Origin of the sequence: Pseudomonas citronellolis (genome assembly GCF_900112375.1) — a bacterium.
In the GTDB taxonomy this organism is placed as follows: Bacteria; Pseudomonadota; Gammaproteobacteria; order Pseudomonadales; family Pseudomonadaceae; genus Pseudomonas; species Pseudomonas citronellolis.
Map to the genome: position 1 here is coordinate 57,672 of NZ_FOLS01000027.1, position 57,127 is coordinate 114,798.

Here is a 57,127-nt window from a genome sequence, read left to right on the forward strand (position 1 = left end):
TGTCCAGACTACTGGACAGCTGGCGCACCAGCAGTTGGCTGACGTTGGTTTCCAGGCTGCCGGCCCAGCGCGCCTCGGTGGACAGGTTGAGGATGCCATCGGCCTGGCGCTGGACCATGGACTCACGTTGCAGGTAGTCGGCCAGCTGCACCGGACCGAGGAGTACGGCGATACCGTTGTCGCGGGTCGGCAGCGGGGCCGCACCGGCATCCAGTTGGTACAGTTGCGTCGGCCGATTCACCGTACAGCCCGTCAGCCCGAGGAGGCCGACGAGGGAAAGACATGCGAGGACGCGCAGGGCGCTCATCGTGCAATCACCGTTAATTCGCCGAAGATCGGCGTCACTTGCTACAAAAAACCACAAACCAAAACGACAATGGAGCCATGGCGCCAGCGTCAAAGGGACCTATCATCCCTTAACCGGCGCCATAGCTCCAGAGGCAGAGTGTATCGCAGAGCGTTTCAGTCCTGAGACAGTGACTCGACCAGCAGCGCATCGACCCTCTGGAAGCCACGCGGCAGCTTGTTGCCGCGCCGCCCGCGCTCGCCCTTGTAGTGCTCCAGGTCGTCGCCGCGCAGCGACAGGGTGCGCTTGCCGGCCTGCAGCACCAGGGTCGCCCCCGGCGGCAGAACTGCCAGGTCGGTCAGGTATTCCTCGCGACTGGCCACGCGCTCGCCCGGCACGCTGATGATCTTGTTGCCCTTGCCTTTGGCCAGCTGCGGCAGGTCGGAGACCTTGAACAGCAGCAGGCGGCCCTCGGTGGTCACCGCCGCCAGCCAGTCCTGCTCGACGTCGGCCACCGGCCGCGGGGCCATGACCTGGGCGCCATTGGGCAGGCTGAGCAGGGCCTTGCCGGCCTTGTTCTTGGCCTGCATGTCCTCGCCCTTGACCACGAAGCCGTAGCCGGCGTCCGAGGCCAGCACGTACAGGGCGTTGTCCTCGGGCAGCAGCACGCGCTCGAAGCTGGCGCCCGGCGGCGGCGTCAGGCGGCCGGTCAGCGGCTCGCCCTGGCCGCGCGCCGACGGCAGGCTGTGGGCCGCCAGCGAGTAGCTGCGCCCGGTGGAGTCGATGAACACCGCGTATTGGTTCGAGCGCCCCGGCGCTGCGGCCTTGAAGGTGTCGCCGGCCTTGTACGAGAGCCCTTCGGCGTCGATGTCGTGGCCCTTGGCGCAGCGCACCCAGCCCTTGTCGGAGAGCACCACGGTGACCGGCTCGGTGGGCATCAGCTCGGTTTCCGAGAGGGCCTTGGCCTCGGCGCGCTCGACGATCGGCGAGCGGCGGTCGTCGCCATAGGTCTCGGCGTCGGCGATCAGCTCGTCGCGCACCAGCTTGCGCAGCTTGGCGTTGGAACCGAGGATCGCCAGCAGCTTGGCGCGCTCCTTGGCCAGCTCGTCCTGCTCGCCGCGGATCTTCATCTCTTCCAGGCGCGCCAGCTGGCGCAGGCGGGTGTCGAGGATGTAGTCGGCCTGCACGTCGGTGAGGGCGAAGCGCTCCATCAGCACCGGCTTGGGCTGGTCCTCGGTGCGGATGATGTGGATCACCTCGTCGAGGTTGAGGAAGGCGATCAGCAGGCCTTCCAACAGGTGCAGGCGCTTCTCCACCTTGTCCAGCCGGAACTGCAGGCGGCGGCGCACGGTGTCGGTGCGGTAGGTCAGCCACTCGCTGAGCAGCTGGCGCAGGTCCTTGACCTGCGGCTTGCCGTCCAGGCCGATGACGTTGAGGTTCACCCGGTACGAGCTTTCCAGGTCGGTGGTGGCGAACAGGTGGGTCATCAGCTCGTCGGCGTCCACGCGGTTGGAGCGCGGGATGATGACGATGCGGGTGGGGTTCTCGTGGTCCGACTCGTCGCGCAGGTCGGCGACCATCGGCAGCTTCTTGGCCTGCATCTGCGCGGCGATCTGCTCCAGCACCTTGGCCCCGGAGACCTGGTGCGGCAGCGCGGTGACCACGATGTCGCCGTCCTCGACGCGGTACACGGCGCGCATGCGCACCGAGCCGCGGCCGGTCTCGTAGATTTTCTGCAGGTCGGCGCGCGGGGTGATGATTTCCGCCTCGGTGGGGAAGTCCGGGCCCTGCACGTGTTCGAGCAGCTCGCCGACGCCGGCGTCCGGCTGGTCGAGCAGGCGCACGCAGGCCGCGGCCACTTCGCGCAGGTTGTGCGGCGGCACGTCGGTGGCCATGCCCACGGCGATGCCGGTGGTGCCGTTGAGCAGCAGGTTGGGCAGGCGCGCCGGCAGCACTGCCGGCTCCTGCATGGTGCCGTCGAAGTTCGGCACCCAGTCGGCAGTGCCCTGGCCCAGCTCGGAGAGCAGGGTTTCGGCGTAGCGCGACAGGCGCGCCTCGGTGTAGCGCATGGCGGCGAAGGACTTGGGATCGTCCGGCGCACCCCAGTTGCCCTGGCCATCCACCAGCGGGTAGCGGTAGGAGAACGGCTGGGCCATCAGCACCATGGCTTCATAGCAGGCCGAGTCGCCGTGGGGGTGGTACTTGCCGAGCACGTCGCCGACGGTGCGCGCCGACTTCTTGTGCTTGGAGTCGGCGTCCAGGCCCAGTTCGCTCATGGCGTAGACGATGCGCCGCTGCACGGGCTTCAGGCCGTCGCCGATGTGCGGCAGGGCGCGGTCCATGATCACGTACATGGAGTAGTTCAGGTAGGCCTGTTCGGTGAACTCGGCGAGGGAGCGGCGCTCCACGCCTTCCAGGCTCAGATCGAGGGTTTCGCTCATGCGTGCCTCACGGGGAAGTGTTCTGGCGCAGCACCAGGGTGCCGTCGCGCTGGGAGAATTCGAGTTGTCTGAGGGCGCTCATGCCGAGCAGCACCTCGTTGCCGCCCATGCCCGGGGCGATGATCGCCGGCACGTCGCGTAGCAGGATGTCGCCAAGCTCCAGGCGTTGCAGGCGCGTGCGCCAGCCCCGGGTGCGGCCGTTGGCGGTGTCCAGGTCGATGGGCGCGCCACGCTGCAGTTGCAGGCGCAGGGCCAGGCCCTCCGGCACGGCCACGGCGCTGGCGCCGGTGTCCAGCAGGAAGGTCGCCGGGGTACCGTCGATCAGACCGTCGAACACGTAGTGGCCCTGGCGGTTGCCCAGCAGGCGCAGCTCCACGTAGCCGTCGCCGTGCAGCGACTGCGGCTGGACGTTGGGGTTGTGCTGGCGCTTTTCCCATAGGCCGAAGAAGTGCGTGGCCAGGCCGATGCCGGCCAGCCAGGCGAGCAGCATCATGGCCTTGCCGAGGCGGCGTCCGGGTTGCGCGTCGTTCATTTGCCACCCAGCCAGCCCTCCGCCGGGGCGGCGAAGCGCAGCACGTAGGGTCGCGCATCGCCGTCGGCGCGGGCCGCGTCGCCATTGTCCAGACCGATCCAGGCGCCCTTGTCGTCGATCACCAGGGCCTCGGCCACACCGTAGGGCAAGGCGTAGCGGCGCTCCGGCGCCAGGGCGCCGTCGGCGAACGACCAGCAGCGCTCGGCGGCGCCGCTGTCGGCGTTGCGCCGGCAGACCTGGTGCACCAGGCGCTCCAGGGTGAACAGCTTGCCCTGGTACAGCGCCAGGTCAGAGAAGTCCAGGGCCAGCGGCTTGTCGCTTTCCAGCTGCGGCGGCGGCAGCGCCGTCCCGGCCTCGCTGAGCAGCACGCAGGCGCCGTCGCATTTCCAGCTGCCGTTGTCGTTGCGCAGGCGCAGCAGGCCGCGGCGCTGGCGTTCGGCGGCGAGCCACAGGCGCTTGCCGTCGGCGTCGATGGCCAGGCCTTCGTAGTAGGCGTTGTTGACCATCAGCAGGCCGCTGGCGCGCGCCTGGCGCAGCAGCGTCGGCGGCAGCTCCAGCCATTGCGCGGCGCCGGCCTCCGGCACCCGCAGCACGCCGGCATAGGCCTCGCTGACCAGGTAGCGGTTGCCCTTGCCGTCGCAGCTGACGCCTTCGAAGTCCATGGCCCCGCCGCGCACCAGGCCATACAGCCAGGTGCGCGCGCGGGCGCCCCAGGACAGGCCACTGTCGGGCAGCCCGGGCGCGCTGAAGGTCTCGGCGCGGGCCTGCCAGACGCTGCCCGGGGTTTCGTCCGGGCGCAGGCCGTAGAGGCGGTCGTCGTCGCGGTCGGATACCGTCCACAGCTCGCCGCCGCACAGCGCCAGCCCCGACAGGTTGCCCGCGGGCATGCCTTCCACGGCGTGCTCGGAGAGGAACTGCAGGGCCGGCCCCTGCCCTACCGCGGGTGCGTCCGCCAGGGCCTGGGCGCAGCCGAGCACGGCCGCCAGGGCGGCCAGCGCGCGGCGCATCAGGCCAGGACCTCGGCCAGGTTGCCCTTGGTCTCCAGCCAGGACTTGCGGTCGCCGGCGCGTTTCTTGGCCAGCAGCATGTCCATGATCTCGACGGTGCCCTCGGCGTCTTCCAGGGTCAGCTGCACCAGGCGCCGGGTGTTCGGGTCCATGGTGGTTTCGCGCAGCTGCGGCGGGTTCATCTCGCCCAGGCCCTTGAAGCGGGTGACCTGCGGCTTGCCGCGGCGCTTCTCGGCCAGCAGCCGGTCGAGGATGCCGTCGCGCTCGGCGTCGTCCAGGGCGTAGAAGACTTCCTTGCCCAGGTCGATGCGGTATAGCGGCGGCATGGCCACGTAGACGTGCCCGGCTTCCACCAGCGGGCGGAAGTGGCGGACGAACAGGGCGCACAGCAGGGTGGCGATGTGCAGGCCGTCGGAGTCGGCGTCGGCGAGGATGCAGATCTTGCCGTAGCGCAGCTGGCTCAGGTCGGCGGCGCCCGGGTCGACGCCGATGGCCACGGCGATGTCGTGCACTTCCTGGCTGGCCAGGACTTCGCCGCCGTCCACTTCCCAGGTGTTCAGGATCTTCCCGCGCAGCGGCATGATCGCCTGGAATTCCTTGTCCCGCGCCTGCTTGGCCGAGCCGCCGGCGGAGTCGCCCTCCACCAGGAACAGCTCGGCGCGCATCGGGTCCTGGCCGGCGCAGTCGGCCAGCTTGCCGGGCAGCGCCGGGCCCTGGGTGATCTTCTTGCGCTCGACCTTCTTGCCCGCCTTGAGGCGGCGGCCGGCGTTGCTGATGGCCAGCTCCGCCAGTTGCAGGCCCAGCTCGGGGTTGGCGTTGAGCCAGAGGCTGAAGGCGTCCTTCACGACGCCGGAGACGAAGGCCGCCGCCTCGCGAGACGACAGGCGCTCCTTGGTCTGCCCGGAGAACTGCGGCTCCTGCAGCTTCATCGAGAGGACGAAGGCGATGCGCTCCCAGACGTCTTCCGGGGCCAGCTTGACGCCGCGCGGCAGCAGGTTGCGGAACTCGCAGAACTCGCGCATGGCATCCAGCAGGCCCTGACGCAGGCCGTTGACGTGGGTGCCGCCCTGGGCCGTGGGGATCAGGTTGACGTAGCTTTCCTGCAGCGATTCGCCGCCCTCGGGCAGCCACAGCAGGGCCCAGTCCACCGCCTCCTTGCTGCCGGCCAGGGTGCCGCAGAAGGGCTCTTCCGGCAGGCGCGGCAGCTCGGACACCGAGTCGGCCAGGTAGGAACGCAGGCCGTCCTCGTAGTGCCATTCGACGCGCTCGCCGCTGCTCTTGTCCTCGAAAGTGACCAGCAACCCCGGGCAGAGCACAGCCTTGGCCTTGAGCACGTGCTTCAGGCGGCTGACGGAGAACTTCGGCGAGTCGAAATACTTCGGATCGGGCCAGAAGCGCACGGTGGTGCCGGTGTTGCGCCGGCCGACGCTGCCGATGACCTCCAGGTCGCTGGCCTTGAAGCCGTCGGCGAAGGTCATGCGGTATTCGTTGGCGTCACGCTTGACGCGCACTTCCACCTGGGTGGAAAGCGCGTTCACCACCGAGATGCCCACGCCGTGCAGGCCGCCGGAGAACTGGTAGTTCTTGTTGGAGAACTTGCCGCCAGCGTGCAGCTTGGTGAGGATCAGCTCGACCCCCGGCACGCCCTCTTCGGGGTGGATGTCCACCGGCATGCCGCGGCCGTCGTCGATCACTTCCAGCGAGTTGTCCTCGTGGAGGATCACCTGCACGCTCTTGGCGTGGCCGGCCAGGGCCTCGTCCACGGAGTTGTCGATGACTTCCTGGGCCAGGTGGTTGGGCCGCGTGGTGTCGGTGTACATGCCCGGGCGCTTGCGCACCGGATCGAGGCCGGAGAGGACTTCGATGGCTTCTGCGGTATAGGCGTTCTGCTGGGCCATGGGGTCCCTTTTCAGTCAGCAAATTCAGTCGAAAGTGGAGAAATCGAGGTCGTGCCAGCGGCTCGCCGGCACTCCGGCGAAGGCCAGCAGCGCCGGCAGCCAGCGGCTGAAGCCCTGGAAGCTGTGGTCGCCACCGGCCTCGATGCGCAAGGCGCAGGCCCGGTAGAAGACCGCGGCCACCTTGTAGTCGAGGGTTTCGTCGCCGGTCTGCAGCCACACCTGGTAGCGCGCCGCATCGACCGGCGGCGGCACTTCGAGTTCCGCCAGGGCGTCGACGTGTTCCTGGGTCAGCACCCATTCCTCGCCGCTGTAATGGTTCTTCTGCGGCCCCAGGTAGCCGTCGAAACGGCCGTGGGGCAGCACCGCCGGGTTGATCAGCAGGGCCTTGAGGCCGTGCCGCTCGGCGAGATGGGTCGCATAGTAGCCGCCCAGGGAACTGCCGACCAGCAAGGGCCGGTCGAGTTCGCCGATGGCCGCCTGCAGCTGGGCCATGGCCTGCCGCGGGTGGTGGTGCAGTTCGGGCACCCGCAGGTGCGCCTGCAAGCCCAGGCGGCCCATGACGGCCATCAGCTGGCGGGCCTTCTGCGAGGCCGGGGAACTGTTGAAGCCGTGGATATAGAGGATATCGGTCATGGTGCGGGAGGCTACAAGCAGCGGGCAGCTGCCTGCAAGCCGCACACGTCAGTAGCCCTGGACGCTGTAGTCCACCTGGAAATCGATGCCGGTGACCCGCGACACGCCGGTCTGCACGCCGCCATCGGGCAGCAGGCGCAGCCAGCGGTAGCCCGGCGCCAGGGTGTCCACGCCGAAGTCCTCGCTGCCCGGGGCGAACTGCACGCAGGTGGAGGGGGACGCCAGTAGGCGCACGTCGCCGCGCAGGCGGTCGATCTCCTGGTGCACGTGGCCCCAGAGCAGACAGCGCACATGTCGGTGGCGGTCGAGCACGGCGAACAGGTCGTCCGGGTTGCGGATGCCGATGCGGTCCATCCACTGGCTGCCGATGCTCACCGGGTGGTGGTGGAAGGCCACCAGCACGTGGCGATCGCGCGCGTCGTGCAGGGCTTCGTCCAGCAGCGCCAGTTGCTCGGCGGACACCTGCCCGGGCACCGCGCCGGGGATGGTGGAATCGAGCAGGACGATGCGCCAGGCACCCAGGTCGAGCACCGGGTCGAGGAGGTCGCTGCCGGCGCAGACTTCGCGCATGGGCGCCAGCTCGTCATGGTTGCCGGGGAACCAGCGGGCCGGTGCCTGAATGCTGGAACAGATATCCAGGAAACGTCTGTACGACTCCGGGGAACCGTCCTGCGAGATATCACCCGTCGCCAGGACCAGGTCGATCCGCGGCTGCTCCTCGAGGACGCGCTTCACCACCTGTTGCAGGCTGTCCGCGGTATCCATGCCGAGAAGCCGGCCATCGTGCTCGGCGAACAGATGGCTGTCAGTGAGCTGCACCAGCAGCACCGGCTCATTTGAGGAAAATTCTTTCGCAGGCAATGCGCCTTCTCCTGTCAGGCGAGGCGTCGTCGTTGAAGGAAGTATGGTGACAGCCCCGGTGCCGGGCAAACCGGGAAAGAGTCACAGTTCACAGTATGCTCGCCGTCGGCCGGACGAACGACATTCTATCATGGCGCAATGCCATCACCCACGCTTTCAGCGTTGCAAGACCGGCTCCAGCTCGTGGCCGCAGGCCAGGCAGTGGCTCAGCCATTCGCCGAGGAAGAGGTTGAGCTGGCTCTTCTCGTCCGGCTGGTGCATGGCCTGGTTCGGGTAAGGGTAGATGGCCAGCAGGCGGCGCGCCTGCTCGGCGCCGACCACTTCGGCCATGCGCGCGTCATGGTAGACGCGCACTTCCAGGCGCGGCGCGGGCAGCCAGGGCAGGCCCAGCTCCTGGCGCACCTGCAGGGTGGTGGTGTAGGGGCAGGCCTCGATCACTTCCAGGGCCAGCACGCCGAGCAGGCGTTCGCCCTCGCTCAGCGCCACGCGGCGCTGCGACTGCACTTCGCGCATGTCCGGCAGCAGCCGCATCAGGCGCAGGTAGTTGGCCTCGCAGGTGGCTTGCAGCCCGGCCAGGTCGACACGGTAGCGTTCACGCAGCAGGTTCACACCCATAGGCCACGAACCTCGGCGCGGTTCAGCGCCAGCCATTGCAGGGCGAGCATGCTCGCGGCGTTGTTGACGCGCCCGTCGCGCACGGCCTGCAGGGCATCCTCGAGGGCCAGCACGTGGACGCGGATGTCCTCGCCCTCCTCCTCCAGGCCGTGGATGCCCGAGGCCCGGCTGCTGTCGCAACGGCCGACGAACAGGTGCACCAGTTCGTTGCAGCCGCCGGGCGACGGCAGATACTGGCTGATCGGCCAGAGTGCGCCGAGGTTCAGGCCGGCTTCTTCCACGGCTTCGCGGCGGGCGACCTCTTCAGGTTCTTCGTCCTTGTCGATCAGCCCGGCGACCAGCTCCAGCAGCCAGGGGTTGACCCCGGCCTCCAGGGCGCCGACGCGGAACTGCTCGATCAGTACCACTTCGTCACGCTGCGGGTCGTAGGGCAGCACGCAGACGGCATCGTGGCGGACGAACAGCTCGCGGCTGATCAGCGGCCCCATGTCGCCGGCGAACTGGCGATGACGCAGGTGCAGACGCTCAATGCGATAGAAGCCGCGGAAGCACTCCTCGCGTCGAGTGATCTCCACGTCGTCCGGACCCGCCTTGAAGATATCCGCCATCCCACACACTCATCGATCGGTTGAACTTCGCGCCATCCTATCGCGACGCCGTGCCCCGTGCAGCCTCTTTCCGCCACCGCCCGGCGGGGAGCCGCGCGACACTGCTACACTCGGCGGCGCGGCGAACCCGGCGCGGCTTCGCCGGTCCAAGCCGCGCGGCCAACCGCCGCCGGACACGCAAAGAAGGACTCCCATGGATTTTCTGAAAACCCTTGCCGCCGCGGGCCTGCTGCTGATGCTCGGCGGCTGCCAGAGCCTCTTCGGCCCCGGCCTGGGCGACCCGCTGAGCGCCCGCCACACGACCTTCGAACACCTGCAGCCGGGCTGCCAGGGCGAGCAGTGCCCGCTGTTCAACCTGGACACCCTGAGCTTCGACGCAGAGCCCGCGCTGAATGCGGCCATCGAGGCGCAGTTGCTCGACCTCGCCCGCAACACCCCGGACGACCCGCGCCCGGCCAGCCTCGCCGGCTACGAGCGGGATTTCCTGGCCAGCGCCAAGCCGGGCTGGAGCAGCTATCTGCAAGCGAAGATACGCGAGCAGCATGACGGCCTGGTGATCGTCGAGCTGTCCAGCTACGTCTTCACCGGCGGCGAGTACGGCCAGCCGGGGCGCGCCTTCATCAACTACGACCGCCGCCTGCACAAGGTGCTGACGCTGCAGGACGTGCTGCTGCCCGGCCAGGAAGAGGCCTTCTGGCAGAACGCGCGCCTGGCCCACCAGGCCTGGGTGGTGCAGAACAAGCTGGTGGAACAGGACGCGAACTTCCTCAGGGACTGGCCGTTCCAGAAGACCCCGCACTTCGCCCTGACCTTCGGCGCGCTGACGCTGAAGTACGACATCGACCGCATCGCCCCGCACTCGGTCGGGCACCCGGAGCTGAAGATTCCGTATCCGCGGCTCAACGGTATCGTCAAGCCGTATTACTTCCCGGGGCGTGGGGCGCAGTAGGGCATCGCACGATTCCCATGTAGGAGCGCGCCCTGCGCGCGATTCGCGGGCAGGGCCCGCTCCTACAGATCACCGAGAGGCATGGTGCTGCCTGGAGCGGACCTTGTCCGCGAACGGTGTTCACCGGCGGCAGCAGTGCTTCGGATTCGTTCCCTCTCTCGCAAGCGGGAGAGGGGGCTGTCCGGCATGGACGGGGGTTCGGCATCAACCTGTAGGAGCAGCTGTCTTACAGGCTGCACCGAAGTGCTCTTCGTAGGAGCGAGCTTGCTCGCGAACCGCATGGCACCGCGTTTGTTCGCGAGCAAGCTCGCTCCTACGAGAAGCCATGCTCGCCTGCAACGTAGGAGTGGACTCCGTCCGCGATCCGGCCGCCTGGCCGGTCAAGCCTTCGCGCCGATGCGCCCCAGCGCCAGTTGCAGCACACCGGCCACCAGCAGCGCCGGCAGGGTGGCGCCCAGGTCCGGGGCGTAGTTGGCCAGCAGGTGGTAGGTGACCACGCCGCCGGCCCAGGCCAGCAGCGAGCCCCAGCGCAGGCCGGGGCGGACTTCGGCGGCGGCGCGGCGGCGCAGCAGGAAGTGGTCGACCAGCACCACGCCGAACAGCGGGGCGAACACCGAGCCGATCAGCAGCAGGAAGTTCTGGTACTGCTCAAGCGGCGCGAACCAGGCGATCAGGGTGCAGAGCACGCCGATGATCAGCGCCAGGTGCTCGACCTTCAGCGGCACCAGGATGCCGCTGGAAACCGCCGCCGAGTGGATGTCGGCGAAGGCCTTTTCCGACTCGTCGAGTAGGATCAGCAGCAGCGGGATGCCCATGCCGGCGCCGGCCAGGGCCAGCAGCAGGGCGTTGGCGTCGCTGCCCTGGGCGAACGCCAGGGTGTAGGCCACGCCCAGGCCCATCAGCCAGAAGCAGCCGATGAAGAAGCCCAGCGCGGCGCCGCCGAACACCTGCCCGGCGTGCTTGCCGAAGCGCGAGTAGTCGGCGATCAGCGGCAGCCAGGACAGCGGCATGGCGATGGCGATGTCGAAGCCCACCGCCAGCGGCAGCGAGCCGTCGCCGCCACGGGCCCAGATGGCCGCGAGGTCCGCGCGGTGCAGCAGGTCCCAGGTCAGCCAGATGCAGGCCGCCAGCAGCAGCCAGATGCCCCACTTGCGCAGCACGCGGCGGACGAAGGCCAGCGGCCCGCTGACCGCCAGCAGGGTGGCCAGGGCGCCGAACACCAGGGTCCACAGCGCCGGGCTGGTCCAGGCGCTGCCCTCGCCGAAGGCGCGCGCGGCCAGCAGGCTGGCGGCGTCGCGCATGACGATCACCTCGAAGGCGCCCCAGCCCACCAGTTGCAGCAGGTTGAGCACGGCCGGCAGCGCCGCGCCGTGGCCGCCGAGGCTGAGCTTGAGCGAGGCCATGGCGGCCAGCCCGGTGTCGCTGCCGATCACCCCGGCGGCGGCCAGCAGCAGCACCCCGACCAGGGTGCCGAGGAAGATCGCCAGCAGCGAGCCGGCCAGGCCCAGGCCGGGCGCCAGCAGCGCGCCGGTCTGCAGCACCATCAGGCCGATGCCGAGGGAGAACCACAGGGAGAACAGGTCGCGCAGGCCGAGCACGCGCTGGGCGGAGCCAACGGCGACGGCCGGGGAATAGTTGGTTGCGGTGAGAGTGGTCACGATGTGCGCAAGGCTCTGGGGTTATTGGGATGTGTCTTCTTTTCGTAGGAGCGAGCTTGCTCGCGAACAGCCCGGGCTCGGGGCCGGTTCGCGAGCAAGCTCGCTCCTACGGGTGCCGCGGTGTAGCGATCAGACCTGCTTGTAGATCACCGAGCCTTCATCCTTGAAGCGCGCGGCCTGTTCCTGGAAGCCGGCCTCGATGGCCTTCTGCTCGTCGGTCAGGCCGTTTTCCTTGGCGTAGTCGCGGACTTCCTGGGTGATCTTCATCGAGCAGAACTTCGGCCCGCACATGGAGCAGAAGTGCGCGACCTTGGCCGAGTCCTTCGGCAGCGTCTCGTCATGGAAGGCGCGCGCGGTGTCAGGGTCCAGGCCGAGGTTGAACTGGTCTTCCCAGCGGAACTCGAAGCGCGCCTTGGACAGCGCGTTGTCGCGGATCTGCGCGCCCGGATGACCTTTCGCGAGATCGGCAGCATGCGCGGCGATCTTGTAGGTGATGATGCCGGTCTTCACGTCATCCTTGTTCGGCAGGCCCAGGTGCTCCTTGGGCGTGACGTAGCAGAGCATGGCGCAGCCGAACCAGCCGATCATCGCCGCGCCGATGCCCGAGGTGATGTGGTCGTAGCCGGGGGCGATGTCGGTGGTCAGCGGGCCGAGGGTGTAGAACGGCGCCTCGTCGCAGCATTCCAACTGCTTGTCCATGTTCTCCTTGATCAGCTGCATGGGCACGTGGCCGGGGCCTTCGATCATCACCTGCACGTCGTGCTTCCAGGCGATCTTGGTCAGCTCGCCGAGGGTTTCCAGCTCGCCGAACTGGGCGGCGTCGTTGGCGTCGGCCACCGAGCCCGGGCGCAGGCCGTCGCCCAGCGAGAAGCTGACGTCGTAGGCCTTCATGATTTCGCAGATTTCCTCGAAGTGCGTATAGAGGAAGTTCTCCTGGTGGTGCGCCAGGCACCACTTGGCCATGATCGAGCCGCCGCGCGAGACGATGCCGGTGACGCGCTTGGCGGTCAGCGGCACGTAGCGCAGCAGCACACCGGCGTGGATGGTGAAGTAGTCCACGCCCTGCTCGGCCTGCTCGATCAGGGTGTCGCGGAAGATTTCCCAGTTCAGGTCCTCGGCGATGCCGCCGACCTTCTCCAGCGCCTGGTAGATGGGCACGGTGCCGATCGGCACCGGGCTGTTGCGCAGGATCCACTCGCGGGTCTCGTGGATGTGCTTGCCGGTGGACAGGTCCATCACCGTGTCGGCGCCCCAGCGGATGCCCCAGGTGAGCTTCTCCACCTCTTCCTCGATGGACGAGCCCAGGGCGCTGTTGCCGATGTTGCCGTTGATCTTCACCAGGAAGTTGCGGCCGATGATCATCGGCTCCAGTTCCGTGTGGTTGATGTTCGCCGGGATGATGGCGCGGCCGCGGGCGATCTCCTCGCGGACGAACTCGGCGGTGATCTCCTGCGGGATGCTGGCGCCGAAGCTCTGCCCCGGGTGCTGGTCCTTGAGCAGGCCGGCGGCGCGGGCTTCCTGCAGCTTCATGTTCTCGCGGATGGCGATGTATTCCATCTCCGGGGTGATGATGCCCTGGCGCGCGTAGTGCATCTGCGTGACGTTCTTCCCGGCCTTGGCCCGGCGCGGGGTGCGCACGTGGGCGAAGCGCAGGGCGTCGAGGCTGGCGTCGGCCAGGCGGGCCTGGCCGAAGTCGGAGGTCAGGCCGGGGAGGATTTCCGTGTCGCCGCGCTCGTCGATCCAGCGCGAGCGCACATCGGGCAGGCCCTTGCGCAGGTCGATGCGCACTTCGGGGTCGGTGTAGGGGCCGGAGGTGTCGTAGACGAACACCGGGGCGTTCTTCTCGCCGCCGAAGGCGGTGGGGGTGTCGGCCAGGGAAATTTCCCGCACCGGCACGCGGATGTCCGGGCGCGAGCCGGTCAGGTAGACCTTGCGCGAATTGGGGAAGGGCTGCGCCGACTGGCGATCGAGCTGTTCAAGGCGGGTTACGTTGTTCTTCTGGGTGCTCATCCTGGCTCTCCTGGGTTGATTGTCGGGAGAACCTGGGTGACGCGGGAGCCGCAAGGCACTGCGGAGAAAGGACGCGTCCAGGGAGGGCTGGGGCCGGCCGGAAAGGCACTGGGGACGCGGACTTCTTGTTCCCTACGCGGGTGCTAACCCGATCAGGTTCAACGGGATCCGGAACTATCCGATCTCAGCCCCTCGCAATGGGGCACCCCGACAAGAACGTCCGCAGTCTAAACAAGAGTTCGGTGCTTGGCCAATGCCGCCGGGCCGAAAGTATCGGATGCGACTTCGCGGTCACGCCCCGGCAACTACAATGCTGCAACGAATTGCCCGAAGATGGCGCCTTGACCGCCAATCGGGGCGACCGTAGCCTTGCCCCACCCGCACACTTTCTAGGACGAACGAATGCTGCGCAGACTCTCCCTGGCTGTCGCCGTGGCCGCCTCCACAGGTTTCGTCTGGGCAGCACAGCCCACGTCGAGCGTCGCTCCACTGCCGACCAAGACCGACCTGATCAGCGTCTACAAGGATGCCGTAGACAACAACGCCGACCTCGCCGCCGCCCAGGCCGACTACCTGGCGCGCAAGGAAGTCGTGCCCCAGGCGCGCTCCGGCCTGCTGCCGCAGATCAACGCCGGCGGCAGCCTGGGCACCAGCCGCACCTCGCTGGACACCCCGGACGTCACCCTCAACCGCAGCAGCCAGCTGGTCCAGGCCAGCCTCAGCCAGCCGCTGTTCCGCGCCGACCGCTGGTTCCAGCTCAAGGCCGCGGAAAACATCAGCGAACAGGCCCAGCTGGAATTCTCCGCGACCCAGCAGCGGCTGATCCTGCAGACCGCCGAGACCTACTTCGGCGTGCTCCGCGCCCAGGACAACCTGGCCGCCAGCAAGGCCGAGGAAGCGGCCTTCAAGCGCCAGCTCGACCAGTCCAACGAACGCTTCGACGTCGGCCTGTCGGACAAGACCGACGTGCTCGAATCCCAGGCCGGCTACGACACCGCGCGGGCCAACCGGATCGTCGCCGAACAGGCGGTGGAAGACGCCTTCCAGGCCCTGGTGACCCTGACCAACCGCGACTACAGCGGCATCGAGGGCATCCTCCACTCGCTGCCGGTGGTGGTGCCGACGCCGAACGACGCCAAGGCCTGGGTGGATACCTCGGTGCAACAGAACATCGCCCTGCAGGCCAGCAACTTCGCGGTTACCGCCGCCGAGGAAACCCTGCGCCAGCGCAAGGCCGGGCACCTGCCGACCGTGGACGCGGTGGTGCAGTACCAGAAGGGCGACAACGACGCGCTGGGCTTCACCAACGCCGACGGCAGCGTCCCGCACTACGGCAAGTGGGTGGACCAGACCAGCGTCGGCGTGCAGCTGAACATCCCGATCTACAGCGGCGGCCTGACCAGCTCCCAGGTGCGCGAGTCGTACCAGCGCCTGAACCAGAGCGAGCAGCTGCGCGAAAGCCAGCGCCGCCAGGTGGTGCAGGACGCGCGCAACCAGCACCGCGCGGTGAACACCGACGTGGAAACGGTGAAGGCGCGGCGCCAGGCGATCATCTCCAACCAGAGCTCGCTGGAAGCCACCGAGATCGGCTACCAGGTCGGCACCCGCAACATCGTCGACGTGCTCGACGCCCAGCGCCAGCTGTACAGCGCGGTGCGCGACTACAACAACAGCCGCTACGACTACATCCTCGACAACCTGCGCCTGAAGCAGACCGCCGGCACCCTCAGCCCGGCCGACCTGCAGGCCCTGGGCACCTACCTCAAGGCCGACTACAACCCGGACAAGGACTTCCTCCCCCCGGACCTGGCCAAGGCCGCCGAGCAGCAGCTGGAAAGCAGCAGCAAGGCGCGGACCCAGCAGTGAATAACAAGCCCGGCAGAAGCCGGGCTTGTTGTTTGCGGGGCGGACTCCGTCCGCTCCTACGCCACACCCCACACCATTTCCATGTAGGAGCGCGCCCTGCGCGCGAAATCGCGGGCAGGGCCCGCTCCTACAGGTTGCTGGGGAGCACGGTATTCCTCCTCCCCCGTAGGAGCGGACCTTGTCCGCGATAGCCGGACGTCCCGGCGCGGATCGCGGATGAGATCCGCTCCTACACCGCTCCACCCACGCCATTTCCCTGTAGGAGCGCGCCCTGCGCGCGAAATCGCGGGCAGGGCCCGCTACCCACGCCATTTCCATGCAGGGGCGTAGGACGCATAACGCCTACGGCGTTATCCGCCGTTTGACCGGAGTTGCGGACCGCTCGAGATCGACCTTGGCGTGGACGACCAGCACGGTTAGGCGGCGTATAACCGCGAACGGTTATACGCCCTACGTCAGTTCCTATAGTCCGGCTGGATGCGGTCCAGCATGCGCAGCAGCGCCTCCCAGGCCAGGTCGATGCCGTCCGGGTCGCTCAGCTCGCCTTCGGCCTGCGGCTGATGGGGTTCGTTGAACTGGCGCTCGGTGCGCCGGCACACCGCGTCCGGCGGGATCACCAGTTCGCCGCCGGCCTGGGCGGCGATCTGGATGTCGCAGGCCTTCTCCAGGTAGTACATGCGCAGGAACGCCTGCTTCACGCTCGCGCCCACGGTCAGCAGGCCGTGGTTGCGCAGGATCATCCCCAGGTGGTCGCCGAGGTCGCGCACCAGGCGCTGCTGCTCGTCGAACGACAGCGCGATGCCCTCGTAGTCGTGGTAGCCCAGGCGCCCGTAGAACTCCATGGACATCTGGTTCAGCGGCAGCAGCCCCGCGGCCTGGGCCGCCACCGCGCAACCGGCGCGGGTGTGGGTGTGCAGCACGCACTGGGCGTCCTCGCGGGCGGCGTGGATGGCGCTGTGGATGACGAAGCCGGCCGGGTTGACCTTGTAGCGCGTCGGCGCCACCGGGTTGCCGGCCAGGTCGATCTTCACCAGGCTGGAGGCGCTGATCTCGTCGAACATCAGCCCGTAGGGGTTGATCAGGAAATGGTGATCCGGTCCCGGAAGGCGCAGGGAAATGTGGGTGAAGATCAGGTCGCTCATGCGGAAATGGGCGATCAGCCGGTAGCAGGCGGCCAACTCCTCGCGCAGTGTCCACTCTTCGGCGGAGCAGGTTTCACGGGAGGGCATCGGGATGGTCATGCCGGGGTTCCTCTTGTTGTTCGGGCGACAGGCGAAGAGCATATGCGGGGCTCTTCGTAGGAGCGAGCTTGCTCGCGAACCGGGCGGGCACGGTGCCGGGTTTGGTTCGCGAGCAAGCTCGCTCCTACAGGGGACCGGCTCTTCGCTCTTGCCTGTAGCTTGCAGCTTGCAGCTTGCAGCTTGCAGCTTGCAGCTTGCAGCTTGCAGCCTATAGCTTGACCTATTGCGCCGCCCAGGCGTTGAAGCGCTCTTCCAGCTCCTCGCCATGGTCGGCCCAGAACTCGTCGTCCATGGCCAGGCCCACCTTGATGTTCGCCGGCGCGGTCGGCACCCAGCGCGCCAGATCCTGCGGCAGGCGTTCGGCGGCCTGCTTGTTGGTCGGGCCGTAGGGGATGTTGTGCACGTAGTCGACCTGGGCGTCGGCCTGGTTGGCGAAGGCGATGAAGCGCTTGGCCAGGTCGACGTGCTGCGAGCCCTTGATGATCGCCCAGTAGTCCATGCCGTACAGCGCGCCCGGCCAGACCAGGTCGAGGTTGCGCCCGCTCTTGTGGGCGTCGGCGATGCGTCCGGTGTAGCTGGTGGTCATCACCACGTCGCCGGCGGCGAGCCACTGCGGCGGCTGGGCGCCGGCCTCCCACCACTGGATCGATGGCTTGATCTGGTCGAGCTTGGCGAAGGCGCGGTCGACGCCGGCCTTGGTGGAGAGCACCTTGTAGACGTCCGCCGGGGCGACGCCGTCGGCCATCAGGGCGAACTCCAGGTTGTACACCGCGCGCTTGCGCAGGCCGCGCTTGCCGGGGAATTTCTTCAGGTCCCAGAAGTCCTGCCAGCCGCTGGGCGCGGTCTTCAGCTTGTCGGCGTCGTAGGCGATGGCCACGCCCCACACCAGCGCGGCCGAGCCGCACTCCTTGGCGGCGTTGGGCACCAACTGGTCGGCGCCGCCCAGCTGCTTCCAGTCCAGCGGCACGAACATGCCCAGGTCGCAGTTGCGCGCCAGGTCCGGGCCCTCGATCTGCACCACGTCCCAGTCGGCGTGGCCGGTGTCGGTCATCACCTTGATGCGCGCCATCTCGCCGTTGTACTCGGCCTGGGTCAGGCGCGCCCCGCTGGCCTTGGCGAAGGGCTGGAAGAAGGCTACGTCCTGGGCCTTCTGCCCGGCGCCGCCGTAGCCGACCACGACCATGGAATCCTGCGCCTGGGCGCTGCCGAGACCGAGTCCCAGGAGCAGCAGCAGGGGTTGCAAAGCGTTCTTGCGCGAAATCATCGAGCGGACCCTCTGTGGATGCGAACCGTGGCCACCGCGGTGGCACGGCGGAGGTGGGTTGGGCGTACCGGAACAACTCGCGGATGGAGGCGGCTGGCAGTCAGAGGCGAAGGGGCGCCGCGGCGTGGAGCGGCCGGCGCGGGTAGATACCGTGGGGCACGGTTCATGCGCATCTCCTCTTGTAGTTGTTGTGGAGTACGTCGCTGGGCACGCCTCGTCGGCGACGGGGCGTGGAAATGAAACTACCCAGTCACTTTTAAAAAAACAAGTTGATTTTTTACTGAAGGTAAATTTCCATGGAAATACGTTAGATGACCATCCGCCCACCAGGAGCCCCGCCGTGTCCGACGTCATCCACTTCCAGAAGTCCGCCCTGCAGTTCCAGCCCTATGCCGGCCAGGCGCCGGAGAACGCCGCCATCTGCCGCCTGATCGGCCCGGCCGACAGCCAGACCATGGGCGCCGGCCTGGCCCGCTTCGACGGCTGCTCCATCGAGTGGACGGTGCTCTACGACGAGCTGATCGTGGTGCTGGAAGGCCACTTCCGCCTGCGCCTGGGCGAGCGCGTCATCGAGGCCGCGCCGGGCGACGTGATCTGGGTGCCGGAGCGCACGCCGCTGGCCTACGAGGGCGAGAAGGCCTGCGTGTTCTACGCCCTCTACCCGGTCGACTGGCAGGCCCGCAACGCCTGAGCCCCCCCCCCGCAGAACAACAAGAAAGGACGACGTCCGTGAGCCATGCCTTCCCGCACCTGTTCAGCCCGCTGCAAATCCGTGGCAAGCGCCTGAAGAACCGCATCATGTCCACCGGGCACGACACCTCCATGCCCACCGACAACCTGGTCAACGACCAACTGGTGGCCTACCACCAGGCCCGCGCCAAGGGCGGCGTGGGGCTGATCGTGATGCAGGTGGCGGGAGTGCACGACAGCGCCCGCTACACCTCCCACGTGCTGATGGCCACCGACGACGCCTGCATCCCCGGCTACCGCCGCGTCGCCGAGGCCTGCCATGCCGAGGGCACCCTGGTGCTGTCGCAGATCTTCCACCCCGGGCGCGAGATCATGGAGTCCAGCGACGGCCTGCTGGCGGTGGCCTACTCCGCCTCGGCCTCGCCGAATGAGCGCTTCCGCGTGATGCCGCGCGAGCTGGACCAGCGCATGATCGACGAGATAGTCGCCGGCTACGCCGCCGCCGCGCGACGCCTGCACCAGGCCGGGCTGGACGGCGTGGAAGTGGTGGCCAGCCACGGCTACCTGCCGGCGCAGTTCCTCAACCCGCGGGTGAACCGCCGCACGGACGGCTACAACGGCGACCTCGACGCCCGCCTGCGCTTCACCCGCGAGGTGATCGCCGCGGTGCGCGCGGCCACGGCCGAGGACTTCATCGTCGGCCTGCGCATCTCCGCCGACGAGCGCGACCCCGAGGGCCTGACCGAGGACGAGTCGCTGCTGGCCGTGCGCGCACTGCAGGGCGAGCTGGACTACGTGCACATAGTCGCCGGCACCTCCGCCTCCCTCGGCGGCGCCATCCACATCGTCCCGCCCATGGCCATCGAGGCCGCCTACCTGGCCAGCAACGCCGCGACCTTCAAGGCGCGCCTGGACATCCCGCTGTTCGTCACCGGGCGCATCAACCAGCCGCAGGAGGCCGAGCTGATCATCGCCCGCGGCCAGGCCGACGTGTGCGGCATGACCCGCGCGCTGATCTGCGACCCGCAGATGCCGAACAAGACCGAGACCGGCCACGTCGAGGACGTGCGCGCCTGCATCGCCTGCAACCAGGCGTGCATCGGCCACTTCCACCGCGGCTACCCGATCTCCTGCATCCAGCACCCGGAAACCGGCCGCGAGCTGCAGTACGGGCGCATCGAGCCGGCCGCGCAACGCAAGCGCGTGCTGGTGGCCGGCGGCGGCCCGGCGGGCATGAAGGCTGCGGCGGTGGCGGCGCAGCGCGGCCATGAGGTCATCCTCTGCGAGGCCGGCGCGCAGCTCGGCGGCCAGGTCAACCTGGCGCAACTGCTGCCGCGCCGCGCCGAATTCGGCGGCGCCTCCACCAACCTGCAGCGCGAAATGCAGCTGGCCGGCGTGGAAGTGCGGCGCAACACCCGCGTCGACCGCGCCCTGGTGGAAGCCGAGAAGCCCGACCTGGTGATAGTCGCCACCGGCGCCAGGCCCTACTGGCCGCCCTTCGAGCGCGGCGGCGAACTGCAGGTGGTGGACGCCTGGCAGGTGCTGCGCGGCGAGGTGCAGATCGGCCGCTCGGTGCTGGTCACCGACTGGCGCTGCGACTGGATCGCCCCCGGCATCGCCGAGCAACTGGTGCGCGCCGGCCACCAGGTGCGCCTGGCGGTGAACGGCACCCACGCCGGCGAGAACCTGCCGCTCTACGTGCGCGACCACCTGGCCGGCGAGCTGCACCGCCTGGGCATCGAGATCACCCCCTACGCGCGGCTGTACGGCTGCGACGACAGCAGCGTCTACCTGCAGCACAGCGCCAGCGGCGAACCGATGATCTTCGAAGGCATCGACACCCTGGTACTGTGCCAGGGCCACCAGCCGGTGGACGACCTGGCCGCCGAACTGGAAGGCCTAGTGGAATTCCGCCGCATCGGCGACTGCCTGGCCCCGCGCACGGCCGAAGAAGCGATCTACGAAGGCCTCAAGGCAGCCTGGGCAATCTGAGTCGCTGGGGCGGGCGTAGGGCGGATAACCGTTCGCGGTTATCCGCCGTTTGACCTTGGCCACCGCGCGCTCGGAGCCGAACCCGAAGCCGCCCCGTCCCACGCCAAGTCCAACAACAGCGTCCGCGGCAAGCGAGGTGTAGCGGCGTACAACCGCGAACGGTTGTACGCCCTACGCGACCCACAGGCGCGGCGCATTGTTTAGAATGCCCCACGACCGACTCGCCAGGACCCTCGCCGCATGAGCCCGAAAGCCCCGCAGCAAGCCCCCGCCAGCGCCGAAGCGCAGTTCCTCGGCACGCGCATTCGCGGCCTGCGCAAGCGGCGCGGCATGACCCTGGCCGAGCTGGCCGAGCAGAGCAAGCTCACCGCCGGCTACATCAGCCAGTTGGAACGCAACCTGGCCTACCCGTCGATCCCGGCGCTGTTCAACATCGCCCGCAGCCTGGGCGTGACCATCCAGTGGTTCTTCGCCAGCGAGGTGCAGGCCGACCCGGCCGACGCCGGCTACGTGGTGCGGCGCAATGCGCGCACCAGCGTGCACTACGAGGACGGCATCGTCGACGAACTGCTCAGCCCGCAACCCACCCGCCAGCTGGAAATCCTCCACTCACGCTTCCCGCCCGGCACCTACAGCCAGCAGAGCTACAGCCACGAGGGCGAGGAAGCCGGCTACCTGCTCAGCGGCACCTTCGAGCTGTGGGTGGGCGAGCGGTATTTCCTGCTCAACGAAGGCGACAGCTTCAGCTACTCCAGCCAGGAGCCGCACCGCTACGGCAACCCCGGGGACGTGGATGCGGTGGTGCTTTGGGTGATTACGCCGCCGACGTTCTGATCCTCAGCGTAGGGCGTATAACCGTTCGCGGTTATACGCCGCCTGACCGTACGGGCCGTCCACGCCAAGGTCAGCCCTGGAGCCGCCTGGGGCCACGGTCAAACGGCGGATAACGTCGAACGTTATCCGCCCTACCCCAACAACCGCGCCAGACCGTCGAGCAGCCGCCGCAACGCCCCCTGGTTAGCCCGCAGCACCCCCAACCCAGCCTCAGCCATGCGCTGCGCCACCGCCGGCTCATCCCACAACTGCCCCACCGCCACCGCCAGCGTCGGCGCATCCAGCACCTCGCGCAGGGCGCCGACCTCGCGCAGTTGCGCGGCGATCTCGAGGAAGTTGAACAGCTGCGGCCCGGACAGCACTGGCTTGCCCAGCGCCGCCGGCTCCAGCAGGTTGTGCCCGCCGTTGGGCACCAGGCTGCCGCCGACGAAGGCGACGTCGGCCAGCGCGTAGAGGAACAGCAGTTCGCCCATGGTGTCGCCGAGCAGCACCTGGGTGGCGGCCTGCACCGGCTCGCCGCCGGAACGGCGCAGCGTGGCGAAGCCCTCGCGACGGCACAGTTCGAACATGCCGTCGAAGCGTTCCGGGTGGCGCGGCACCAGGATCAGCAGGGCGTCCGGGTGCGTTTCCAGCAGCTTGCGGTGGGCGGCGAGAACGATCTCGTCTTCCCCGGCATGGGTGCTGGCGGCGATCCACACCGGCCGGGCCTCGACCTGCCAGTCATGGCGCAGGGCCGTGGCGCGGGCGAGCAGTTCGGGGTCGATGCTCAGGTCGAACTTGATCGAGCCGGTCACGCTCACGCACTCCGGGCGCGCGCCCAGGCGGCGGAAGCGCTCGGCCTCGGCCTCGGTCTGCACCGCCAGCCAGCTCATCTCGCCGAGCATCGGCCGCGTCAGCCCCTCGAAACGCGCGTAGCCGCGGGCCGAGTGCTCGGACAGGCGCGCATTGGCCAGCGCCACCGGGATGCCGCGGCGGGCGCACTGGTGGATGTGGTTGGGCCACAGCTCGGTTTCCATGATCACCGCCAGGCGCGGCTTCACCCGGTCGAGGAAGCGCGCCGCGGCCCAGGGCAGGTCATAGGGCAGGTAGCAGTGCTGGACGCTGTCGCCGAACAGCGCGCGGATGCGCTCGGAGCCGGTCGGCGTCATGCAGGTGACGGTGATCGGCAACTGTGGATAACGCTGCTGCAGGGCGCGGATCATCGGTGCCGCGGCGATGCTCTCGCCCACCGACACGGCGTGCACCCAGATGCCGCCCGGCTGCATCGCCGGCAGGCCGAAGGCAAAGCGCTCGCCGATGCGCCGGGCATAGGCCGGCGCCTTGCGCGAACGCAGGAACAGGCGCAGCGCGACCAGCGGCAGGCCCAGGTGGAACAGCAGGGTATAGAGAGTCCGGTTCATGGCGGCGGAGAGTAGCAAATAACGCCGGAGGTTCGCCTGGCTCCTACCTTGCCGACAGGCTCTTCGTAGGATGGTGTTGAGCGAAGCGATACCCATCACCAGAGTCCGATGGGTATCGCAAGCTCAACCCATCCTACGAGAAGCCGTGCCCGCCCGCGGGGTAGGAGCGGATTCATCCGCGATCATGAACCACCACAATGGCGCGGGGCGAGCCATCGCGGACGGAGTCCGCTCCTACAATCGTGCCTCCTATTCCTTCAGGTGCTCGGCGAAGCATTCGCCCAGCCACTGCGCCGCAGGGCCCAGGGGCTCGTCGCGGCGCCAGACCAGCTCCACCACCAGCGGCGGCGGCGTCCAGTCGCTGGCCAGCTCCACCAGCAGCGGCTGGTAGGCCGGGTACTGCGCCACGTGGCGCGGCAGCCAGGCCCAGCCGAGGTCGCGCATCAGCAGTTCGGCCATGGCGTAGAAGCTGTCGGCGCGCCACACCAGCGGGCTGATCTGCTCGCCGCCGGGGTAGTGGCTGTCCTGCGGCGCCATCAGCAACTGGCGGTGCCGCGCCAGCTCGCGGCGGTCAGCGTAGTCCAGGCTGGCCAGGACGTGGCCGGCGCCGCACACGGTGACCATCTCGATGGTGCCCAGGTGCTGGCGCTCCAGTTCGTCCGGCATGCCCTCGTGGTGGAACAGCAGGCCGAGGTCGGCGCGGCGCTCCAGCAGCTTGCGCGCCACGTCGCCCTGGGCGCCGCTGGCCAGTTGCACTTCCAGGGTGGGGAAGGCCCGGGCCAGCGCCTGCAGGCCGGAAAGCACCGGCTGGTAGGGCATGGCCTCGTCCTGGGCCAGGCGCAGGCGCGCTTCCTCGCCGCGCACCAGGGCCATCGCCCGGCTTTCCAGGCGCTGGCACTGGCGCAGCACCTCGCGGGCCTCGTCGAGCAGCGCCCTGCCCTCCTGGGTCAGCACCGGCTGGCGGCCGCTGCTGCGGTCGAACAGGCTCACGCCCAGGTCGCTCTCCAGCAACGCGATGGACGAGCTGACCGCCGACTGCACACGCTGGAGCTGGCGCGCCGCCGCCGAGAAGGAAGATTGATCGGCAACGCTGACGAAGAGTCGCAACTGGTCCAGGTTCCACTGCATAGCCTATCTCCTTTGCAGATAGGTAATGACTTTATCCCATCGCCAGGAACACTAGAATGTCGCTATTCGCAACATCGGCCGCCCGCCCGGCCGCTCCTGGGGAGGACTGAACATGCCCGGCTATCTCTATCTCGCCATCGCCATCGTCGCCGAAGTCATCGCCACCGCTTCGCTGAAGTCGGTGAAAGGCCTGTCCACGCCGCTGCCCCTGCTGCTGGTGATCGTCGGCTACGCCATCTCCTTCTGGATGCTCACCCTGGTGGTGCGCAGCATCCCGGTGGGCATCGCCTACGCCATCTGGGCCGGCCTGGGCATCGTGCTGGTCAGCGTCGCCGCGCTGGTGCTCTACCAGCAGAAACTCGACGCCCCGGCGCTGCTGGGCATGGGCCTGATCGTCAGCGGCGTGGTGGTGATCCAGCTGTTCTCCGGCAGCGTCAGCCACTGAGCCACAGCCCCCTCGGTTATACTGCGCGCTTCGTTTCACGCGAGGCGCGCCCTTCCATGACCCAACCCCTGAGCACCGACATCCTGGTCGTCGGCGGCGGCATCGCCGGCCTCTGGCTGAATGCCCGCCTGCGCCGCGCCGGCTATTCCACCGTGCTGGTGGAGAACACCGCGCTCGGCGGCGTGCAGAGCATGCGCTCGCAGGGGATCATCCACGGCGGCACCAAGTACGCCCTGCACGGCGCGCTGACCGGCGCCTCGGAAGCCATCGCCGACATGCCCTCGCTGTGGCGCCAGTGCCTGGCCGGCGACGGCGAGCTGGACCTGCGCGGCGTGCGCGTGCTTTCCGACGCCCACTACCTGTGGTCGCCGGGCGGCCTGGCCGGCAACCTCACCAGCTTCTTCGCCAGCAAGGCGGTGCGCAGCCGCGTCGCCCAGGTGAAGGGCGACGAACTGCCGCCCGCGCTGCAGGACAAGGCCTTCAAGGGCAAGGCCTACCGCCTCTCCGAACTGGTGCTGGACGTGCCCAGCCTGGTCGCCCACCTGGCGGTGCTGGGCGGCGACGGCCTGCTGGCCGGGGAGCGCATCGAGCCGCTGCGCGAAGGCGACGAGCTGGTCGGCCTGCGCGTCGACGGCCGCGACATCCGCGCCCAGCGCGTGGTGCTGGCCGCCGGCGCCGGCAACGAGGCGCTGCTGCGCGAACTCGGCCTGGAGCAACCGGCCATGCAGCGCCGCCCGCTGCACATGGTGCTGCTCAAGGCGCCGACGCTGAAGCCGCTGTACGCCCACTGCGTCGGCGGCGGGCCCAAGCCGCGGGTCACCGTGACCACCCACCCGGCCGCCGACGGCCAGTGGGTGTGGTACCTGGGCGGCGACATCGCCGAAGCCGAGGGCATGGCCCGCAGCGAAGCCGAGCAGATCGCCGAGGCCCAGCGCGAGCTGCGCAAGCTGCTGCCCTGGGTCGACCTCTCCGCCGCGCGCTGGGCCACCCTGCGGGTGGACCGCGCCGAGCCGGCGCAATCCGGCCTGCTGCGCCCGGACAGCGCCTTCCTCGCCGACCAGGGCCGCCTGCTGGTGGGCTGGCCGACCAAGCTGGCGCTGGCGCCGAACTTCGCCGACCGCGTCTTCGAGGCCCTGGACCGCGACGGCATCCGCCCCGCCGCCGGGCAGGCGTTGCCGGAGCTGCCGCGCCCACCCCTGGCCCGCCCGGTATGGGAGGAGCTGCTGCCATGAGCGGCCTGCACGCACTGCACCGTCCGCTGGGCCGCACCGGCCTGAACGTCTCACCGCTGGGCCTGGGCACCGTCAAGCTTGGCCGCGACCAGGGCGTGAAATACCCCAGCGGCTTCCGCATCCCCGACGACCGCGAGGCCGCCGACCTGCTGGCGCTGGCCCGTGAGCTGGGCATCAACCTGATCGACACCGCCCCGGCCTATGGCCGCAGCGAGGAACGCCTCGGCCCGCTGCTGCGCGGCCAGCGCCAGGACTGGGTGATCGTCAGCAAGACCGGCGAGGAATTCGAAAACGGCCAGTCGCGCTTCGACTTCAGCGCCGCCCACACCCGCCTGTCGGTGGAGCGCAGCCTGCGCCGCCTGGAGACCGACTACGTCGACCTGGTGCTGGTGCACTCCGACGGCGACGACCTGCACGTCCTGCAGCACACCGAGGTCTACGAGACCCTCGAACGGCTCAAGCAGGAAGGCCTGATCCGCGGCTTCGGCTTCTCCGGCAAGACCGTCGATGGCGGCCTGCTGGCGCTGCAGCGCGGCGACTGCGCCATGGTCACCTACAACCTCAACGAGCAAGCCGAGAAAGCGGTGATCGACCATGCCCTGGAGCACCACCGCGGCATCCTGGTGAAGAAGGCCCTGGCCAGCGGCCATGCCTGCCTGGGCGAGGGCCAGGACCCCGTGCGCGCCAGCTTCGAGCTGGTGTTCGACCACCCCGGGGTGGGCGCGGCCATCGTCGGCACCATCGACCCGCAGCACCTGCGGCACAACGTCGCGCTGGCGGCCGAAGTCCTCGGCGGCTGAGCCCTGGCGGCCGAATCCGCGGCGCCACGACCGTTGATCGGCAGTCACCCAAGGTTGACACAAAGGGCGCATTCCTGTGCCATGCTCAGACTCCGCGGTGAAAAACTGCGGCACGTAAAATTGCCGCCAAAAGCTCGCTGACAGGGAAAACATCCGAAAACAAAGCGCCTTTCAGGGCTAACCTCGAAATAATCGAGGGTTTTCGAAGTTCGCCGTCAACGCCGTAGCCACTGGCAACCCGGAACGATCGGCCAGGCCGCCCACCCTGAAGGCGGCCCGATGCGCCCTGTACGACGAGGACCGCCCATGCCCCGTACGCTCGCCCGCAAGGACCCGACCGCCTTCAAGACCCTGCCGTTGCTGGTCGAGGCCAACCCCGACAGCCTGGTCTACCAGGGCCTCGGCCTGCCGCTGAATTTCTCCCAGGTCCTGGAGCGCCGCCGCCCGGTCGAGGTGGCCGATACCCAGCGCTTCACCGCCGAGCTGGCCAACCTGGGCGTGTCGGTGCGCCTGACGCTCAACTGGCAGGGCCGCGACTACTGGGTGCTGGTGCGCCAGCAGCGCGCCGACCGCGGCGACACCGTGCTCAAGCTGATTTCCGGCTACGTGCCGTCCCACGAACTGAACCTGCCGCTGCTCACCGCCATCCAGGAAGTGGCCGAGGAATGCCTGGTGGAAACCGCCGACGGCTGGCTGGGCGGGCGCTTCGGCGACACCTGGCTGCCGACGCCCTACCAGGGCACCCTGCGCTACCGCGAGGCCAGCCACTTCTCGCTGACGCCGCTGTCCGGCGCCGCGCGCCCGGTGCAGGCCGGCGCCCTGCGTCTACTCGAGCGCCCGCAGGCCTACGTGCACCTGCCCACCGCTTCGCTGCAGTTGGTCTACGACCTGCGCATGGAACTGCCCAAGGACGTGCGCGACGTCAGCCTGTTCCACGTCGACGAACGCCTGGAAAGCGGCCCCCTGGTGGCCCGCCTGGACCGCCGCCGCCCGGACCTGTACCTGCTGCCGCTGGAACACGGCCAGCCCACCGACGCGCTCTTCACCCTGCGCAAGGGCGAACTGGTGAAGGCCGCGACCCGCGGCATCTGGCTGTCGGAAAGCTTCGCCGAGCAGGACGGCTGGCTGGTGCGCGACGAACGCATCCGCTTCCGCGACTGGCTCGACAGCCTGCCGCCGGCCAACGGCAATTCCGGTAAGGGCCGGCGCACGGCCTGACGCAGACAAGGTTCGCTCTGTTGTTTTCTGGGCTATTCCCCTCCGGGCCAGCGCAAGCGCTGTTCGCGATGGAGCCGCGTCCCGCGTTCGCGGGAATGACGGGATTAAGATTCGTGTTTTCCAACGTCATTCCCGCGAACGCGGGAACCCAATAGGCAGTTGCGCCTACGTTGCAGGCGGGCACGGCTTTTCGTAGGAGCGAGCTTGCTCGCGAACGAATTCCGCAGCGGGGTTTGTTCGCGAGCAAGCTCGCTCCTACGAAGAGCATTTCGGCGCTGCCGGCAAGGCGCTCGTGCTGCCCTGGAACCGTAGGAGCAGGCCCTGCGCTCCGGTCACTTCAACTGGCTGGAGGTCTTGCCCAGCAGCCTGCGCGCCACGATCAGCAGCTGGATCTGCTGGGTGCCTTCGAAGATGTCGAGGATCTTCGAGTCCCGCGCCCATTTCTCCAGCAGTTCGTCCTCGCCGTAACCCAGGGCGCCGGCCAGTTCCACGCATTTCAGGGTGACCTCGTTGGCCACGCGCCCGGCCTTGGCCTTGGCGATGGAAGCTTCCTTGGAGTTGGGCTGGCGGTTGTCGGCCATCCACGCGGCCTTCAGCGTCAGCAGGCGCGCCGCTTCCCATTCGGCCTCCAGGCGGTACAGGGTCGCCTCGGCATGGCTGACGGAGAGCAGCGGCTTGGCGTAGTCGAAACGGCACCCGGCCTTCTTCAGCAATTCGCGGGCGCGGTCCAGCGAGGCCTTGGCCACGCCCACGGCCATGGCGGCCACCAACGGGCGGGTGTTGTCGAAGGTCTCCATCACGCCGGCGAAGCCCTTCTGCACGTCGATCTCGGCATTGCCCAGCAGGTTCGCCGCCGGCACCCGGCAATCGCTGAAGCTGATGGAGGCGGTGTCCGAGGCCTTGATCCCGAGCTTCTTCTCCAGGCGGGTGACGGTCATTCCCGGGGTGCCCTTCTCCACCACGAAGGACTTGATCGCCGCGCGGCCCAGGCCACGGTCCAGGGTGGCCCAGACCACCACCGCGTCGGCGCGGGCGCCGGAGGTGACGAAGATCTTCTCGCCGTTGAGCACGTAGTGATCGCCGTCCTTGCTCGCCGTGGTGCGGATCGCCGCCGAGTCCGAGCCGCAGCCCGGCTCGGTGATGGCCATGGCCGCCCAGGTGCCGCCGAAGCGCTTGAGCTGTTCGTCATTGGCTACCGCGGCGATGGCGGCGTTGCCCAGGCCCTGGCGCGGCATGGCCAGCAGCAGGCCGACGTCGCCCCAGCACATTTCCATCACGCCCAGGCAGGCGGAGAGGTTGCCGCCGTTCTTCACGCCCTCCTCCGCCGCCGCGCCCTTGCGCTTGCTGGCCGAGGTGGCGCCCACCGCATCCGGCGAGCCGGCGTTCATGCCGTCCAGCAATGCGGCCAGCAGGTCCAGCTCCTTGGGGTAGGCGTGTTCGGCCTTGTCGTATTTGCGCGAGATCGGCCGCAGGTAGTTTTCCGCCACCTGGTGCGCCTGGTTGACCAGGCCGCGGAATTTCTTCGGGGTTTCCAGGTACATGCAGGCGCTCCTCAGAGGTGCAGGCCGCCGGCCATCACGGCCACGGCGCGCAGGTCGCGATACCAGCGCTCGGCTGGGTGTTCCTTGGTGAAGCCGTGGCCGCCGAGCAGCTGCACGGCGTCGGTACCGATCTTCATGGCCTTTTCCGCGCAGAGCAGGCGCGCCAGGTAGGCCTCGCGATGGAACGGCTGGCCGCGCTCGGCCAGGGCGCAGGCGCGCCAGGTCATCAGGCGCATGGCGTCCAGCTCGATGGCGATGTCGGCGACCATGAAGGCTACGCCCTGGCGGTGGCTGATGGGTTCGCCGAAGGCCTCGCGCTCGTTGCAGTAGCCGATCACGTAGTCCAGCGCCGCCTGGGCAGTGCCCAGAGCCAGGGCGCACCAGGCCAGGCCGCTGAGGTCGAGGAAGGCCTGGTAGTCGAATTTCTCCGCAGCCAGGCGCCGTTCGGCGGCCACCTTCACGCTCTTCAGGCGGATGCGCGCGGTGCCGGCGGCTTTTAGGCCCATGGCCGGTTCCGGACGGCGTTCCACGCCCCTGGCGGCGGCATCGACCAGGAACAGCGCCGGGCCGTCGGCAGTCTGTGCGGCGACCAGCAACTGGCTGGCGTCCAGGCCGCGCACCACCAGGCACTTCTCGCCGGACAGCAGGTAATGGCCGCCGCGCTTGCGCGCCTGGGTCTTCAGTTGCGCGGCGTCGGCCAGCAGCTGCGGTTCGCCGACGGCGATGCCGATCAGCGGCGGGCCGTCCTCGCCGACGAACGCCGGCAGCCACTGCGCCTGCTGCTGCGGGCTGGCCCAGCGGCGGATGCAGTTGGCCGCCGACAGCGGCACCAGCAGCGCGGCGGCCAGGCTCAGGTCACCGCGGGCCAGGGCTTCGGCGATCAGGGCGTTGGTCAGCACGGTGCGCTCACCGGCCATGCCGCCGTGCACTTCGTTCACCCCGTAGTAGGCCAGGCCCAGTTCCAGGGCCTGGTTGAGCAGTTCGGCGGGCACCCCGGCGTTGGCGTCGGCATCGTGGGCGGCCGGGCGCAGCACCTCGGCGGCGAAGCCTTCGAGCATTTCCACCAGCATCTGCTGTTCGTCGGACAGCGACAGGTCGAAGAGCCCGTCCGGGTCGACCTTGCGCGGCGCCTTGAGCTGCTTGGCAGCGCGCTGGCTGGCCATGCGGAAGCCGGTGCGACTGCCGGTGTAGAGCAGTTTCTCGAAGGGTTTGCGCAGTTTCAGGCGGTCCGGCCAGTCGGCCTGGGCCACCCGGTTGAGCACGGCCAGGGCGCGGCCCTGCACGTCGGTGGTCATGGCATCTCGCTCCACGCGGGGATGGGATGCCGGGATCATGCGCCGGGAAGCGGCGGGGGGACCATGACCGCTTTGCCGGGACGCGCTGGCACGACGGTCACTGGGAACGTAGGGCGTACAACCGTTCGCGGTTGTACGCCGTTACACCCAGGCACATCGGCGGCTCCGAGGTCGAGCCCGGAGCACTCTGGGGTCCAATATGGAGGTCGGCCGGAGCGCCTGAGCCTGGCGCGGCTGGTGAGGGGCGCTTCGAGTTTGGCAGCGAGCAGGGGTCAGCCGAGGTCAGGCGGCGTATAACCGCGAACGGTTATACGCCCTACGTCCATGGGATATCGGCGTCAGCGCTTCTGGCGGATCTTTTCGACGATGGCGGTGGTGGAGCTGTTCGGCACCAGGCCGAGCACGCGCACTTCGCCGCCGTAGCCGGCGACTATGTCGGCGCCGACCACCTGGTCGACGGAGTAGTCGCCGCCCTTGACCAGCACGTCCGGGCGCACCTGGGCGAGCAGGCGTTCGGGGGTGTCTTCGCTGAAGCTCACCACCCAATCCACCGCGCCGAGGCCGGCGAGCACCGCCATGCGTCGGTCGACGCTGTTGATCGGCCGGCCCGGGCCTTTCAGACGACAGACCGAGGCGTCGTCGTTGACCGCCACGATCAGCCGGTCGCCCTGGGCGCGGGCCTGTTCCAGGTAACTGACATGGCCGGCGTGGAGGATGTCGAAGCAGCCGTTGGTGAAGACGATCTTCTCGCCGTGGGCGCGGGCGTCCTCGATGGCCAGCAGCAGTTGCTCCAGGCCCAGCACGCCGCGCTCGGAGCCCTGCTCGCGCTGCACCGCGCGGCGCAGTTCGGGGGCGCTGATGGCCGCGGTGCCGAGCTTACCGACCACGATGCCGGCGGCCAGGTTGGCCAGGGCCACGGCCTGCGGCAGGTCTTCGCCGGCGGCCAGGGCGCCGGCCAGGGTGGAGATCACGGTGTCGCCGGCGCCGGTGACGTCGAACACCTCGCGGGCGCGGGCCGGCAGGTGCAGCGCCGGGTGGCCGGGGCGCAGCAGGGTCATGCCGTGCTCGCCGCGGGTCACCAGCAGGGCGCCCAGGTCCAGGTCGCCGAGCAGCTTCAGGCCCTTGGCCACCAGTTCGTTCTCATCCTGGCAGCGGCCGACGATGGCTTCGAATTCGGAGAGGTTCGGGGTGATCAGGCTGGCGCCGCGGTAGATGGAGAAGTCCTTGCCCTTGGGGTCGGCCAGCACCGGGATGTTGCGCTTGCGCGCGGCCTGGATCAGCGCCTGGTGGTTCTTCAGCGCGCCCTTGCCGTAGTCCGACAGCACCAGCACGCGGACCTGGTCCAGCAGCGCCTCGGTCTCGCGGGCCAGGGCCTCGGCGTCGGTCCTGAAGGGTTCCTCGAAGTCCACCCGCAACAACTGTTGATGCCGGCTCATGACGCGCAGCTTGACGATGGTCGGCTGCCCGGCGATGCGCTGGAAGCGGGTGGTCACGCCCACCGCGCCGAGGCTGTCGGCCAGGCTGGCGGCGGCCTCGTCCTCGCCGGTGACGCCGACCAGGAAGGCCGGGGCGCCCAGGGCGGCCAGGTTCAGCGCGACGTTGGCCGCGCCGCCGGGGCGGTCCTCATGCTGCTCGACCCGCACCACCGGCACCGGAGCCTCGGGCGAGATGCGCGAGGTCGCGCCGTGCCAGTAGCGGTCGAGCATCACGTCGCCGACCACCAGCACAGGGGCCTGATCGAAACGGGGCATGGTCAGTTTCATGGGAACTCCGCAGGTCGAAATCGCCGCGGATAATACCATAGCCGCTCGCCCGGCCTCGCGCCGGACGCCGGTCGTTCAGCGCAGCGGACGCACCCAGAACAGCTCGTGGCGACGCACCGCCTTGCGGAAGAATTCGTCCTCGCCGAAGGCCGGCCAGCGGCGCCCGGCCAGGGCCCGCTGGATCAGCCGGCGCAGGCGTTTCTTGGCCGGCAAAGGGACTGTCAGGTCGTGCTGCATGGCCAGGGCCTGGGCCTTGTCGAGGCGCATGGCGGCGTCCAGCGTCGGGCTCCACAGGGCGTCGGCCGGCAGCGGCTCGATGCACGGCGGCAGGGCCACGCCGCCTTCGGCCGGGCCCATGGGCCAGCGGTCGTTGTCGTGCAGGTGGTTGGCGTAGAACAGCAGGGTCTGCGGCTTCCAGGCGCTGCGCTCGATCGCCTCGCACAGCGCGCGCGTGGCGTGCACGTGGTCGGCGTGGGGGTCCAGCTGCGGGTGCGGGGTGACCAGCACCTCGGGGCGGAAGTGCTCCAGTAGCGCCGCGAGGTCAGCCACAAGGTTGTTCCAGCTGGGCACGCCGTCGGCGTCGGCCGGCAGCTGCAGCGGGTTATGCCGGCGCAGGTCGCGGATGTCGCTCTCGCCGGACTCCCGCGAGCCGAAGCCCTTGTCCGGTTCGCCGCACATCGCCGGCAGTTGCAGGCAGTAGTAGCCCAGTTGCACGCAGCGGCTGGCCGGCACCCCGCCCCACAGCGGCACGGCCAGGCTGTCCCAGGTGCGCAGGCGGCCCTTCAGGCGCGCCGCGGCGGCCTTGTCCAGGCCCAGGCGCTGGTAGTGCTCGGCCTCGATCTCGCCCTGGGTGAGGGTGACGATGCTGACCTCGGCGGCGCGGCTGTACAGGCCGAAGGCGGCCAGTTCGGCGTCGTCGGCGTGGGGCGCGATGACCATCAGCCGGCGTTCGGCGTAGTCCGGGTTGTGGAAGGCGTGCAGGGTGCCCTGGCTGTCGAGGCGGCAGTGGCGGCCGCGGATGCGCAGGTGCCCACTGCGTAGGGCCGCACCCTGGCCGGACAGGTTGAGGTAGCGCACGCCGTTCACGCCGCGCTCGAAGTCCTGGCGGTCGACACCCTCGCTGCCTTCGATCAGCACCTGCGGGTCGAGCCAGCGCCCCAGCCAGTTGGCCTTGACGCGGATCTGCAGCAGCAGCGTCTCGTGGTCCGCGGGCAGCGCATCGGTGGCAACGTGCAGGCCGTGCGGGCCGAGGGAGGCCGGCAGGCTCAGCTGGCCTTCCGGGAAGTCGTAGCGGTAGTCGTCGCGCGGCGAGTAGAACAGGTGGTCGGCGAACCAGGCCTCGTGGGCCACCCAGCCCAGCAGCACGGCCAGCGGCACGCTCCACCAGGGGGCGAACACGCCGAGGGCGACCAGCGCCAGCAGCGCGACCAGCAGCACCAGGCGCTTCTTGCGGCGGTGGGCCTTGAGCAGTTGCTGCTTGCGGGCGCTCATGGGCGTTCTCCGGGGAAGGGACCTATTGCCTTGTGGATGTAGGAGCGAGCTTGCTCGCGAATGAGTCCGCTGCGGAATCTGTTCGCGAGCAAGCTCGCTCCTACGAAGAGCATTTCGAGCATTTACACCTGGAACACCGGCACCCGGTGGCACCAGCGGTCCTTGTATTCGCGGTCGGCGCGGCCGAAGGAATAGCGTAGCGGCTTGCCCAGCGCCTCGGCCTCGGCCCAGGCCTGCTGGGTGTTGACGTGGGTGAGCACGCTGCCGGGGCTGAACTCGCGGTTCTCCGGGGCCACGCCGCCGTTGATGTACTCGACGCTGATCCACTTCGGCGACTCGACGCGGTAGAGAATCTGGATCGCCACCGGCTCGCCGTCCAGGCGCACCAGCGAGCCGCGCATGAATTCGCGCATCAACTCCAGCACCTCGGCCAGGCGCGCCTTGCCCGGCACCTCGAAGCCCCAGCGGCGCTGGAACAGTTCGGCGTAGATGCGCGCCTGTTCGGCCGGGCTCAGCTCGTCCATCGGCTGCAGCACGCCGCCCGCCTCTTCCAGCAGGCGCAGTTCGCGGCGCTGGTTGTAGCGGAATTTCTTCGAGAAGTCCGCCGGCGCGCGGTTCAGCGCCAGCTCTTCATCCTGCCGGCGGGCGTCGGTCACCTGCTGCTGGTTCAACTCGGACAGGTAGCGCACCCGGTGGCGCAGGGCGATCCGCGCGTCCTCGGCAACCGGCAGGATGACCTCGGCATTGCCCAGGTCGAACAGCGCCTTCTTGCCTTCGCGCTTGAGCACGTCCTTGGACAGCGCCAGATGCCGGCCCCAGGTGGGGATGGCGGCGCGCAGCTGGCCGTCGGCGACCCAGCCCAGGTAGCGCACCGGGATGCCGGCCAGGCCGGCCAGGCGCTCCACCACCTGCGGGTGGGTGGCCACGCTGCCGCCGAAGCGTTGCCAGGCCTCGGCGTAGGCCGCGGCGTCGATGGTCGTCCAGCCGCGCTCGCGGAAGCAGCGCAGGCGATCGAGCAGGGCCATTCAGACCGACTCGCCGACGCCGTCCTCGGCCGGCTCGTCGGCGAACTGCCTGGCGTGCAGGCGCGCGTAGTAGCCGTTGAGGGCGATCAGCTCGTCGTGGGTGCCGCGCTCGACGATGTGGCCCTGGTCCATCACCAGGATCAGGTCGGCGCGCTCGATGGTGCTCAGGCGGTGGGCGATCACCAGGGTGGTGCGGCCCTCCATGACCTTCTCCAGGGCGGCCTGGATGTGCCGCTCGGACTCGGTGTCCAGCGCCGAGGTGGCCTCGTCGAGGATCAGCACCGGGGCGTCCTTGAGCAGCGCGCGGGCGATGGCCAGGCGCTGGCGCTGGCCGCCGGAGAGCATCACGCCGTTCTCGCCCACCTCGGTGTCGAAGCCTTCGGCCAGGCGGTCGATGAACTCGCGGGCGAAGGCATCCTCGGCGGCCTTCTCCACCGCGCTGCGCGGCTTGCTGGCGAGGTCGCCGTAGGCGATGTTGTTGAGCACGCTGTCGTTGAACAGGTTGACCTGCTGGGTGACCAGCGAGATGTGCTTGCGCAGGTTGCGCAGGCGGTAGTCGTCGACGTCCACGCCATCGAGGAGGATCTTGCCCTCGCTGTGGTCGTAGAAGCGCGGGATGAGGTTGGCCAGGGTCGACTTGCCGCTGCCGGAGCGGCCGACCAGGGCGACCATCTGCCCCGGCTCGACGCTGAAGTTGAGGTCATTGAGCACGCGCTTGTCGGTGCCCGGGTAGGTGAAGCTGAGGTTCTTCACTTCCAGGCGGCCCTGCACGCGCTCCTTCTCCACGCTGCCATGGTCCACCTCGGGCTGCTCGTCGAGCTGCTCGAAGATGCTCTCGGCGCCGGCCACGCCCTTCTGGATGGTGGAGCTGACTTCGGAAAGCTGGCGGATCGGCTTGGGCAGCAGGCCGGCCATGGAGATGTAGGCCACCAGGTCGCCGACGGTGGCGTCGCCGCGCAGCAGCAGCACCAGGTACAGCAGCACCGCCATGGCGCTGTAGATCACCAGTTGCAGCATCGGCGTGTAGATCGCCGAGGTCTTGTTCATGCGCAGGTTCTTGCTGGTGTTCTCGTGGCTCACCTGCAGGAAGCGCTCGCGCTCGTAGGCCTCGCCGCCGAAGCTGCGCACCACGCGGTAGCCCTGGATGGTCTCGGAGGAAACGTGGGTCACGTCGCCCATGGCCACCTGGATCTTCTTGCTCTGCTTGCGGAACTTGCGGCTGGCGCTGGTCACCATCACGGCGATGACCGGCAGGATGGCGACCATCACCAGGGTCAGCTTCCAGTTCATGTACAGCAGCGAGAGGAACAGGAAGACCACGGTCATGCCTTCGCGGATCACCACCTTGATGGCGTCGGTGGCGGCGCCGGTGACCATGGTCACGTTGAAGGTGATGCGCGAGATCAGGTGCCCGGAGTTGTGGCTGTCGAAGTAGCGGTTGGGCAGCGTCAGCAGGTTGTTGAACAGCGCCACCCGCAGGTCGTGCACCAGGCCCAGGGAGACGCGGGCGATGTAGTAGTTGCCGAGGAAGGAGCCGATGCCCTGCCACACCGCGATCATCACCACCAGCAGCGGCACCGCGTAGAGCAGCGAGAGGTCGCGCAGCCAGGGCCAGGGCGCGTTGGGGAACAGCTTGGCGTCCGGGTGCGTCAGGCCGTCGACGAAATACTTGAGGATGCCGGCCAGCATCGGCTGGGTGGCGGCGAAGATCAGGAAGCCGACGATGCTCAGGGCGAACATGCCCCAATAGGGCCGCACGTAGGTGAGCAGGCGGAAGTAAATCTTCAGGCTCGAGGGCTCTGCGGTGTCTTTGCCGGTCATGAAAGAATCGCACGCTGAAAAGGCCGGCGATTATAACACAGGCCTCTCGTTTGCCCGGCGCCTGGGCTACTATAGCCGGCCCCCGTCCAGGAAGCCGGTATGCAAGAGCTCGACCTATCCGCCTACGAATCGCTTCGCGCCGGCGCCACCGTGCTGGAAGCCGACAAGCACGGCGACAAGGTCCTGCGCCTGCCCGACGGCAACTTCGTCAAGCTGTTCCGGCGCAAGCGGCTGATCTCCTCGGCGGCGCTCTACCCCTACGCCCAGCGCTTCGCCGACAACGCCCGGGCGCTGCAGCGGCTGGGCATTCCCTGCCCCGAGGTGATCGGCGTCTACCGCGTGCCCGGCATCGCCCGCGACCTGGTGCACTACCGCCCGCTGCCGGGCCAGACGCTGCGCCAGTTGATCGCCGCCGGCCAGGCCGACAGCGCCCTGCGCGAGCGCCTGGGCGAGCTGATCGCCCGGCTGCACGAGCGCGGCGTGTACTTCCGTTCGCTGCACCTGGGCAACGTGGTGCAGACCCCGCAGGGCGAATTGGGGCTGATCGACATCGCCGACATGAAGACCCAGCGCCGCGCCCTCGGCCGCGCCCAGCGCAAGCGCAACTTCGCGCACATGCTGCGCTATGCGGAGGATCGGCAGTGGTTGCTGGCGGATGAGGGCGGCGAGCTGAGCGAGGGCTACCTGCGCCACGGCACGGTACGCTGGGACGCCCGCGAACTGCGGGGCATCCTCAACGCCGGTTGAGTTCGCCGCCGGCCTGCCCGGCCGGGCGCTTCAGGCTCAGGCCGAGCAGGAACACCGCCCAGGGCATCAGCCACATGGCGCGGGTGCGCTCCCACAGGCTGAATACGTCGAACTGCATGGCCACGCTGGCATAGACCCACAGCAGCAGCAACGCCAGGCCCAGTTGCGTATGGCGGCTGCGCCAGGCCCGCAGGCCCAGCATCGCCCAGAGCACCAGCCAGACGAGCAGCGCCGGAATCCCATACTGCAGGGCGGTGTGCAGCAGGAAATTGTGGGCGCTGCCATGGTAGCCGCCGGCCCAGCCCTGGACCTCGTAGGTGGTGCCGTAGCCCACGCCGTTCCAGAAATGCTCGCGCAGGATCGGCAAGGCGCTGCGCAACAGCTCCAGCCGCTCCGAATCCCCCCTTGCCATCAGGCTCGGCTCCAGGCAGAACAGCGCGATGCCGCCGGCCAGGGCCGACAGGGCAGCCAGGCGCTTGCGCCAGCCCGGCAGCAACACCAGGCAGAACACTGCCGTGGCCATCAGCGCCAGGAGCGCACCGCGGCTGCCGCACAGGGCGACATAGACCAGCGGGGGGAGCTGCAACAGCAGCCAGGCCAGCCACCAGCCGCGCCTCGTCGGACGCAGCGGCAACGCCATCACCAGCAGGAAGCCCGTGGCGTAGGCGGCCGCGTTGGGGTTGTCGAGGAAGCCTCCGAAGCCGTTCAGGCGCTCGGGCGCATAAGCCGGCGCCCAGAGCAGCGCGGCCAGGCTGTAGAGGCTGTTGAGGACACCGAGCAGCACCAGGGTGCCGCGCAGGCGTGGCTCGCTGGCCCGGGCCCAGAGCAGCCAGCCACAGACCAACAATACGAAGAGGCTCGACTGCTTGACCCGCGACAATCGGTCGAAATCGCCGACGGCCCACAACAGCGAGAGGTTGGCCCAGGCGAACAGCGCCAGGAACAACCACATTTCCCTGCGTTCGGCGATCAGCCGCCCCAGTTCGGCGCGGCGGGCGATTACCAGCCAGAGCGCCGGCAGGTACACGAACAGCGCCACCATGGTGTAGTAGAACTTCATGGTCGGCGTCAGCAACACCCCGGCGATGGTCCAGAACACGCCGAACCCCAGCATCGCCTCGGCCACCCGGTCCCTGCGGGCGATTGGTACACCGCCTTGACTCATCGCGGGCCGCCAGGTCTGCCACGCTTGCAACAACATCGACTTCATCCCGGACGCACTCATCCCTCGTGGAACTTGAACATGAGGTGACGCAGGCGACGCCAGGTCACGCGATTCCAGCGCCATGGCGGCAGCCGCAGAAGAAGCCGCAGGGCATAGGCCTTGTCCGATACCACCGAGTACTTGAGCGCCTTGTTGATCACGCAGGTCAGGCCCTGCGAGTAGCAGGGATGGCCACGATAGGGGGCGATGGCCATCAGGTCGTAGTCGAGCTGGCACTGGTAGGCGGTCTTGGACATGTTGCCCGCATGCCTGCGGTAGAGCGTCACCAGGTCCGGCAGCACATCCGTGCGATAGCCCAGGTGGGCGATCTTCAGGGTGATCTGGAAATCCTGGATGCGGATCGCCGGGTCATAGCCCCCGGCACGGTCCAGCGCCTCGCGTCGATACATGGCCACGGGGGCGCCGATGGCGTGGGCGCGGGACAGCAGCTCGGCGAAGCTGTAGCTGCGCAGCGACTTGCCCTCCTCGGTCTTCAGCCGCCGCCCTTCGGAGTCGACGTAGACCACCCGCGCCCCGACGCAGCCCACCTGGGGATGCGCCTCGAGGTAGGCGGCCTGCAGCGACAGGCGGCCCGGCAGCATGACGTCATCGGAATCGGGCGTGGCGATGAACTCGCCGCGGGCATGGCTCAGGGCCGTGTTCAGCGCGGCGCTGACGCCCTGGTTGGCTTGCCGGTAGAACTGGAAGCCGTAGCGCTGGCGCAGGGCCTCGATCTTTTCGGCGCTGGCATCCTGGGAGCCGTCGTCGACGACGATCAGCTCGAAATTCGGATAATCCTGCTCGAGGATGCTCAGCAGGGCCTCCTCGATGTAGCGTTCGCGGTTGTAACAGGGAACCAGCACGGAGATCAGCGGCCTGGGCACGACCACCTCCGGCCCCGATGGCCGCCACGAAAGCTTCGGCGCATGAATGTTCAAATTCCCAGAGCCCGGCGTAATCGCTCCAGCCTGCCCGGTTGCGGACGTGGGCGCAAGGGTGGCGTCATCGCCTCGACGATGCGCGCCCCGATCTGGCTGAAACCGAAGCCTTCCTCGGCCAGCCGGCGGCCCTGCGCGGCGATGCGCGCGGCCAGGGCGGGGTCCTCGCGCAGCACCTGCAGCTTGCGGCGCAGCTCGGGGATGTCGCGGTAGAACACCACGTTGTGCATGTCCGCCAGGCCCAGCGCGCGGTTTTCCTCCTCGCCTTGGTCGTAGGCGAAAAGCACGCAGCCGCAGGCCATGGCCTCGAAGTTCTTGATCATGTACTCGCCCATGCCGACGTCCGCGCTGACGAAGAAGCGGATGCGGTTGAGCGTGTTCAGGTAGTCCTCGCCGGAGTTGGTCTTGGTGACCAGCAGGTTCTCCACCTTGCCCAGCTCGTCCAGCAGCGCCTTGCGCCCGCTGTAGGCGACGCTGCCGGTGCTGCCGACGAAGGCCAGTTCGATGTCGCGCTCGCGGCCCAGGTCGTGGAGCAGGTCCTGGTCGTAGCCCTTGGGCACGAAGACGGCGTCGAAGCCCTCCTCGCGCAGGCGCCGGGCGACCACCGCGCCGGAGCTGATCACCCGCGCCCAGGGCATGCGCCGGTAGTGGGCGCTGAACTTGCCGGTGTACTTGCAGGGGATGTAGTTCTGGTAGGCATCGTGTTCGAGGATCACCAGGTTCGGCACGCTGGCGATGAAGGAAGCCTGGCGCATTTCCTTCTTGAAGCGCAGGAAGAACAGGATGCGGTCGTAGCGCGAGACGTCGACCTGCTCGCGGAAGTAGCGGCGCAGGTTGGCCTGCTCGTCGCTGCTCAGCCAGCGCAGGTCGCAGTCGCAGTGCTCGGCGATGCCGTCGTAGAGGCGGTCGAGAATGGCGCGTTGTTCTTTCTGGACCAGGAACAGGACTTTCAAGATTCACCCTTGGCGGCCGCGGCCGTCATTCGGAAACGCCACGCGTCAGCGCACGGACCATCGGCAGGCTCCAGAACTCCTGGCGCACGGCCTCGTCGGAGAAGCGCGTGTGCAGGCGCTCGTCCATCAGCCGGGCGCAGGCCTCGCGCTGCTGCCGGTCGAGCGCCGCCAGATGCCCCAGGCCCTGGGCCAGGGCCGCGTCGTCGCGCAGCGGGAAGAGGATGCCCAGGCCCTCGACGATTTCGCCGGCGCCGCCGCCGGCGGTGGAGATCAGCGGCACGCCGGCGGCCATGGCCTCCAGCAGGACCATGCCGAAGGGCTCGTGGTCGGAACTCAGAGCGAACACGTCGAAGGCCTTGAAGTAGCGCCGCGCGTCCGGCACCTGGCCGAGGAACAGCACGCGCTCGGCGATGCCAAGCTCGCGGGCCAGCGCCTTGAGGTCTTCCTCCAGGCGGCCCTTGCCGAGGATCGCCAGCAGCGCGTTCGGCGGCAGCTGCGGCAGGGCCTCGGCGAAACCGCGCAGCAGCGTGGCCTGGTCCTTGTCCGGGTGCAGGCGGCCGACGTTGCCGACCACCCAGGCGTTGTCCGCCAGGCGCAGGTGCTGGCGCGCCGGGTAGCGCTCCACCTGCTCGGCCTGCAGGGCGTCGACGTCGACGCGGTTGTACAGCGTCTCGATGCGCTCCGCCGGCCAGGCCGGCAGGCACTGGCGCAGTTCGTCGCGCACGGCGTTGGACACCGCCAGCAGGCTCAGGCGCTTGGCGAACAGCTTGGCGAACAGCTTGCGGCCGAGCCGGCGGTAGTCGCCGAAGCCGTGGTGCACGCCGATCACCGGCAGGCGCGTGGCCAGCATGGCGACCCAGGTGGGCTTGAAGCGGTGGGCGATGCAGAAGCGGAAGTCCCGCGAGCGGGCGATCTCGCGCAGGTCGCGGATGGCGCGCAGCTTGAGGCCGCGCACGTCCTTCGAGCTGTAGTCGAGGAACAGCACCTCGTCGCTGGCGCAGCCGGCGGCCACCTCGGCATCGGGCGCGCCGGTGAGGAACACCGTGGTCACCCGGTAGCCGGTGCCGGCGAACAGGCTGGCGTACTGACGGGCGCAATCCAGGAAGGGCCCGTCATAGCCGTGGCAGAACTGCAGGACCCGCGGTTCAGCCGAGCGAGTCATAGGCCGCCGCGCCTTCCTTGACCACCAGGATGTCCTGCATGATCAGGTATTGCAGGTCCGAACCGTAGAACATGTTCAGCGCGTCGGTCGGCGAGCAGATCATCGGCTCGCCACGGCGGTTCAGCGAAGTGTTCAGCGCCACGCCGTTGCCGGTGAGTTTCTCCAGCTCCTTCATCAGGTCGTAGTAGCGCGGGTTGAACTTGCGCTTGAGCACCTGGGCGCGGGAGGTGCCGTCCTCGTGGACGACTTCCGGCACGCGGGTCTTCCACTCTTCGTTGACCTCGAAGGTGAAAGTCATGAACGGCGCAGGGTGGTCGATCTTGAACATCTGCGGGCCGACGGTATCCAGCATCGACGGGCAGAAGGGCCGCCAGCGCTCGCGGAACTTGATCTGCGCGTTGATGCGGTCGGCCACGCCCGGCACGCTCGGGCAGCCGAGGATGGAGCGGCCGCCGAGGGCGCGCGGACCGAATTCCATGCGGCCCTGGAACCAGGCCACCGGGTTGCCGTCGGCCAGCACCTTGCCGATCAGCTCGGGCACGTTGTCGATCTTGCGCCAGGCCGGCTTGGACGCGTGGCGGGCGCAGGCGGCGATGACGTCTTCGTTGCTGTATTCCGGGCCGAGGTAGACGTGTTCCATCTTCTCCACCGGCACGCCGCGCTCCCAGGAAACGTAGGCGGCGGCGCCGACCGCGGTGCCGGCATCGCTGGAAGCGGGCTGCACGTACAGCTCCTTCACTTCCGGACGCGAGATGATCTTCTGGTTCAGCTTGACGTTCAGCGCGCAGCCGCCGGCGAAGGCGATCTTGCCGGTTTCGCGGAGGATGTCGCCCAGGTAGTAGTCCATCATCTCCAGCGCCAGCTTCTCGAACAGCGCCTGGATGCTGGCAGCGTAGTGGATGTATGGGTCGTCGGCGATGTCGCCTTCGCGTTTCGGGCCCAGCCACTCGATCAGCTTGGGCGAGAAGTAGTAGCCCTTGCCCTTTTCCTTGTAGCGGCGGAAGCCGATGACGTTGGCGTACTCGGTGTTGATGATCAGCTCGCCGTTCTCGAACTTGGCCAGGCGCGAGAAATCGTACTTGCTGGCGTCGCCGTAGGGCGCCATGCCCATGACCTTGAACTCGCCGTCGAGCATGTCGAAGCCGAGGTACTCGGTGATCGCGCCGTACAGGCCGCCGAGGGAGTCCGGGTCGTAGAACTCCTTGATCTTGTGGATCTTGCCGTTCTCGCCGTAGCCGAAGAAGGTGGTGGCGTACTCGCCCTTGCCGTCGATCCCGAGGATCGCGGTCTTCTCCTTGAAGCCGGAGCAGTGGTAGGCGCTGGAGGCGTGGGCCAGGTGGTGCTCCACCGGCTGGATCTTGACCTTCTTCAGGTCGAAGCCCAGTTGCTGCAGGCACCACTGGATGCGCTTGTAGTAGCGCTTGTAGCGGCGGTTGCCGAGCAGGATGGCGTCCAGCGCGCGGTCCGGGGCGTAGGCGTAGCGCTTGGCGTAGTGCCAGCGGGCCTTGCCGAACAGGCTGATGGGGGCGAAGGGAATGGCCACCACGTCGACGTCGGCGGGCTTGATGCCGGCCTGCTCCAGGCAGAACTTGGCCGACTCGTAGGGCATGCGGTTCTTCGCGTGCTTGTCGCGGACGAAGCGCTCTTCTTCGACCGCCGCGACCAGCTTGCCGTCGATGTACAGGGCGGCGGAAGGGTCATGGCTTACGGCGCCGGACAGGCCGAGGATGGTCAATGACACGGGTAAGAGCCTCTTTGAAAGCAGCTGGAAGCTTGAAGCCGGAAGCTTGAAGCAACAGCGATATTCGTCATAGCCCCTGGGGGCTTTCGTCTTCCAGCATCAAGCCTCGGGCTTGAAACCGGGATAAATTCTCTTAGAAGCAGCTCGAAGCCGGAAGTTTGAAACTGGAAGCCAAAAACAACCTACCCGCCTCCGGGCTCCTGTCTTTCAGCCTCCAGCCTTCAGCCTTCAGCCTTCAGCCTTCAGCCTTCAGCCGCCTTTAGGTATTCGTTCATCCAGCAACCGGTGCAACGCGCTGCCCTGCGGCCAGTTGCGCAGGAAACGTGCGCGGTCGCGGGCGTAGGCGCGCTCGAAACCCGCCTGGCCGTGGTGCTTGTGCATGGCATCGAGGTCGATCAGCGCCCAGCGCCCCGCATCGCCCTCCCCCTGCCAGAACAGGTTGTGGCCCTTGAGGTCGCCGTGGCTGATGCGCTCGCGCCGCAGCGCCGCGAACAGGCTGTCCAGGGCCTTGAGTTCGGCCTCCGGCGGCATGCCGGCCCCATCCGGATCGTCCAGGTGGGGTTTGAAACGGGCAATTATATCCTGCCCGGCCAGGTAATCGGTAATCAGGAAGGCCGGCCCGCGCAGCCACAGCCAGCGCCGCTCTAGCACCGCCAGGGGTTTCGCGGTGGCGATGCCGAGGGCTTCCAGGCGGTTGCCCTCGCGCCAGGAGGCCCAGGCGCGGCTGGGGCGCCAGAAGCGCTTGAGCCAGTGCAGCAGGTTCTTGATGTTGTAACGCTTAACTACCAGTGGGCGGCCATCCAGCTCCACTTTCGCCACGGTAGCGGCACCGCCGGTCTTGTAGACATGCCCCCGGTCAATGAAAGCGTCCGGCTCGGCCAGCAGCGGCGTCAGGCCGGCTTCCTCTTCGCGGCGCACCGCGCGCAGGCCGAAGGCGCCGCGGCGCACGCTGAACAGGCTGCAGTCGCGGCCGATCTTCTTCAGCAGGTCGGCCACGCGCCAGCGGCGCACCCGGGCGATTTCCTTCTGCAGGGCCTCCAGCGGCAGGGCATGCTCGCCGTTGACCAGCAGGTAGTGCACCAGCAGCTCTTCGAGGAAGGGGTCGAGGCTGGCCGGCAACTGGGCGAAGAACACCCCGAGGTTTTCCAGCACGTGCTTGCGCGACAGCGGCTGGCCGGGCGTTTCGGCGCGGATGCCGGCGCCGTCGATCAGGTACAGGCGGCCGTCGTGGCGCAGCAGGTTGTCCAGGTGCAGGTCTTCCTGCCAGAGGCCCTTGGCGTGCAGTTCGGCGATGGCCGCCAGGGCCTCGCCGAGCACCGCCTGCTGGGCGTCGGACAGCGCCGGCTCGGCTTCCACCGCGCGCCAGGCGTCGCCCAGGCTGTGGGCGTCGTCGAGGAATTCGAAGAGCAGCCAACCGCCCTCGCCTTCGCGCAGGCCGTCGGCCAGCAGCAGCGGCGTGGTCAGGCCCTGTTCGGCGAGCAGGCGCACGCCGGCCAGCTCGCGCTGGAAGTGCCGCGCGGCCTTGCCGCCGACCAGCAGCTTGGCCAGCACCTGGCGCCCGCGCCAGTTGCCTGCGCCGACGTAGCGCCGGCCCGGCAACACGCGCAGCAGGCTGTCCAGGCGCAGTTCGGCGGGGCCGGCGCCATCGGCCAGTTCCAGTCGCAGCGGCAGCGTCGGCTGGCGCCCGGCGTTTCGCATCTCGCCCAGCCTCACCCGCGTTTCTCCTTCTTGCGCCGGCGCGCGCCCAGGCGCTTGTACCAGTGGTCCACCTCGGCGCCGCTGGCCGCGCTACCCAAGTAGGCGGCGAGCAGTTGGCGCACGTCCACCTCGCTCCAGTCAGGCGCGCGGCGCAGCAGCGGCTCCAGGTCCTTGACGCGGTCGCGCAGGCCGAACCACAGCGGGCGGGTCTTCTCCAGGTCGATCAGGCAGGCCTGGAAGCCGTCCTCGGCCTCCCGCAGGAAGATGTGCTTGGGATAGAAGCAGCCGTGCATCTGCCCGGCCTCGTGCAGGCGCCGGGCGAGCATGCCGCAGGCGTGCAGGATGGCCTGGCGGCGCTCCGCCGGCAGGCCGGACCAGTCCTTCAGCCAGGCGTCCAGGTCGCGCCAGCCGTCCAGCGCGCGGGTCACCAGGATGGCGCGGCGCTCGCCGCCCTCGCGGCGTTCGCCGAAGAAGGCCGCCTGCAACGCCGGGATGCCCAGTTGCTGGTAGCGCTGGATGTTGCGGAACTCGCGGGCGAAGGTCGGCTCGCCGCCCGGGCGCAGCAGGCTGCGCGTGAGGTGGTTGCTCTGCCGCTTGAGGTAGTAGGTGCCGCCTTCCAGCTCCAGGCGGAACACGCAGCTCATGCCGCCGCGCTCGGTGTTGGGCTCGTCCACCGCCTCCAGCGGCAGCGTCCAGAGCGCGTCGAAGTCGGCCAGGCCCTGGCTGTGCAGGCGCTCGCGGTCGTCGTCGGCGATGAAGTCGTTCACTCGCGTCCCTCGTAGAAATGGGCGATGCGCCGCACGCGGACCTTGTCCGAGGCGTTCAGCCGCTCGCGCCGGCGGTACTGCAGGTAGAAGCGCAGGCGCTGGGTGGCGGAAAGGTGGTACTTGGCCACCTTGTCCAGGGTCGCCAGGTCCTTGGTCACGCGGTGGCGCAGCATGAAACTGACCCAGTAGTTGCCGATCGGGCAGTCGATGAAATACACGGTGCCGGCGGCGTCGACCAGGATGTTGCGCCACTTCAGGTCGTTGTGGGTGAAGTGGTGGTCATGCATCAGCCGGGTATGGGCGGCCAATTGCCGGCTGACGTGGTCGACCCAGGCGCGGTCGCGCAGGCGCGGGTCGTCGCGCCGGGCCAGCGCGGCCAGGTCCTCGGTGCCCGGCACCTCGCGGGTGACCATGGCGCCGCGGACGAAGGCGCCGTGCTTGCGCTCCAGGCCCCAGGCCACCACTTCGGCGGTGGGGATGCCCCACTTGGCGAACTGCTTGAGGTTCTGCCACTCGGCCTTGATCCGCGGCCGCGCGAGGTAGCGGTGGTAACCCTTGCCGGCGCTGTTGTAGCGCTTGACGTAGTAGCGCACGCCGTCGCGTTCGACGCGGATCACTTCGGACTTGGGGTCCTTGGTCAGGCGCTCGCCCTGCAGGGCGAATACCGCGTCCAGGCTGCCGAAGTCGGCGGACAGGTGGCGGTAGGCGGGTTCCAGGGTCCAGCCCGACATCAGAGCAGGTCTCCGTAGCGCTGCTTGCGATCGTAGAGTTTGGCGGCCTTGCGCTCCATCCAGGCGAGCAGAGCGGCCTCCTCGCGGAGGATGTCGCGCAGGGGCTTGCGGAAGTAACCGCGCAGGAAGCGTAGCTTGTCGCGTTGCGTCAGGCCGATGTCCAGCGCCGAGAAGTACAGCGCGGCCAGGTCCTTGTCGCGCCAGCGCCGCGGCGTGGCGGCGCGGGTCTGGGCGCGGTGCAGGTCGATCACCGACAGGCGCAGGTCGTCGGGCGTCGGCGGGCGATCGGTGTGCAGCAGGAAGTGGCAGATGTAGCAGTCGCGATGGTTCACCCCGGCGCGGTGCATGGTGCCGACCATCTTCGCCACTTCGTCGATCAGCGCGCGCTTGAAGCGCGGCGCCGGCGGCTCGCGCAGCCAGTTCAGCGACAGCTGTTCGAGGTCGATGGTGGGCGCCAGCTCCTCGGTGACGATGAAGGAATGCTGGCGCGCCGGGTCGCTGCCGCGCTCGCCATAGGCCACCGCGGTCATGGTCGCCACGCCGGCCTGGTGCAGGCGCTCCAGGGCGCGCTGCTCCTGGCCGGCGCCGAGCACCGGGAGCTTGGCGCTGAGCAGGTTCTTGAAGATCTCGCCCCAGCCGATGCCGCGGTGGATCTTGACGAAGTAGCCGCGGCCGTCGACCTCGGTGCGCAGGGTGCGGCGGCCTTCCAGCTCGCGGTAGACCTTGCCCTGCAGGCGCTCGACCTCGACGAAGGGGTCCTTGCCGGCCCACAGGCTCCTGAACGGCTCGCGCAACTCAAGCTTCATGGGCGCCCGCCTTTCGTAGGAGCGAGCTTGCTCGCGAACCTGTCCGGCGCAAAAGCGTTCGCGAGCAAGCTCGCTCCTACAGGGAGCCCGGGGAAGCCGGGGAGAGGGGTGTTCATGGGCGCTCCTGCAGGATCACGTCCGCGGCGTGCTGCGGCATGGAGTACAGGTCCGCCGTGTCGGCGAAGGCCAGGCCGTTGCGCGACCAGGCGGCGCGCGCCGCGTCGTCCCGGAGCATCTCCGCCAGCATGCGGTTGAAGGCGTCCTGCTCGAAGGGCGACGGCACCACGCGGCCGGCGTCGGCCTCGGCGATGTAGTGGGCGTAGCCGCAGACGTCGGTGACCAGCACCGGCAGCCCGGCGACCACCGCCTCCAGCAGCACGGTGCCGGTGTTCTCGTTGTACGCCGGGTGGATCAGCAGGTCGGCGCCGAGCAAAAAGCGCGGGATGTCGCTGCGGCCCTTGAGGATCTGCACGTGGTCCGACAGGCCCAGGGCCTTGACCTGTAGCAGGAAGGGCTTGGGGTCGTCCTGGCCGATGGCGATCAGCCGGGTGCGCTTGCGCAGGTCCCGCGGCAGCGCCGCCAGGGCCTTGAGGCTGCGGTCCAGGCCCTTGGTCTTGAAGCCCGAGCCGATCTGCACCAGCAGCCGGTCGTCGTCGGCCAGCTTGAATTCGCGGCGGAAGTCGGCGCGGATTTCCGCGGCGTTGGCCGGCGCGCGGCGGTCCAGGGCGATGCCCGGGGGCAGCAGGTGGAAGCGCTCGATCGGGGTGTGGTAGTGCTTGATGAACAGCGGCTGCTGCACCTCGGAGATCATCAGCACCTCGGTCTTCGACTCGGGGGCGAACACCGCCCGCTCGTAGTCGGCGAAGTGCTTGTAGCGGCCCCAGCGGCGGTAGATGGGGTTGCGCAGGGTCTGCGCCTTGTCTTCGAAGCAGCCGTCGGCGGCATAGTAGACGTCAAGGCCCGGCATCTTGTTGAAGCCGATCACCCGGTCCACCGGGTCGCGCGCAAGGTCGGCGGCCAGCCAGGCGCTGAACTTCTCGTTGCGGCGATGGTTGAACAGCGCCTTGACCGGCGCCACGCGCACGTCGAAACCGGGCGGCACCTCACCCTCCCAGATCGGCGTGTAGACGCGGATGGCGTGCCCGCGCTTCTGGCATTCCAGGGCGATGCGCATGAAGTCGCGCTGCAACCCGCCGAAGGGGAAGTACTTGTACAGGACGAAAGCCAGTTTCATCGAAGCGTCTCCGGGGCCAGCAGCAGCGCCTCCAGTTGCAGCGCCACGCGCTGCGGGTTCAGGCGCGTGAAGCACAGGGGCTGCTCTTGCCGCAGGTCGAACTGGCGCTTGTCTTCGGCCGTCGGCTGGTAGGTGCAGGTCTTCTGCAGGCAGGGTGCGCAGGGCCAGTCGCTGGCCAGGTGCACCTGGGAACGCCCGTAGGCGCCGGTCAGCCCGGGATTGGTCGGGCCGAACAGCGACAGCGTCGGCACGTCCAGGGCGGCGGCCAGGTGTCCGAGCCCGGTGTCCACCGCCACGCAGGCGGAAGCGCCGGCCAGGACCTTGGCCATGCCTGCGAGGGATAACCTGGGGAGCACCGAGGTGTTTTCCAAGCCCTGGGCGATGCGCTCGGCGCGCTGGCGCTCGTTGTCGTTGCCCCAGGGCAGGCGCACCGACCAGCCACGCTCGCCCATGCGCTCGGCCAGCTCGCGCCAGTAGGCCTCGGGCCAGTGCTTGGTGACCCAGGTGGTGCCGTGCAGGAAGACCAGATAAGGCTCGCCGGCGCTCCCGTCGATCAGCAGGCCGCGATCCAGGCCGTAGTCGCCGACGCCCGCTGGCAGCGGGTAGTCCAGCGCCTGGGCGAACAGCTGGCGCACGCGCTCCACCGCGTGCTGGCCCCAGGCGACCGGGTAGCCGCGGTCGTAGAAGCGGCTGGCCGCCGGCTCGCGCGCGGATTCCCTGTCCAGCCCGGCGACCGGCACCTTCTTCGCGTAGCGCGTCAGCCAGGCGCTCTTGAGCAGGCCCTGGGCGTCGATCACCAGGTCGTAGTCGACCTCGCGCAGGCGCTTCTTGAAACGCCGCCACTCGCCGTTCTTCAGAGTCTGCCAGAGGTTCTTGCGCCAGCGCCGGATGGCCACCGGGATGACCTGGGCCACCGCCGGGTGCCAGGCCGGAATCTCGGCGAAGCCTTCCTCGACCACCCAGTCGAACTGGATGCCGGGGATGGCCCGGGCAGCGTCGGTGAGCGCCGGCAGGGTATGGATGACGTCGCCCAGGGACGACGTCTTGATCAGCAGTACCCTCATTCGACGTCGACCGGGTCCGCGACCAGGCGGTCGAGCGCCTGCAGCACCATCGACGGCGGCAGCTCGCGCAGGCAGTTGTAGTGGCCGAAGCGGCACACGCGGTCGAAGCAGGGGCTGCATTCCAGGCCCAGGCGGACGATTTCCACGGCATCGGCCAGCGGCGGGGTGAACTGCGGCGAGGTGGAGCCGTAGACCGCCACCAGCGGGCGGTTCAGCGCGGCGGCCACGTGCATCAGGCCGGAGTCGTTGCTGACCACGGCGGAGGCGCAGGACATCAGGTCGATGGCCTCGGCCAGGGCGGTTCCGCCGGCGAGGTTCACCGACTCCTCGCGCAGGCCGGGGATCAGCCGCGAGCGGATGTCCTCGCCGCCGGGGTGGTCGTTCTTCGAGCCGAATATCCACACCTGCCAGCCGGCGCGGATCTTCGCCTCGGCGACCTTGGCATAGAACTCCGCCGGCCAGCGCTTGGCCTCGCCGAACTCGGCGCCGGGGCACAGCGCCAGCACCGGGCGGTCCAGGCTCAGGCCGAACTTGGCCAGGGCCGCGTCGCGGCTGGCCGGGTCGATGGCCAGGCGCGGCTGCGGGTAGGGCTTGGGCAACTCGGTGCCCGGCGGGTAGGCCAGGGCCATGAAGCGCTCGATCATCAGCGGGTAGCGCGCCTTGTCGAGCTTGCGCACGTCGTTGAGCAGGCCGTAGCGCATCTCGCCCTTCCAGCCGGTGCGCTTGGCGATACCGGCGAAGAACGGCACCAGCGCGGACTTGAGCGAGTTGGGCAGGAGGATGGCCTGGTCGTACTGGCCGGCCAGGGACTTGCCGATGCGCCGGCGCGCGGCGATGTCGAGCACGCCGTGGCCGAGCGGGAAGCTCAGGGCCTGGCGCACTTCGGGCATGCGTTCGAGGATCGGCCGGCTCCAGTCGGGCGCCAGCACGTCGATCTGGCAGTCGGGGTGTTCGCGCTTCAGGCACTCGAAGAGCGTCTGCGCCATCACCATGTCGCCGACCCAGGAGGGACCTACGATCAGAATGTTCATAAGCTGGAGGCTGAAAGCTCGAAGCTGGAAGCCTGTCTGGAACCGCGTTGGCTTCCGACTTCAGGCTTCCAGCTTCCGGCTCATTTGACCAGTGTGCGCCACTCCGGATGGGCGCTGGTCTTGCCGGTGACCAGGTCGAAGTAAGCCTTCTGCAGTCGCTCGGTCACCGGGCCGCGGCGGCCGATGCCGATCTGCCGGCCATCCACCTCGCGGATCGGGGTGACTTCGGCGGCGGTGCCGGTGAAGAAGGCCTCGTCGGCGATGTACACCTCGTCGCGGGTGATGCGCTTCTCCACCACCTTGATGCCCAGCTCGTCGGCCAGGGTCAGCACGGTGCTGCGGGTGATGCCGTTCAGGCAGGCGGTGACTTCCGGGGTGTAGATCACGCCGTCCTTGATGATGAAGATGTTCTCGCCCGAGCCTTCGGCCACGTAGCCTTCGGGGTCCAGCATCATGGCCTCGTCGGCGCCGCCGGAGATGGCTTCCTGCAGGGCCAGCATCGAGTTGATGTAGGCGCCGTTGGACTTGGCGCGGGTCATGGAGATGTTCACGTGGTGGCGGGTGAAGGAGCTGGTGCGCACCTTGATGCCTTGCTCCAGGGCGTCGTCGCCCATGTAGGCGCCCCAGTGCCAGGCAGCGACTATCACGTGGACCTTCAGGCCGGCGGCGCGCAGGCCCATGCCTTCGCTTCCGTAGAACACCATCGGGCGGATGTAGGCGCTTTCCAGGTTGTTCTCGCGGACCGCGGCGCGGGTCGCTTCGTTGATCTCTTCCTTGGTGAACGGCATCTTCATGTTCATGATGTGCGCCGAGTCGAAGAGACGGTCGGTGTGGGCCTGCAGGCGGAAGATCGCGGTGCCCTGCGGGGTGTTGTAGGCGCGCACGCCCTCGAACACGCCCATGCCGTAGTGCAGGGTGTGGGTCAGAACGTGGGTGGTCGCGTCGCGCCACTGCACCAGTTCGCCGTCATACCAGATCACGCCATCACGATCGGCCATCGACATATTTGCCAGCTCCTCACAGAAATTCGTCGTCCGGTCGCCGCGGAACCCAGCCCCGCCGGCGACCTGTGCGTACTGCCCGGGATCAGGCGAGCTCGAGCTCGCGCCAGATCCGCATCACTCCGCGGCGTTCTTCATGGAAACGGTCGCCGCCCACTACCCCTGGCTGTTTCTGCAGCGCCAGACGGTGCGCGGCTGCGCGATAGGCCTTGTAGGCCTCCTGCAGGAAACGGACGTCCTCGCTGGCGATCAGGCCAGCCCGCTCCAACCCTTCCAGGATGCGGATGTTGTCGGTGAACTGCAGCAACTCCGGGTGCTGCCACGACCAGGCAAGGGCCGCATATTGCACCATAAATTCGATATCGACGATACCACCGGCATCCTGCTTGAGATCGAAGGGCGCCGCGGCTTCGAAGGCATTCGGCGCGGTGCCGGCGGCGGTCGAGGGGGTGCCCAGGTTGTCGCGCATCTTCGCGCGCATCTCGCTGACTTCCCGGCGCAGCTCGGCCAGGTCGCGGTGCTGCCCCACCACCGCGGCGCGGATGCCCTCGAAGGCCTCGGCCACCCGCGCGCTGCCGGCCAGCACGCGGGCGCGCACCAGGGCCTGGTGTTCCCAGGTCCAGGCCTCGTTCTGCTGGTAGGCCTGGAAGGCCGCCAGCGAACTCACCAGCAGGCCGGCAGCGCCGCTGGGGCGCAGGCGCATGTCCACCTCGTAGAGCGCGCCGGAAGTGGTCTGGGTGGTGAGGAAGTGGATGATCTTCTGCCCCAGGCGGGTGAAGAACTGCGAGCCGTCGATGGGCTTGGCGCCGTCGGTCTCGCGCTGCGGGTCGCCGTCATGGATGAACACCAGGTCCAGGTCCGAGCCGTGGCCCAGCTCCAGGCCGCCGACCTTGCCGTAGCCGACGATGATGAAGTCGGTGTCGCAGGGCGTGCCGTCGGCGCGCAGCGGCCGGCCGTGGCGCTGCACCAGCTGGCGCCAGGCCAGGGCCAGGACCTGTTCGAGGATGGCCTCGGCGAGCCAGGTCAGGTAGTCGCTGACCTTCATCAGCGGCAGGGTGCCGGCGATTTCCGAGGCCACCACGCGCAGGCCGTGGGCCAGCTTGAAGTGACGCAGGGTCTCCATCTGCTGTTCGAGGTCATCCTCGGGGATGCGCATCAGCCGCTCGCGCAGCTCGGCGATCAGTTCCGGCGCCTGCGGCGGGCTGAGCAGGCGCCCTTCATTAAGCAGTTCGTCCAGCAGGATGGGGAACCTGGCGATCTGCTCGGCCACCATCGGGCTGGCCGCGCACAGCGTCAGCAGGCGCTCCAGGGCGCCGGGGTTCTCGGTGAGCAGCACCAGGTAGGCCGAACGCCGCGCCACCGCCTCCACCAGGGGCAGCACGCGTTCCAGTGTCAGGTCCGGCTTCTCGTGCTCGGCGAGCATGTTCAGCAGCCGCGGGACGAAGGCGTCCAGGCGCTCGCGGCCCAGGCGCTGCATGGCCCGCACCTGGTTGCCGTGGCGCAGGTCGATGAGCCGCTTGAAGGCCGCCGCCGGCTCGGCGAAACCGGCGTCGGCCAGCTGCCGGCAGGCGGATTCCTCGTCCACCTGCTCTTCCCACAGCGGCAGCCACTCGGCGCCGGGCGTGGCGCCTTCATTCTCGCCGCCCTCGTCTTCGTCGGGGTCGGCGATCACCTGGCGGAAGTGCCAGTCGACGCGCTCGCGCCAGTGGTTGATCGCCTCGTGGAACGCCGACCAGTTGGCGAAGCCCATGATGAAGGCGACGCGGATGCGCGACAGCTCGTCCTCCGGCAGCATCTGCGTCTGCCGGTCGTCGATGGCCTGCAGGGCGTGCTCGGCGTAGCGCAGGAACTGGTAGCCCTCGCGCAGCTCGGCGACCACCGCCGGCGGCAGGTAGCCCTGCCCTTCGAGGGTCGCCAGCACCCGCAGCAGCGGCCGCTGCTGCAGGCTCAGGTCGCGGCCGCCGTGGATCAGCTGGAAGGCCTGGGCGATGAATTCCACCTCGCGGATGCCGCCGGCGCCGAGCTTGATGTTCTCGCTCATGCCCTTGCGCCGCACTTCCTGCTGGATCAGCTGCTTCATGTTGCGCAGCGCCTCGATGGCCGAGAAGTCCAGGTAGCGCCGGTAGACGAACGGCCGCAGCAGCTCCAGCAGGCGCTGGCCGGCGTCCTGGTCGCCGCCGACCACCCGCGCCTTGATCATCGCGTAGCGCTCCCAGTCGCGGCCCTGGTCCTGGTAGTACTGCTCCAGGGCGGCGAAGCTGTGCACCAGCGGGCCGCTGGAGCCGTAGGGGCGCAGGCGCATGTCGACGCGGAAGACGAAGCCTTCGACGGTGATGGCGTCCAGCGCCTTGATCAGCTTCTGCCCCAGGCGGGTGAAGAATTCCTGATTGTCCAGGGCGCGGCGGGCGCCCTGGGTCTCGCCGCCCTCGGGGTAGCCGAAGATCAGGTCGATGTCCGAGGACAGGTTCAGCTCGCCGGCGCCCAGCTTGCCCATGCCCAGCACCACCAGTTGCTGCGGCAGGCCGGAGCGGTTGCCGATGGGCGTGCCGAACTGCTGGCAGTGCCTTTCATAGAGCCAGCGGTAGGCCAGGTCGATGCCGTTGTCGGCGAGGTCCGACAGGTCGCGGCAGGTGCCGGCCAGGTCGCTGCCGCGGGTCAGGTCGCGCCAGACGATGCGCATCTGCTGGCGCCGGCGGAAGCGGCGCAGGCGGCGGCCCAGTTCGTCCTCGTCGGCGCAGTCGGCCAGCAGCGCTTCCAGTTGCGCGCGCATCTCCCCGCGCTCCAGCGGCCGGTCCAGCTGGCCGCTGGCCACCAGTTCGAGGAAGCCCGCGGCATCGCGCGCCGCCTGCTCGGCGACGAAGTCGCTGGCGGCGCAGACCAGGGCGAAATCGGCGTGGCGCTCGGCGGACCACTGCTCATAAAGGACGGCGTTTTCGGCGGGAAGATCGGCTACGGCGGTGCTGAAGGTCTGCCCCGCGCGCTCGGCGAGGGACTTCAAGGTGGCCGGCAAGGCGGCCCGGGACGGCAGAGTCATGCATCGATCCTGATGAACGGCAACCCCGCGGAAGCCCCGCCATTCGGGCGCCTGTAGTTTTACTACTAACTTTTTTCGCCCAAGGGCTGTATCCAGTCGCGTTTTGTAGTAAAACTACAACCCGCCGGAACCACCCCCGGTGCACTTCCAAGAATTCGCGGCGTCGCCCACGAGGCCGGCGCTGCTATCGGCAACGATCTACTGGCTTTCGATTCTGGAAGCCTTTCCGCCCTGGAGCAAGCCATGCAAGACCTCGATCCCGTCGAAACCCAGGAATGGCTGGACGCCCTGGAATCGGTCCTGGACCGTGAAGGTGAAGACCGCGCCCACTACCTGATGACCCGCATGGGCGAGCTGGCCAGCCGGTCCGGCACCCAACTGCCCTACGCCATCACCACCCCGTACCGCAACACCATCCCGGTGACCCACGAAGCACGCATGCCCGGCGACCTGTTCATGGAACGCCGCATTCGCTCGCTGGTGCGCTGGAATGCGCTGGCCATGGTGATGAAGGCGAACAAGCACGACCCGGATCTGGGCGGCCACATTTCCTCCTTCGCTTCCTCGGCAACGCTCTACGACATCGGCTTCAACTACTTCTTCCAGGCCCCGACCGACGAACACGGCGGCGACCTGGTGTTCTTCCAGGGCCACGCCTCCCCCGGCGTGTACGCCCGCGCCTTCCTCGAAGGGCGCATCAGCGAAGACCAACTGAACAACTTCCGCCAGGAAGTGGACGGCAACGGCCTGTCCTCCTACCCGCACCCGTGGCTGATGCCGGACTTCTGGCAGTTCCCCACCGTGTCCATGGGCCTGGGTCCGATCCAGGCGATCTACCAGGCGCGCTTCATGAAGTACCTGGAAAGCCGCGGCTTCATCCCCGCCGGCAAGCAGAAGGTCTGGTGCTTCATGGGCGACGGCGAGTGCGACGAGCCCGAATCCCTGGGCGCCATCTCCCTGGCCGGCCGCGAGAAGCTGGACAACCTGATCTTCGTCATCAACTGCAACCTGCAGCGCCTCGACGGCCCAGTTCGCGGCAACGGCAAGATCATCCAGGAACTCGAAGGCGTATTCCGCGGCGCCGAGTGGAACGTCAACAAGGTCATCTGGGGCCGCTTCTGGGACCCGCTGTTCGCCAAGGACACCGCCGGCCTGCTGCAAGCGCGCATGGATGAAGTCATCGACGGCGAATACCAGAACTACAAGGCCAAGGACGGCGCCTACGTGCGCGAGCACTTCTTCGGTGCCCGCCCGGAACTGCTGGAGATGGTCAAGGACCTCTCCGACGAGGAAGTCTGGAAGCTCAACCGTGGCGGCCACGACCCCTACAAGGTCTATGCGGCCTACCACCAGGCGGTCAACCACAAGGGCCAGCCGACCGTCATCCTGGCCAAGACCATCAAGGGCTATGGCACGGGCTCGGGCGAAGCGAAGAACATCGCGCACAACGTCAAGAAGGTCGACGTCGAGAGCCTGAAGTCGTTCCGCGACAAGTTCGACATCCCGATCAAGGATGCCGACCTGGAAAACCTGCCGTTCTACCGCCCGGAAGAAGGCAGCGCCGAGGCCAAGTACCTGGCCGAGCGCCGCGCCGCCCTGGGTGGCGTGATGCCGGTGCGCCGCGAGAAGAGCTTCCAGGTCCCGGTTCCCCCGCTGGACACCCTCAAGGCCATCCTCGATGGCTCGGGCGACCGCGAAATCTCCACCACCATGGCCTTCGTGCGGATCATCTCGCAGCTGGTCAAGGACAAGGAACTCGGCCCGCGCATCGTGCCGATCGTGCCTGACGAGGCGCGTACCTTCGGCATGGAAGGCATGTTCCGCCAGCTCGGCATCTACTCCTCCGTCGGCCAGCTGTACGAGCCGGTGGATAAGGACCAGGTGATGTTCTACCGCGAGGACAAGAAGGGCCAGATCCTCGAGGAAGGCATCAACGAGGCCGGCGCCATGTCCAGCTGGATCGCCGCCGGCACCTCGTACTCCACCCACAACCAGCCGATGCTGCCGTTCTACATCTTCTACTCGATGTTCGGCTTCCAGCGCATCGGCGACCTGGCCTGGGCCGCCGGCGACAGCCGCGCCCACGGCTTCCTGGTCGGCGGCACCGCCGGGCGCACCACCTTGAACGGCGAAGGCCTGCAGCACGAGGACGGCCACAGCCACATCCTGGCCGCGACCATCCCGAACTGCCGCACCTACGACCCGACCTACGCCTACGAGCTGGCGGTGATCATCCGCGAAGGCTCGCGGCAGATGATCGAAGAGCAGCAGGACATCTTCTATTACATCACCGTGATGAACGAGAACTACGTCCAGCCGGCCATGCCCAAGGGCGTGGAGGAAGGCATCATCAAGGGCATGTACCTGCTCGACGAGGACAAGAAGGACGCCGCTCACCACGTGCAACTGCTGGGCTCGGGCACCATCCTGCGCGAAGTGGAAGCCGCGGCGAAGATCCTCCGCGAGGACTTC

The 57,127-nt window shown here is 68.5% G+C and carries 46 protein-coding genes and 1 riboswitch (2 of these 47 only partly in view); of the genes, 11 read left to right on the plus strand and 35 right to left on the minus strand.

All coding sequences use genetic code 11. The features are described from left to right. From BM060_RS23235 to BM060_RS23275, 9 genes are all read right to left on the minus strand, one after another. Positions 1-307: the 5' end (the start) of a PqiC family protein gene (locus BM060_RS23235; RefSeq protein ID WP_074983391.1), read on the minus strand. Its footprint begins 407 nt before the window's first position; the window shows 307 of its 714 coding nt (coding positions 1-307); its start codon is at positions 305-307; the stop codon falls past the left edge of the window. Positions 308-462: 155 nt separating this feature from the next. Then, a complete protein-coding gene (parC, locus tag BM060_RS23240) occupies positions 463-2,727 on the minus strand; it encodes a DNA topoisomerase IV subunit A (protein WP_074983393.1) in 2,265 nt (754 codons plus the stop codon). A 7-nt stretch (positions 2,728-2,734) separates the two neighbouring features. Next, positions 2,735-3,259: a retropepsin-like aspartic protease family protein gene (locus BM060_RS23245; RefSeq protein ID WP_074983396.1), complete on the minus strand. Its 525-nt coding sequence runs from the start codon at positions 3,257-3,259 to the stop codon at positions 2,735-2,737. Then, entirely contained in the window at positions 3,256-4,266 is a 1,011-nt protein-coding gene (locus BM060_RS23250; RefSeq protein WP_074983399.1) for an esterase-like activity of phytase family protein, read from the minus strand. The genes BM060_RS23245 and BM060_RS23250 overlap by 4 nt, the downstream gene beginning before the upstream one ends. Continuing rightward, the gene (gene parE / locus BM060_RS23255) at positions 4,266-6,164 is read right to left on the minus strand and encodes a DNA topoisomerase IV subunit B (RefSeq protein WP_061562963.1); all 1,899 of its coding nucleotides are present in this window, start codon (positions 6,162-6,164) and stop codon (positions 4,266-4,268) included. Before parE ends, BM060_RS23250 begins: the two co-directional genes overlap by 1 nt. 24 nt (positions 6,165-6,188) lie before the next feature. Further along, a complete protein-coding gene (locus tag BM060_RS23260; protein ID WP_074983402.1) occupies positions 6,189-6,797 on the minus strand; it encodes a YqiA/YcfP family alpha/beta fold hydrolase in 609 nt (202 codons plus the stop codon). 48 nt (positions 6,798-6,845) lie between these two features. Continuing rightward, positions 6,846-7,658, minus strand: a complete 813-nt coding sequence (gene cpdA / locus BM060_RS23265) for a 3',5'-cyclic-AMP phosphodiesterase (RefSeq protein WP_058488188.1) — start codon at positions 7,656-7,658, stop codon at positions 6,846-6,848. Between the two features lie 156 nt (positions 7,659-7,814). After that, the gene (locus BM060_RS23270; RefSeq protein WP_009613530.1) at positions 7,815-8,273 is read right to left on the minus strand and encodes a DUF1249 domain-containing protein; all 459 of its coding nucleotides are present in this window, start codon (positions 8,271-8,273) and stop codon (positions 7,815-7,817) included. Next, positions 8,264-8,881, minus strand: coding sequence for an NUDIX domain-containing protein (locus tag BM060_RS23275; protein ID WP_074983404.1), 618 nt, complete (start codon positions 8,879-8,881; stop codon positions 8,264-8,266). Before BM060_RS23275 ends, BM060_RS23270 begins: the two co-directional genes overlap by 10 nt. Before the next feature lie 193 nt (positions 8,882-9,074). Between BM060_RS23275 and BM060_RS23280 the strand changes: the two genes are divergently transcribed. Next, positions 9,075-9,830: an RsiV family protein gene (locus BM060_RS23280; protein WP_074983406.1), complete on the plus strand. Its 756-nt coding sequence runs from the start codon at positions 9,075-9,077 to the stop codon at positions 9,828-9,830. 380 nt (positions 9,831-10,210) lie between these two features. On the opposite strand, the gene cytX is transcribed toward BM060_RS23280, so the two are convergent. Both cytX and thiC read right to left on the minus strand, forming a co-directional pair. After that, on the minus strand, positions 10,211-11,488 hold the full coding sequence (cytX, locus tag BM060_RS23285; RefSeq protein ID WP_074983407.1) for a putative hydroxymethylpyrimidine transporter CytX: 1,278 nt from the start codon (positions 11,486-11,488) through the stop codon (positions 10,211-10,213). 129 nt (positions 11,489-11,617) lie between these two features. Continuing rightward, positions 11,618-13,498: a phosphomethylpyrimidine synthase ThiC gene (thiC, locus tag BM060_RS23290; protein WP_009613534.1), complete on the minus strand. Its 1,881-nt coding sequence runs from the start codon at positions 13,496-13,498 to the stop codon at positions 11,618-11,620. Positions 13,499-13,610: 112 nt separating this feature from the next. After that, positions 13,611-13,718: riboswitch (TPP riboswitch) on the minus strand. A 182-nt stretch (positions 13,719-13,900) separates the two neighbouring features. Between thiC and BM060_RS23295 the strand changes: the two genes are divergently transcribed. Then, positions 13,901-15,364, plus strand: a complete 1,464-nt coding sequence (locus BM060_RS23295) for a TolC family outer membrane protein (RefSeq protein WP_074983410.1) — start codon at positions 13,901-13,903, stop codon at positions 15,362-15,364. Between the two features lie 455 nt (positions 15,365-15,819). Here the strand turns inward: BM060_RS23295 and BM060_RS23300 are convergent, their stop codons facing one another. Both BM060_RS23300 and BM060_RS23305 read right to left on the minus strand, forming a co-directional pair. Next, entirely contained in the window at positions 15,820-16,605 is a 786-nt protein-coding gene (locus BM060_RS23300; RefSeq protein WP_074983413.1) for a class II aldolase/adducin family protein, read from the minus strand. Between the two features lie 220 nt (positions 16,606-16,825). Then, positions 16,826-17,869, minus strand: coding sequence for an ABC transporter substrate-binding protein (locus BM060_RS23305; RefSeq protein ID WP_061562971.1), 1,044 nt, complete (start codon positions 17,867-17,869; stop codon positions 16,826-16,828). Positions 17,870-18,209: 340 nt separating this feature from the next. On the opposite strand from BM060_RS23305, the gene BM060_RS23310 reads away from it, so the two are divergent. The 3 genes from BM060_RS23310 (at position 18,210) to BM060_RS23320 (ending at position 21,385) form a co-directional block, all read left to right on the plus strand. Further along, positions 18,210-18,560 (plus strand): EutQ-related cupin domain-containing protein, encoded by a 351-nt coding sequence (locus tag BM060_RS23310; RefSeq protein WP_009613539.1) that lies wholly within the window; start codon positions 18,210-18,212, stop codon positions 18,558-18,560. Between the two features lie 38 nt (positions 18,561-18,598). Beyond that, positions 18,599-20,551: an oxidoreductase gene (locus BM060_RS23315; protein ID WP_074983416.1), complete on the plus strand. Its 1,953-nt coding sequence runs from the start codon at positions 18,599-18,601 to the stop codon at positions 20,549-20,551. A 240-nt stretch (positions 20,552-20,791) separates the two neighbouring features. After that, positions 20,792-21,385: a helix-turn-helix domain-containing protein gene (locus tag BM060_RS23320; protein WP_009613541.1), complete on the plus strand. Its 594-nt coding sequence runs from the start codon at positions 20,792-20,794 to the stop codon at positions 21,383-21,385. Between the two features lie 131 nt (positions 21,386-21,516). On the opposite strand, the gene waaA is transcribed toward BM060_RS23320, so the two are convergent. Together waaA and BM060_RS23330 are read right to left on the minus strand one after the other, a co-directional pair. Next, entirely contained in the window at positions 21,517-22,785 is a 1,269-nt protein-coding gene (gene waaA / locus BM060_RS23325; RefSeq protein WP_074983418.1) for a lipid IV(A) 3-deoxy-D-manno-octulosonic acid transferase, read from the minus strand. 249 nt (positions 22,786-23,034) lie between these two features. Further along, the gene (locus BM060_RS23330) at positions 23,035-23,913 is read right to left on the minus strand and encodes a LysR family transcriptional regulator (protein WP_064584696.1); all 879 of its coding nucleotides are present in this window, start codon (positions 23,911-23,913) and stop codon (positions 23,035-23,037) included. A 112-nt stretch (positions 23,914-24,025) separates the two neighbouring features. Between BM060_RS23330 and BM060_RS23335 the strand changes: the two genes are divergently transcribed. The 4 genes from BM060_RS23335 (at position 24,026) to BM060_RS23350 (ending at position 27,608) form a co-directional block, all read left to right on the plus strand. Continuing rightward, positions 24,026-24,358, plus strand: coding sequence for a DMT family transporter (locus BM060_RS23335; RefSeq protein ID WP_058488179.1), 333 nt, complete (start codon positions 24,026-24,028; stop codon positions 24,356-24,358). A 56-nt stretch (positions 24,359-24,414) separates the two neighbouring features. After that, the gene (locus BM060_RS23340; RefSeq protein ID WP_074983421.1) at positions 24,415-25,590 is read left to right on the plus strand and encodes an NAD(P)/FAD-dependent oxidoreductase; all 1,176 of its coding nucleotides are present in this window, start codon (positions 24,415-24,417) and stop codon (positions 25,588-25,590) included. Then, the gene (locus tag BM060_RS23345) at positions 25,587-26,390 is read left to right on the plus strand and encodes an aldo/keto reductase (protein ID WP_074983424.1); all 804 of its coding nucleotides are present in this window, start codon (positions 25,587-25,589) and stop codon (positions 26,388-26,390) included. The genes BM060_RS23340 and BM060_RS23345 overlap by 4 nt, the downstream gene beginning before the upstream one ends. A 306-nt stretch (positions 26,391-26,696) precedes the next feature. Then, positions 26,697-27,608, plus strand: a complete 912-nt coding sequence (locus BM060_RS23350; RefSeq protein WP_043268534.1) for a hypothetical protein — start codon at positions 26,697-26,699, stop codon at positions 27,606-27,608. Positions 27,609-27,940: 332 nt separating this feature from the next. Here the strand turns inward: BM060_RS23350 and BM060_RS23355 are convergent, their stop codons facing one another. From BM060_RS23355 to msbA, 6 genes are all read right to left on the minus strand, one after another. Then, complete coding sequence (locus tag BM060_RS23355) at positions 27,941-29,149, minus strand: acyl-CoA dehydrogenase family protein (protein ID WP_074983427.1); 1,209 nt, start codon at positions 29,147-29,149, stop codon at positions 27,941-27,943. An 11-nt stretch (positions 29,150-29,160) separates the two neighbouring features. Further along, positions 29,161-30,444 (minus strand): acyl-CoA dehydrogenase family protein, encoded by a 1,284-nt coding sequence (locus BM060_RS23360; protein ID WP_074983430.1) that lies wholly within the window; start codon positions 30,442-30,444, stop codon positions 29,161-29,163. A gap of 338 nt (positions 30,445-30,782) precedes the next feature. Continuing rightward, on the minus strand, positions 30,783-32,207 hold the full coding sequence (hldE, locus tag BM060_RS23365; protein WP_074983432.1) for a bifunctional D-glycero-beta-D-manno-heptose-7-phosphate kinase/D-glycero-beta-D-manno-heptose 1-phosphate adenylyltransferase HldE: 1,425 nt from the start codon (positions 32,205-32,207) through the stop codon (positions 30,783-30,785). 75 nt (positions 32,208-32,282) lie between these two features. Beyond that, positions 32,283-33,698 carry a PIG-L deacetylase family protein gene (locus tag BM060_RS23370; protein WP_074983435.1) on the minus strand — a complete coding sequence of 472 codons (1,416 nt, stop codon included), beginning with the start codon at positions 33,696-33,698 and terminating at the stop codon, positions 32,283-32,285. 122 nt (positions 33,699-33,820) lie between these two features. Beyond that, positions 33,821-34,717 (minus strand): GNAT family N-acetyltransferase, encoded by an 897-nt coding sequence (locus BM060_RS23375; protein WP_074983481.1) that lies wholly within the window; start codon positions 34,715-34,717, stop codon positions 33,821-33,823. Between the two features lie 6 nt (positions 34,718-34,723). Then, positions 34,724-36,544: a lipid A export permease/ATP-binding protein MsbA gene (gene msbA / locus BM060_RS23380; protein WP_074983437.1), complete on the minus strand. Its 1,821-nt coding sequence runs from the start codon at positions 36,542-36,544 to the stop codon at positions 34,724-34,726. A 99-nt stretch (positions 36,545-36,643) separates the two neighbouring features. Here msbA and BM060_RS23385 point away from each other — a divergent pair, with 99 nt between their 5' ends. Beyond that, the gene (locus BM060_RS23385; RefSeq protein WP_074983438.1) at positions 36,644-37,291 is read left to right on the plus strand and encodes a lipopolysaccharide kinase InaA family protein; all 648 of its coding nucleotides are present in this window, start codon (positions 36,644-36,646) and stop codon (positions 37,289-37,291) included. Here BM060_RS23385 and BM060_RS23390 read toward each other — a convergent pair. The 14 genes from BM060_RS23390 to glnE all read right to left on the minus strand — a co-directional run bounded on the left by BM060_RS23390 (position 37,278) and on the right by glnE (position 54,655). After that, a complete protein-coding gene (locus BM060_RS23390) occupies positions 37,278-38,456 on the minus strand; it encodes an O-antigen ligase family protein (protein ID WP_245322944.1) in 1,179 nt (392 codons plus the stop codon). The genes BM060_RS23385 and BM060_RS23390 overlap by 14 nt on opposite strands. A gap of 56 nt (positions 38,457-38,512) precedes the next feature. Continuing rightward, positions 38,513-39,427: a glycosyltransferase gene (locus tag BM060_RS23395; RefSeq protein WP_494546291.1), complete on the minus strand. Its 915-nt coding sequence runs from the start codon at positions 39,425-39,427 to the stop codon at positions 38,513-38,515. Between the two features lie 2 nt (positions 39,428-39,429). Beyond that, positions 39,430-40,386: a glycosyltransferase family protein gene (locus tag BM060_RS23400; protein WP_074983442.1), complete on the minus strand. Its 957-nt coding sequence runs from the start codon at positions 40,384-40,386 to the stop codon at positions 39,430-39,432. Positions 40,387-40,411: 25 nt separating this feature from the next. After that, positions 40,412-41,548: a glycosyltransferase gene (locus BM060_RS23405; protein WP_074983444.1), complete on the minus strand. Its 1,137-nt coding sequence runs from the start codon at positions 41,546-41,548 to the stop codon at positions 40,412-40,414. Next, on the minus strand, positions 41,532-43,289 hold the full coding sequence (locus BM060_RS23410) for a carbamoyltransferase family protein (protein ID WP_074983446.1): 1,758 nt from the start codon (positions 43,287-43,289) through the stop codon (positions 41,532-41,534). The genes BM060_RS23405 and BM060_RS23410 overlap by 17 nt, the downstream gene beginning before the upstream one ends. Positions 43,290-43,538: 249 nt before the next feature. Then, positions 43,539-45,002, minus strand: a complete 1,464-nt coding sequence (locus BM060_RS23415) for a lipopolysaccharide kinase InaA family protein (RefSeq protein WP_074983448.1) — start codon at positions 45,000-45,002, stop codon at positions 43,539-43,541. Next, on the minus strand, positions 44,999-45,754 hold the full coding sequence (locus tag BM060_RS23420) for a lipopolysaccharide kinase InaA family protein (RefSeq protein ID WP_074983450.1): 756 nt from the start codon (positions 45,752-45,754) through the stop codon (positions 44,999-45,001). Before BM060_RS23420 ends, BM060_RS23415 begins: the two co-directional genes overlap by 4 nt. Continuing rightward, positions 45,751-46,485, minus strand: a complete 735-nt coding sequence (locus BM060_RS23425) for a lipopolysaccharide kinase InaA family protein (protein ID WP_074983453.1) — start codon at positions 46,483-46,485, stop codon at positions 45,751-45,753. The genes BM060_RS23420 and BM060_RS23425 overlap by 4 nt, the downstream gene beginning before the upstream one ends. After that, positions 46,485-47,291, minus strand: coding sequence for a lipopolysaccharide core heptose(I) kinase RfaP (rfaP, locus tag BM060_RS23430; RefSeq protein ID WP_043316963.1), 807 nt, complete (start codon positions 47,289-47,291; stop codon positions 46,485-46,487). Before rfaP ends, BM060_RS23425 begins: the two co-directional genes overlap by 1 nt. 112 nt (positions 47,292-47,403) lie before the next feature. Beyond that, a complete protein-coding gene (locus BM060_RS23435) occupies positions 47,404-48,525 on the minus strand; it encodes a glycosyltransferase family 4 protein (RefSeq protein WP_074983455.1) in 1,122 nt (373 codons plus the stop codon). Further along, positions 48,522-49,589 carry a lipopolysaccharide heptosyltransferase I gene (gene waaC / locus BM060_RS23440; RefSeq protein ID WP_074983457.1) on the minus strand — a complete coding sequence of 356 codons (1,068 nt, stop codon included), beginning with the start codon at positions 49,587-49,589 and terminating at the stop codon, positions 48,522-48,524. Before waaC ends, BM060_RS23435 begins: the two co-directional genes overlap by 4 nt. Continuing rightward, positions 49,586-50,620 (minus strand): lipopolysaccharide heptosyltransferase II, encoded by a 1,035-nt coding sequence (gene waaF / locus BM060_RS23445; protein WP_074983460.1) that lies wholly within the window; start codon positions 50,618-50,620, stop codon positions 49,586-49,588. Before waaF ends, waaC begins: the two co-directional genes overlap by 4 nt. Positions 50,621-50,700: 80 nt before the next feature. Continuing rightward, positions 50,701-51,624: a branched-chain-amino-acid transaminase gene (ilvE, locus tag BM060_RS23450; protein WP_074983463.1), complete on the minus strand. Its 924-nt coding sequence runs from the start codon at positions 51,622-51,624 to the stop codon at positions 50,701-50,703. Between the two features lie 82 nt (positions 51,625-51,706). Beyond that, entirely contained in the window at positions 51,707-54,655 is a 2,949-nt protein-coding gene (glnE, locus tag BM060_RS23455; protein WP_074983466.1) for a bifunctional [glutamate--ammonia ligase]-adenylyl-L-tyrosine phosphorylase/[glutamate--ammonia-ligase] adenylyltransferase, read from the minus strand. A 243-nt stretch (positions 54,656-54,898) separates the two neighbouring features. Between glnE and aceE the strand changes: the two genes are divergently transcribed. Continuing rightward, positions 54,899-57,127, plus strand: partial view of a pyruvate dehydrogenase (acetyl-transferring), homodimeric type gene (gene aceE / locus BM060_RS23460; RefSeq protein WP_074983468.1) — the 5' portion only. It continues 420 nt past the right edge of the window; 2,229 of the gene's 2,649 nt are visible here — the first part of the coding sequence; it begins with the start codon at positions 54,899-54,901; its stop codon lies beyond the right edge, outside the window.

What these genes read in the sequence shown, in the direction of transcription:
- BM060_RS23350 (WP_043268534.1), top strand. Translation starts at nt 26,697, where the DNA reads ATGCCCCGTACGCTCGCCCGCAAGGACCCGACCGCCTTCAAGACCCTG.
- ilvE (WP_074983463.1), bottom strand. Translation starts at nt 51,624, where the DNA reads ATGTCGATGGCCGATCGTGATGGCGTGATCTGGTATGACGGCGAACTG.
- parE (WP_061562963.1), bottom strand. Translation starts at nt 6,164, where the DNA reads ATGGCCCAGCAGAACGCCTATACCGCAGAAGCCATCGAAGTCCTCTCC.
- thiC (WP_009613534.1), bottom strand. Translation starts at nt 13,498, where the DNA reads ATGAGCACCCAGAAGAACAACGTAACCCGCCTTGAACAGCTCGATCGC.
- BM060_RS23355 (WP_074983427.1), bottom strand. Translation starts at nt 29,149, where the DNA reads ATGTACCTGGAAACCCCGAAGAAATTCCGCGGCCTGGTCAACCAGGCG.
- BM060_RS23300 (WP_074983413.1), bottom strand. Translation starts at nt 16,605, where the DNA reads ATGACCATCCCGATGCCCTCCCGTGAAACCTGCTCCGCCGAAGAGTGG.
- BM060_RS23305 (WP_061562971.1), bottom strand. Translation starts at nt 17,869, where the DNA reads ATGATTTCGCGCAAGAACGCTTTGCAACCCCTGCTGCTGCTCCTGGGA.
- BM060_RS23340 (WP_074983421.1), top strand. Translation starts at nt 24,415, where the DNA reads ATGACCCAACCCCTGAGCACCGACATCCTGGTCGTCGGCGGCGGCATC.
- BM060_RS23320 (WP_009613541.1), top strand. Translation starts at nt 20,792, where the DNA reads ATGAGCCCGAAAGCCCCGCAGCAAGCCCCCGCCAGCGCCGAAGCGCAG.
- BM060_RS23390 (WP_245322944.1), bottom strand. Translation starts at nt 38,456, where the DNA reads ATGAGTCAAGGCGGTGTACCAATCGCCCGCAGGGACCGGGTGGCCGAG.
- BM060_RS23435 (WP_074983455.1), bottom strand. Translation starts at nt 48,525, where the DNA reads ATGAAACTGGCTTTCGTCCTGTACAAGTACTTCCCCTTCGGCGGGTTG.
- BM060_RS23360 (WP_074983430.1), bottom strand. Translation starts at nt 30,444, where the DNA reads ATGACCACCGACGTGCAGGGCCGCGCCCTGGCCGTGCTCAACCGGGTG.
- BM060_RS23275 (WP_074983404.1), bottom strand. Translation starts at nt 8,881, where the DNA reads ATGGCGGATATCTTCAAGGCGGGTCCGGACGACGTGGAGATCACTCGA.
- BM060_RS23370 (WP_074983435.1), bottom strand. Translation starts at nt 33,698, where the DNA reads ATGAGCGCCCGCAAGCAGCAACTGCTCAAGGCCCACCGCCGCAAGAAG.
- BM060_RS23295 (WP_074983410.1), top strand. Translation starts at nt 13,901, where the DNA reads ATGCTGCGCAGACTCTCCCTGGCTGTCGCCGTGGCCGCCTCCACAGGT.
- waaC (WP_074983457.1), bottom strand. Translation starts at nt 49,589, where the DNA reads ATGAGGGTACTGCTGATCAAGACGTCGTCCCTGGGCGACGTCATCCAT.
- msbA (WP_074983437.1), bottom strand. Translation starts at nt 36,544, where the DNA reads ATGACCGGCAAAGACACCGCAGAGCCCTCGAGCCTGAAGATTTACTTC.
- BM060_RS23405 (WP_074983444.1), bottom strand. Translation starts at nt 41,548, where the DNA reads ATGACTCGCTCGGCTGAACCGCGGGTCCTGCAGTTCTGCCACGGCTAT.
- waaF (WP_074983460.1), bottom strand. Translation starts at nt 50,620, where the DNA reads ATGAACATTCTGATCGTAGGTCCCTCCTGGGTCGGCGACATGGTGATG.
- BM060_RS23425 (WP_074983453.1), bottom strand. Translation starts at nt 46,485, where the DNA reads ATGTCGGGCTGGACCCTGGAACCCGCCTACCGCCACCTGTCCGCCGAC.
- BM060_RS23335 (WP_058488179.1), top strand. Translation starts at nt 24,026, where the DNA reads ATGCCCGGCTATCTCTATCTCGCCATCGCCATCGTCGCCGAAGTCATC.
- hldE (WP_074983432.1), bottom strand. Translation starts at nt 32,207, where the DNA reads ATGAAACTGACCATGCCCCGTTTCGATCAGGCCCCTGTGCTGGTGGTC.
- glnE (WP_074983466.1), bottom strand. Translation starts at nt 54,655, where the DNA reads ATGACTCTGCCGTCCCGGGCCGCCTTGCCGGCCACCTTGAAGTCCCTC.
- BM060_RS23245 (WP_074983396.1), bottom strand. Translation starts at nt 3,259, where the DNA reads ATGAACGACGCGCAACCCGGACGCCGCCTCGGCAAGGCCATGATGCTG.
- BM060_RS23280 (WP_074983406.1), top strand. Translation starts at nt 9,075, where the DNA reads ATGGATTTTCTGAAAACCCTTGCCGCCGCGGGCCTGCTGCTGATGCTC.
- parC (WP_074983393.1), bottom strand. Translation starts at nt 2,727, where the DNA reads ATGAGCGAAACCCTCGATCTGAGCCTGGAAGGCGTGGAGCGCCGCTCC.
- BM060_RS23385 (WP_074983438.1), top strand. Translation starts at nt 36,644, where the DNA reads ATGCAAGAGCTCGACCTATCCGCCTACGAATCGCTTCGCGCCGGCGCC.
- BM060_RS23330 (WP_064584696.1), bottom strand. Translation starts at nt 23,913, where the DNA reads ATGCAGTGGAACCTGGACCAGTTGCGACTCTTCGTCAGCGTTGCCGAT.
- BM060_RS23270 (WP_009613530.1), bottom strand. Translation starts at nt 8,273, where the DNA reads ATGGGTGTGAACCTGCTGCGTGAACGCTACCGTGTCGACCTGGCCGGG.
- BM060_RS23260 (WP_074983402.1), bottom strand. Translation starts at nt 6,797, where the DNA reads ATGACCGATATCCTCTATATCCACGGCTTCAACAGTTCCCCGGCCTCG.
- BM060_RS23345 (WP_074983424.1), top strand. Translation starts at nt 25,587, where the DNA reads ATGAGCGGCCTGCACGCACTGCACCGTCCGCTGGGCCGCACCGGCCTG.
- rfaP (WP_043316963.1), bottom strand. Translation starts at nt 47,291, where the DNA reads ATGAAGCTTGAGTTGCGCGAGCCGTTCAGGAGCCTGTGGGCCGGCAAG.
- waaA (WP_074983418.1), bottom strand. Translation starts at nt 22,785, where the DNA reads ATGAACCGGACTCTCTATACCCTGCTGTTCCACCTGGGCCTGCCGCTG.
- BM060_RS23250 (WP_074983399.1), bottom strand. Translation starts at nt 4,266, where the DNA reads ATGCGCCGCGCGCTGGCCGCCCTGGCGGCCGTGCTCGGCTGCGCCCAG.